At 67.8% G+C, this 54,259-nt stretch carries 58 protein-coding genes (2 of these 58 cut by a window edge); 31 read left to right on the top strand and 27 right to left on the bottom strand.

Annotation, left to right across the window (positions count from 1 at the left end; genetic code table 11):
• Together IFJ75_RS10765 and IFJ75_RS10760 are read right to left on the bottom strand one after the other, a co-directional pair.
• On the bottom strand, positions 1-17 hold the beginning of the coding sequence (locus IFJ75_RS10765; protein ID WP_207868052.1) for a patatin-like phospholipase family protein. 1,843 nt of this gene lie to the left of the window's left edge; only the first 17 of its 1,860 coding nucleotides appear in the window; it begins with the start codon at positions 15-17; its stop codon lies beyond the left edge, outside the window.
• Between the two features lie 158 nt (positions 18-175).
• Positions 176-529 (bottom strand): endonuclease domain-containing protein, encoded by a 354-nt coding sequence (locus IFJ75_RS10760; protein WP_207868050.1) that lies wholly within the window; start codon positions 527-529, stop codon positions 176-178.
• A 216-nt stretch (positions 530-745) separates the two neighbouring features.
• Here IFJ75_RS10760 and serS point away from each other — a divergent pair, with 216 nt between their 5' ends.
• The 11 genes from serS to IFJ75_RS10705 all read left to right on the top strand — a co-directional run bounded on the left by serS (position 746) and on the right by IFJ75_RS10705 (position 10,515).
• Positions 746-2,092 carry a serine--tRNA ligase gene (gene serS, locus IFJ75_RS10755; protein ID WP_207868048.1) on the top strand — a complete coding sequence of 449 codons (1,347 nt, stop codon included), beginning with the start codon at positions 746-748 and terminating at the stop codon, positions 2,090-2,092.
• 3 nt (positions 2,093-2,095) lie between these two features.
• The gene (locus IFJ75_RS10750; protein ID WP_207868046.1) at positions 2,096-2,488 is read left to right on the top strand and encodes a hypothetical protein; all 393 of its coding nucleotides are present in this window, start codon (positions 2,096-2,098) and stop codon (positions 2,486-2,488) included.
• A complete protein-coding gene (gene surE / locus IFJ75_RS10745; protein WP_207868044.1) occupies positions 2,485-3,273 on the top strand; it encodes a 5'/3'-nucleotidase SurE in 789 nt (262 codons plus the stop codon). Before IFJ75_RS10750 ends, surE begins: the two co-directional genes overlap by 4 nt.
• Entirely contained in the window at positions 3,270-3,914 is a 645-nt protein-coding gene (locus tag IFJ75_RS10740) for a protein-L-isoaspartate(D-aspartate) O-methyltransferase (RefSeq protein WP_207868042.1), read from the top strand. Before surE ends, IFJ75_RS10740 begins: the two co-directional genes overlap by 4 nt.
• 31 nt (positions 3,915-3,945) lie before the next feature.
• The gene (locus tag IFJ75_RS10735) at positions 3,946-4,773 is read left to right on the top strand and encodes an OmpA family protein (RefSeq protein ID WP_207868040.1); all 828 of its coding nucleotides are present in this window, start codon (positions 3,946-3,948) and stop codon (positions 4,771-4,773) included.
• Positions 4,774-4,885: 112 nt separating this feature from the next.
• A complete protein-coding gene (locus IFJ75_RS10730; RefSeq protein ID WP_225896779.1) occupies positions 4,886-6,076 on the top strand; it encodes a peptidoglycan DD-metalloendopeptidase family protein in 1,191 nt (396 codons plus the stop codon).
• A gap of 121 nt (positions 6,077-6,197) precedes the next feature.
• Positions 6,198-6,527: a preprotein translocase subunit YajC gene (gene yajC / locus IFJ75_RS10725; protein WP_225896778.1), complete on the top strand. Its 330-nt coding sequence runs from the start codon at positions 6,198-6,200 to the stop codon at positions 6,525-6,527.
• Between the two features lie 35 nt (positions 6,528-6,562).
• Positions 6,563-8,176 carry a protein translocase subunit SecD gene (gene secD, locus IFJ75_RS10720; RefSeq protein WP_207868038.1) on the top strand — a complete coding sequence of 538 codons (1,614 nt, stop codon included), beginning with the start codon at positions 6,563-6,565 and terminating at the stop codon, positions 8,174-8,176.
• The gene (secF, locus tag IFJ75_RS10715; RefSeq protein WP_207868036.1) at positions 8,173-9,156 is read left to right on the top strand and encodes a protein translocase subunit SecF; all 984 of its coding nucleotides are present in this window, start codon (positions 8,173-8,175) and stop codon (positions 9,154-9,156) included. The genes secD and secF overlap by 4 nt, the downstream gene beginning before the upstream one ends.
• Before the next feature lie 81 nt (positions 9,157-9,237).
• Positions 9,238-9,867, top strand: a complete 630-nt coding sequence (locus IFJ75_RS10710) for a hypothetical protein (protein ID WP_207868034.1) — start codon at positions 9,238-9,240, stop codon at positions 9,865-9,867.
• Positions 9,868-9,885: 18 nt separating this feature from the next.
• Positions 9,886-10,515, top strand: a complete 630-nt coding sequence (locus IFJ75_RS10705) for a squalene/phytoene synthase family protein (RefSeq protein ID WP_207868033.1) — start codon at positions 9,886-9,888, stop codon at positions 10,513-10,515.
• Here IFJ75_RS10705 and IFJ75_RS10700 read toward each other — a convergent pair.
• Positions 10,512-11,390 carry an oxygenase MpaB family protein gene (locus IFJ75_RS10700; protein WP_207868031.1) on the bottom strand — a complete coding sequence of 293 codons (879 nt, stop codon included), beginning with the start codon at positions 11,388-11,390 and terminating at the stop codon, positions 10,512-10,514. The genes IFJ75_RS10705 and IFJ75_RS10700 overlap by 4 nt on opposite strands.
• Before the next feature lie 3 nt (positions 11,391-11,393).
• Positions 11,394-12,788, bottom strand: coding sequence for a methylenetetrahydrofolate--tRNA-(uracil(54)-C(5))-methyltransferase (FADH(2)-oxidizing) TrmFO (gene trmFO, locus IFJ75_RS10695; protein WP_207868029.1), 1,395 nt, complete (start codon positions 12,786-12,788; stop codon positions 11,394-11,396).
• A gap of 96 nt (positions 12,789-12,884) precedes the next feature.
• On the opposite strand from trmFO, the gene IFJ75_RS10690 reads away from it, so the two are divergent.
• Positions 12,885-13,694: a hypothetical protein gene (locus tag IFJ75_RS10690; protein WP_207868027.1), complete on the top strand. Its 810-nt coding sequence runs from the start codon at positions 12,885-12,887 to the stop codon at positions 13,692-13,694.
• 112 nt (positions 13,695-13,806) lie between these two features.
• Positions 13,807-14,637 carry a hypothetical protein gene (locus tag IFJ75_RS10685; protein ID WP_207868025.1) on the top strand — a complete coding sequence of 277 codons (831 nt, stop codon included), beginning with the start codon at positions 13,807-13,809 and terminating at the stop codon, positions 14,635-14,637.
• A 115-nt stretch (positions 14,638-14,752) separates the two neighbouring features.
• Here IFJ75_RS10685 and flgH read toward each other — a convergent pair whose 3' ends face one another.
• The 4 genes from flgH to flgF are packed head-to-tail and all read right to left on the bottom strand — an operon-like array spanning position 14,753 to position 17,854.
• Entirely contained in the window at positions 14,753-15,514 is a 762-nt protein-coding gene (gene flgH, locus IFJ75_RS10680) for a flagellar basal body L-ring protein FlgH (RefSeq protein WP_207868023.1), read from the bottom strand.
• A gap of 12 nt (positions 15,515-15,526) precedes the next feature.
• Entirely contained in the window at positions 15,527-16,312 is a 786-nt protein-coding gene (flgA, locus tag IFJ75_RS10675; protein ID WP_207868022.1) for a flagellar basal body P-ring formation chaperone FlgA, read from the bottom strand.
• Positions 16,313-16,315: 3 nt separating this feature from the next.
• On the bottom strand, positions 16,316-17,104 hold the full coding sequence (gene flgG, locus IFJ75_RS10670; protein ID WP_207868020.1) for a flagellar basal-body rod protein FlgG: 789 nt from the start codon (positions 17,102-17,104) through the stop codon (positions 16,316-16,318).
• A 12-nt stretch (positions 17,105-17,116) separates the two neighbouring features.
• Entirely contained in the window at positions 17,117-17,854 is a 738-nt protein-coding gene (gene flgF, locus IFJ75_RS10665) for a flagellar basal-body rod protein FlgF (protein ID WP_207868018.1), read from the bottom strand.
• Positions 17,855-18,034: 180 nt separating this feature from the next.
• On the opposite strand from flgF, the gene IFJ75_RS10660 reads away from it, so the two are divergent.
• The 5 genes from IFJ75_RS10660 (at position 18,035) to IFJ75_RS10640 (ending at position 21,716) form a co-directional block, all read left to right on the top strand.
• On the top strand, positions 18,035-18,706 hold the full coding sequence (locus IFJ75_RS10660; RefSeq protein ID WP_207868017.1) for a flagellar basal body-associated FliL family protein: 672 nt from the start codon (positions 18,035-18,037) through the stop codon (positions 18,704-18,706).
• Complete coding sequence (gene fliM / locus IFJ75_RS10655) at positions 18,706-19,752, top strand: flagellar motor switch protein FliM (protein ID WP_207868015.1); 1,047 nt, start codon at positions 18,706-18,708, stop codon at positions 19,750-19,752. Before IFJ75_RS10660 ends, fliM begins: the two co-directional genes overlap by 1 nt.
• Positions 19,749-20,339 (top strand): DUF6468 domain-containing protein, encoded by a 591-nt coding sequence (locus IFJ75_RS10650; protein WP_207868013.1) that lies wholly within the window; start codon positions 19,749-19,751, stop codon positions 20,337-20,339. Before fliM ends, IFJ75_RS10650 begins: the two co-directional genes overlap by 4 nt.
• A gap of 76 nt (positions 20,340-20,415) precedes the next feature.
• A complete protein-coding gene (locus IFJ75_RS10645; protein WP_207868011.1) occupies positions 20,416-21,363 on the top strand; it encodes a MotE family protein in 948 nt (315 codons plus the stop codon).
• A 92-nt stretch (positions 21,364-21,455) separates the two neighbouring features.
• A complete protein-coding gene (locus IFJ75_RS10640; protein ID WP_207868010.1) occupies positions 21,456-21,716 on the top strand; it encodes a DUF3297 family protein in 261 nt (86 codons plus the stop codon).
• Between the two features lie 5 nt (positions 21,717-21,721).
• On the opposite strand, the gene IFJ75_RS10635 is transcribed toward IFJ75_RS10640, so the two are convergent.
• From IFJ75_RS10635 to lgt, 5 genes are all read right to left on the bottom strand, one after another.
• Positions 21,722-22,186, bottom strand: coding sequence for a chemotaxis protein CheW (locus IFJ75_RS10635; RefSeq protein ID WP_207868009.1), 465 nt, complete (start codon positions 22,184-22,186; stop codon positions 21,722-21,724).
• Between the two features lie 2 nt (positions 22,187-22,188).
• Entirely contained in the window at positions 22,189-23,682 is a 1,494-nt protein-coding gene (locus tag IFJ75_RS10630) for a methyl-accepting chemotaxis protein (protein WP_207868008.1), read from the bottom strand.
• 280 nt (positions 23,683-23,962) lie between these two features.
• On the bottom strand, positions 23,963-24,736 hold the full coding sequence (locus IFJ75_RS10625; RefSeq protein WP_207868006.1) for a polyphenol oxidase family protein: 774 nt from the start codon (positions 24,734-24,736) through the stop codon (positions 23,963-23,965).
• Positions 24,736-25,809, bottom strand: coding sequence for a class I SAM-dependent methyltransferase (locus IFJ75_RS10620; protein ID WP_225896777.1), 1,074 nt, complete (start codon positions 25,807-25,809; stop codon positions 24,736-24,738). The genes IFJ75_RS10625 and IFJ75_RS10620 overlap by 1 nt, the downstream gene beginning before the upstream one ends.
• Positions 25,806-26,714 (bottom strand): prolipoprotein diacylglyceryl transferase, encoded by a 909-nt coding sequence (gene lgt / locus IFJ75_RS10615; RefSeq protein ID WP_207932572.1) that lies wholly within the window; start codon positions 26,712-26,714, stop codon positions 25,806-25,808. The genes IFJ75_RS10620 and lgt overlap by 4 nt, the downstream gene beginning before the upstream one ends.
• Before the next feature lie 203 nt (positions 26,715-26,917).
• Here lgt and IFJ75_RS10610 point away from each other — a divergent pair, with 203 nt between their 5' ends.
• The 3 genes from IFJ75_RS10610 (at position 26,918) to IFJ75_RS10600 (ending at position 28,623) form a co-directional block, all read left to right on the top strand.
• On the top strand, positions 26,918-27,217 hold the full coding sequence (locus tag IFJ75_RS10610; protein WP_207868004.1) for an accessory factor UbiK family protein: 300 nt from the start codon (positions 26,918-26,920) through the stop codon (positions 27,215-27,217).
• A 99-nt stretch (positions 27,218-27,316) separates the two neighbouring features.
• Positions 27,317-27,820 carry a type III secretion system chaperone family protein gene (locus IFJ75_RS10605; RefSeq protein ID WP_207868002.1) on the top strand — a complete coding sequence of 168 codons (504 nt, stop codon included), beginning with the start codon at positions 27,317-27,319 and terminating at the stop codon, positions 27,818-27,820.
• On the top strand, positions 27,820-28,623 hold the full coding sequence (locus IFJ75_RS10600; protein ID WP_207868000.1) for a pyrroline-5-carboxylate reductase family protein: 804 nt from the start codon (positions 27,820-27,822) through the stop codon (positions 28,621-28,623). Before IFJ75_RS10605 ends, IFJ75_RS10600 begins: the two co-directional genes overlap by 1 nt.
• A 7-nt stretch (positions 28,624-28,630) precedes the next feature.
• On the opposite strand, the gene IFJ75_RS10595 is transcribed toward IFJ75_RS10600, so the two are convergent.
• Positions 28,631-31,000 carry a pectinesterase family protein gene (locus IFJ75_RS10595; protein WP_207867999.1) on the bottom strand — a complete coding sequence of 790 codons (2,370 nt, stop codon included), beginning with the start codon at positions 30,998-31,000 and terminating at the stop codon, positions 28,631-28,633.
• A gap of 102 nt (positions 31,001-31,102) precedes the next feature.
• Between IFJ75_RS10595 and IFJ75_RS10590 the strand changes: the two genes are divergently transcribed.
• From IFJ75_RS10590 to IFJ75_RS10575, 4 genes are all read left to right on the top strand, one after another.
• Positions 31,103-32,452: a S41 family peptidase gene (locus tag IFJ75_RS10590; protein ID WP_225896775.1), complete on the top strand. Its 1,350-nt coding sequence runs from the start codon at positions 31,103-31,105 to the stop codon at positions 32,450-32,452.
• A 16-nt stretch (positions 32,453-32,468) separates the two neighbouring features.
• Positions 32,469-32,924, top strand: coding sequence for a MarR family winged helix-turn-helix transcriptional regulator (locus IFJ75_RS10585; RefSeq protein ID WP_207867998.1), 456 nt, complete (start codon positions 32,469-32,471; stop codon positions 32,922-32,924).
• A gap of 83 nt (positions 32,925-33,007) precedes the next feature.
• Positions 33,008-34,000: a mechanosensitive ion channel family protein gene (locus IFJ75_RS10580; protein WP_207867996.1), complete on the top strand. Its 993-nt coding sequence runs from the start codon at positions 33,008-33,010 to the stop codon at positions 33,998-34,000.
• Positions 34,001-34,007: 7 nt separating this feature from the next.
• On the top strand, positions 34,008-35,024 hold the full coding sequence (locus IFJ75_RS10575) for a beta-eliminating lyase-related protein (RefSeq protein WP_207867994.1): 1,017 nt from the start codon (positions 34,008-34,010) through the stop codon (positions 35,022-35,024).
• Here IFJ75_RS10575 and IFJ75_RS10570 read toward each other — a convergent pair.
• The 6 genes from IFJ75_RS10570 to IFJ75_RS10545 form a co-directional block, all read right to left on the bottom strand.
• Positions 35,021-36,064, bottom strand: a complete 1,044-nt coding sequence (locus IFJ75_RS10570; RefSeq protein ID WP_207867992.1) for a glycerophosphodiester phosphodiesterase — start codon at positions 36,062-36,064, stop codon at positions 35,021-35,023. The genes IFJ75_RS10575 and IFJ75_RS10570 overlap by 4 nt on opposite strands.
• A gap of 53 nt (positions 36,065-36,117) precedes the next feature.
• Positions 36,118-36,924, bottom strand: a complete 807-nt coding sequence (locus tag IFJ75_RS10565; RefSeq protein ID WP_207867990.1) for an inositol monophosphatase family protein — start codon at positions 36,922-36,924, stop codon at positions 36,118-36,120.
• Between the two features lie 184 nt (positions 36,925-37,108).
• A complete protein-coding gene (gene efp / locus IFJ75_RS10560; protein ID WP_207867988.1) occupies positions 37,109-37,678 on the bottom strand; it encodes an elongation factor P in 570 nt (189 codons plus the stop codon).
• 100 nt (positions 37,679-37,778) lie between these two features.
• Complete coding sequence (locus IFJ75_RS10555; RefSeq protein ID WP_207867986.1) at positions 37,779-38,336, bottom strand: tryptophan-rich sensory protein; 558 nt, start codon at positions 38,334-38,336, stop codon at positions 37,779-37,781.
• 115 nt (positions 38,337-38,451) lie between these two features.
• Entirely contained in the window at positions 38,452-38,952 is a 501-nt protein-coding gene (bfr, locus tag IFJ75_RS10550) for a bacterioferritin (protein WP_207867984.1), read from the bottom strand.
• 156 nt (positions 38,953-39,108) lie between these two features.
• Complete coding sequence (locus tag IFJ75_RS10545) at positions 39,109-39,294, bottom strand: (2Fe-2S)-binding protein (RefSeq protein WP_207867981.1); 186 nt, start codon at positions 39,292-39,294, stop codon at positions 39,109-39,111.
• Positions 39,295-39,422: 128 nt separating this feature from the next.
• On the opposite strand from IFJ75_RS10545, the gene thiE reads away from it, so the two are divergent.
• From thiE to IFJ75_RS10530, 3 genes are all read left to right on the top strand, one after another.
• The gene (thiE, locus tag IFJ75_RS10540) at positions 39,423-40,079 is read left to right on the top strand and encodes a thiamine phosphate synthase (RefSeq protein ID WP_207867979.1); all 657 of its coding nucleotides are present in this window, start codon (positions 39,423-39,425) and stop codon (positions 40,077-40,079) included.
• Between the two features lie 100 nt (positions 40,080-40,179).
• On the top strand, positions 40,180-41,877 hold the full coding sequence (locus tag IFJ75_RS10535) for a sensor histidine kinase (protein WP_207867977.1): 1,698 nt from the start codon (positions 40,180-40,182) through the stop codon (positions 41,875-41,877).
• Positions 41,878-41,938: 61 nt separating this feature from the next.
• A complete protein-coding gene (locus IFJ75_RS10530) occupies positions 41,939-43,096 on the top strand; it encodes a hypothetical protein (protein ID WP_207867975.1) in 1,158 nt (385 codons plus the stop codon).
• 22 nt (positions 43,097-43,118) lie between these two features.
• Here the strand turns inward: IFJ75_RS10530 and IFJ75_RS10525 are convergent, their stop codons facing one another.
• From IFJ75_RS10525 to IFJ75_RS10515, 3 genes are all read right to left on the bottom strand, one after another.
• Positions 43,119-43,463, bottom strand: a complete 345-nt coding sequence (locus IFJ75_RS10525; protein ID WP_207867973.1) for a VOC family protein — start codon at positions 43,461-43,463, stop codon at positions 43,119-43,121.
• Positions 43,464-43,654: 191 nt separating this feature from the next.
• Positions 43,655-44,794: a thiolase family protein gene (locus IFJ75_RS10520; RefSeq protein ID WP_263973047.1), complete on the bottom strand. Its 1,140-nt coding sequence runs from the start codon at positions 44,792-44,794 to the stop codon at positions 43,655-43,657.
• Between the two features lie 166 nt (positions 44,795-44,960).
• Positions 44,961-45,821 carry an acyl-CoA thioesterase gene (locus IFJ75_RS10515; RefSeq protein WP_207867970.1) on the bottom strand — a complete coding sequence of 287 codons (861 nt, stop codon included), beginning with the start codon at positions 45,819-45,821 and terminating at the stop codon, positions 44,961-44,963.
• 192 nt (positions 45,822-46,013) lie between these two features.
• Here IFJ75_RS10515 and IFJ75_RS10510 point away from each other — a divergent pair, with 192 nt between their 5' ends.
• The 3 genes from IFJ75_RS10510 (at position 46,014) to IFJ75_RS10500 (ending at position 49,121) form a co-directional block, all read left to right on the top strand.
• A complete protein-coding gene (locus tag IFJ75_RS10510; RefSeq protein WP_207867969.1) occupies positions 46,014-46,520 on the top strand; it encodes a winged helix-turn-helix transcriptional regulator in 507 nt (168 codons plus the stop codon).
• Between the two features lie 48 nt (positions 46,521-46,568).
• The gene (locus tag IFJ75_RS10505) at positions 46,569-47,699 is read left to right on the top strand and encodes a zinc-binding dehydrogenase (RefSeq protein WP_207867967.1); all 1,131 of its coding nucleotides are present in this window, start codon (positions 46,569-46,571) and stop codon (positions 47,697-47,699) included.
• Positions 47,700-47,786: 87 nt separating this feature from the next.
• Positions 47,787-49,121 carry an APC family permease gene (locus IFJ75_RS10500; protein ID WP_207867966.1) on the top strand — a complete coding sequence of 445 codons (1,335 nt, stop codon included), beginning with the start codon at positions 47,787-47,789 and terminating at the stop codon, positions 49,119-49,121.
• Between the two features lie 73 nt (positions 49,122-49,194).
• On the opposite strand, the gene IFJ75_RS10495 is transcribed toward IFJ75_RS10500, so the two are convergent.
• The 4 genes from IFJ75_RS10495 to flgE all read right to left on the bottom strand — a co-directional run.
• Positions 49,195-51,141 (bottom strand): S9 family peptidase, encoded by a 1,947-nt coding sequence (locus IFJ75_RS10495; RefSeq protein ID WP_207867965.1) that lies wholly within the window; start codon positions 51,139-51,141, stop codon positions 49,195-49,197.
• A gap of 96 nt (positions 51,142-51,237) precedes the next feature.
• Positions 51,238-52,452: a tRNA 2-thiouridine(34) synthase MnmA gene (mnmA, locus tag IFJ75_RS10490; protein WP_207867963.1), complete on the bottom strand. Its 1,215-nt coding sequence runs from the start codon at positions 52,450-52,452 to the stop codon at positions 51,238-51,240.
• 136 nt (positions 52,453-52,588) lie between these two features.
• Positions 52,589-52,873, bottom strand: a complete 285-nt coding sequence (sciP, locus tag IFJ75_RS10485; RefSeq protein ID WP_207867961.1) for a CtrA inhibitor SciP — start codon at positions 52,871-52,873, stop codon at positions 52,589-52,591.
• A 170-nt stretch (positions 52,874-53,043) separates the two neighbouring features.
• Positions 53,044-54,259: the 3' portion of a flagellar hook protein FlgE gene (gene flgE, locus IFJ75_RS10480; RefSeq protein WP_207867960.1), read on the bottom strand. It continues 257 nt past the right edge of the window; 1,216 of the gene's 1,473 nt are visible here — the last part of the coding sequence; its start codon lies off the right edge, out of view; it ends in the stop codon at positions 53,044-53,046.

The raw sequence follows: 54,259 nt of genomic DNA, 5'->3' as shown, positions 1-54,259 counted from the left end.
TGACGACGAGGGGCCATGGGACCGATATGTGTTGAGGCGGACGCGACGCTAGACCTTCAGCATGAAGGGATGCGGTTAACGTTGCGAGAAGAGGCCGGTTGCGTGCGATCCTCCCCGCGCAGCGGGGAGGGGGACCGCGAAGCGGTGGAGGGGCTGAGCGCATGAGGCTCTTGGATCAGCGCCCGCCCACTTCCGCCAATATCCCGGCGACCACCCCATCCAGATTGTTCCGCACCGATGCCGCCGGAAAGCGGATCAGTCGAATGCCCTGCTCGGCCAACCAAGCCGTCCTGCGTTGGTCGTGCGCCATCTGGTCCGGATCGTCGTGGACGGCACCGTCGATTTCGATGCCCAGCTTCGCGGAGGCGCAGTAGAAGTCGAGGATGTACCGGCCGACGGGATGCTGGCGTCGGAACTTGAGGCCCTGAACCTTCTGGCCCTTGAGAGCAGCCCAAAGGCGCGCCTCGGGCTGCGTCAGATGCCGACGCATGAAGGCAGCTCGCCGGTAGGTGATCGGTTCGGGCGGCATTGTTGCAGCCTAAAGCTGTTCACGAATGCAATCAAGGATTGTGGCGACGGGGCGCCGGGTGCGCTTGGCCCCTCCACCGCCTCGCGGTCCCCCTCCCCATTCGCCAAGAGGCGAACGGGGAGGATCGAACGGGGAGGATCGATCCTGTTTGCCCGACTCCGTCGGGGGCGGTAAGGCGTACGCCTTCTGAAACGCCGAAGCTGAAACGACGCCGCCATGCATGATATCCGAGCCCTTCGCGACAATCCGGACGCCTATGTGGCCGGCTGGTCGTCGCGCGGCGTGGACAATGCCGCGGAGATCGTCGCCGAGATCCTGAAGCTGGACGTCGAGCTGCGCGCCGCCCAGACGGCCGGGCAGGAGGCGCTGGCCAAGCGCAATGCGGCTTCGAAGCTGATCGGCGCCGCCATGGGCCGCAAGGACATGGCCGAGGTCGACCGGCTGAAGGCCGAGGTCGAGACCCTGAAGGCCGACATCGCCGGCTTCGAACAGACCGAGAAGGACGTGGGCGCAAAGCTGCGTGACATCCTGGCCCGCGAGCAGAACCTGGCCGCCGACGGCGTGCCCGACGGCGAGGATGAGGCCGACAACGTCGAGGTCTCGAAGTGGGGCGAGCCGCGCCGCAACGGGCCGAAGAAGGACCACGCCGACCTCGGCGAAGCTCTCGGCCTGCTGGACTTCGAGGCCGCCGCCCGCATGTCGGGCGCGCGCTTCGCCGTGCTCAAGGGGCAGCTGGCCCGGCTGGAACGCGCCGTCGGCCAGTTCATGCTGGATATGCAGACGGACCAGCACGGCTATCTGGAAGTGAACCCGCCTTTTATGGTTCGGCGTGGAGCCATGTTTGGCACCGGCCAGCTTCCCAAGTTTGAAGAAGATTTGTTCAAGATTCCGGGCACGGACCTTGAGTGGGTCATGCCGGACGGGACGAAGATCAAGGATGAAGGGCTCTCGGATCGCTACCTCATCCCCACCGCCGAAGTCTCCCTGACCAATCTCGTGCGCGAGCAGATCCTCGACGAGGCGGAAATCGCCACGCCTATGCGTCTGACGGCGCTGACGCCCTGTTTCCGGGCCGAGGCGGGGTCGGCGGGGCGCGATACGCGCGGCCTGATCCGCCAGCACCAGTTCACCAAGGTCGAGATGGTCTCCATCAGCCGGCCGGAGGACTCGGACGCCGAGCACGAGCGGATGACCGGCTGCGCCGAGGCGGTGCTGCAGAAGCTGGAGCTACCCTATCGCAAGGTCTTGCTGTGCAAGGGCGACATGGGCTTCACGGCCCGCAAGACCTATGACCTCGAGGTCTGGCTGCCGTCGCAGGACACCTATCGCGAGATCAGCTCCTGCTCCAACTGCGGGGACTTCCAGGCGCGGCGCATGGACGCCCGGTTTAAGCGCGCGGGCGAGAAGAAGACCGAGTTCGTCCATACGCTGAACGGCTCGGGTCTGGCCGTCGGTCGCACTCTTGTCGCCATCATGGAGAACTATCAGGACGAGGACGGCCGCATCGCTGTCCCGGCCGCCCTGCAGCCCTATATGGGGGGCCTGACCCATGTTGGAGTGTAAGCCATGAGCCGCATCGCCATCACCGCCGCCCTGATCGCCGCCTCTGTTTTCGCCGGGGCCGCCACCGCCCAGTCCTCGAACGCAATCGACCCGACCGCGACCAGCTTCACCGGCTGGGTCAAGGTGACGGGCGGGGAGTTCGAACTCTACTCCGAGCAGCGCTCGCTGGCCTTGCCGTTCTCGCGCCCCTGCGTCTCGGGCGCCCTGCCGCGCGACCTGCAACGGTCGTCGGCCGACATCTCGGGCCAGAAGGTCACCTTCACCGGCAAGGCCGTGGCCTGGGCCGACCGCGATTCCCCGACCTCGCTGGGTTACGAGGGATCGCGCATCACCAATGAATGCCGCGGCGACTATGTCATCGCGGCCGACAGCGTCCGGGTGCTGCGCGGCGGATGAGGATACTGCTGACCAACGACGACGGGATCGAAGCCGAAGGGCTGGCGGCTCTGGAGCGGATCGCGCGGACGTTCACCGACGACGTCTGGATCGTGGCGCCCGCGACGGAGCAGTCGGGCAAGGGGCGGGGCATCACCCTGACCGAGCCCCTGCGCGTCAACCGTCTGGGCGACAAGCGGTTCTCGGTGACGGGCACCCCGACCGACTGCGTCGTCCTGGCCTTCGACCTGATGGACGAAAAGCCCGACCTGGTGCTGTCCGGCGTCAACCGGGGGCACAATGTCGGCGAGGACTGCTCCTACTCCGGCACCGTGGCGGGGGCGCTTCAGGGCATGGCCTACGGCGTGCGCTCCATCGCCCTGTCCCAGTCGCTGGACCGGTTCCATGATGAGGTGACGGCCCACTGGGAGACCTGCGAGGCCTTCGCCCCGGCGATCATCTCGACCCTACTGGCGCAGGAGTGGCGGCCCGGCGTGGTGATGAACCTGAACTTCCCGGCGCGTCCGCCGGAGCAGGTGACCGAGGTCGAGGTCACCGTCCAGGGCTTTCGCCAGATCGGCGAGATGCATCCGGTCAAGAGAACCGATCTGCGCGGCCGCGACTACTACTGGATGAGCTTCCGGGGCGCGAAACAGGATCACGCGCCGGGCACCGACCTGCGGGCCATGGACGACGGGAAGATCTCGGTCACGCCGCTGCACATCGACCTGACCCACAAGGCCAGCGTCAACGACCTGAAGGGCGTGCTGGGCGGGGTTCCGCCGAAGGTGCTGGCCGCCGAATGAACCTGAAGGACGACCGCGCCGGCCGACTGATCCTGAGCCTGCGTCAACAGGGGGTAACGGACGCGCGTGTGCTGGGGGCGATGGAATCCATCGACCGCGCCGTCTTCGTGCACGAGAAATTCCTCGATCAGGCCTGGGAGGACCAGGCGCTGCCGATCGACTGCGCCCAGACGATCTCCCAGCCCTATATCGTCGGCCTGATGACCCAGGCGCTGGATGTTCAGCCCCGCCACCGGGTGCTGGAGATCGGCACCGGCAGCGGCTACCAGTGCGCGGTGCTGAGCCGGCTGGCGCGGTATGTCTATACCGTCGAACGCTACCGCAGCCTGCTGCTCGAGGCCGAGGCCAAGCTGCGCCAGCTCGAGATCGACAACGTCATCACCCAGCACTCTGACGGCGGACTGGGGTGGGCGACGCAGGCCCCGTTCGACCGGATCATGGTCACGGCCGCCTCGCCGACGGAGCCGACCGAACTGCTCAAGCAGCTGAAGCCGGGCGGGATTCTGGTGGCGCCTGTGGGCAAGACCTCGGTCCAGATGCTGCACCGCTACACCGGCCAGCCCGACGGCAGCTTCCACCGCGAAAGCCTGCGCGAGGTGCGGTTCGTGCCGCTCGTCGAGGGGACGGCCAAGGAGGGGTGACGGGGAGGGCGGTTCGTCGGATAGTTGCGTCATGGGAAAGCGCACGCTGAGCATCGCCGCCGCCGTGATCGCCCTGCTGGCGGCCTTTCCGACGACAGCGCACGAATACGTCGACTATTTCGCCAGCGGGGAAACGCACCTCTCCGCCACAGGCTATCGTGTCGCGCGCGAGGTGGCGGCCTACGCGGCTCAAGCGCCGTCGCGGATCGTGATCACGGCGCATGAGGACGGGCTGGAAGCGGCAACCTACGCCGACGAGCAGTTGGACCTCTGGCGCGCTCGCGAGATGATGCTGGAGCTGATGCGCCTCGGGGTCTCGCCGTGGATCATCTCCATCCAGACAAGAGGCGATACCCGGCAGGCACGCTATCGTCCCGGAGCCGCCGACGAACCATTGAACCGCAGGGTCACCGTCGACATCGACTATCGCCCCCCACCGGAGCCCTTCGCCCCCACAGCGCCATATGTCCCCGGCGCACCGCCGCCAACGCCGCCCCGCGTTACGATCACCGAACCTTATCGGCCATGGATCTCCTTTGAGCCCGGTCAATCCGAAGTCACGCGGGAGGGCGAGTATCGACTGAGACTCGGGACGTTCGGATGCGCTCCCGGCGCCTGTCGGATTTTTGTGCGGGGCCATACCGATACGATCGGGACGCCTGAAGACAATCTGGCGCTTAGCGAACTCAGGGCGCAGGCTGTAGCCCGAGCCCTCGTCCGCCAGGGCATGATTTGGGATGACTTGCGAGTTGAGGGATATGGCGAAACCCAGCTGGTTCGTCCGTCAGCCGATGAGGTTGCGGAGCCGTTGAACCGGCGGGTCACCGTGGACGTCGTCTTCAATCCTGTGCGCCATTAACCTTCGCTCCCCACTTTCGCCGGGTTTGGCGGCTTGGCTTATGGTGAACGGCGGGGCACATCTGGATCGGGATTCGAACCCTGATTTCAGGCGAGATTTTCAGGAGAGCGCGATGAGCGGAATGAGCGGCTGGGCCAAGGGTCTGATCGTCGCGGGCGCGGCCTTGAGCGTGGCCGCGTGTGCGAGCTATCCGACCGAGCCCCGCTATTCGACCCGCGCCGACACGCCGCACGCCGTGGCCAATGTCCCGGCGAGCCCCAATCCCTACCCGAACGCACCGGTCTATCCGGGCCAGCCGGGCCAGCCCTACCCGGGCGCGGTCGTGACCAATGAGGCGCCGCCGCCCGCGCGGGCGCCGATCGAGAGCATCGACGGCGGCGGCCTGCCGCCCGCGGCGACGACCAGTTCGCTGAACGGCGGCCCGGCCATCAGCGGACGGCCGGCGACATCCAGCCCCAACTATCCCTCGTCCAGCCAACCCGAGCCCGCCTACAGCCCGCCCAGCTACAACCCGCCCGGAACGCCCCGCGCGCCTGCCGTTGCGGGGGCGGCGGCCTATGTGATCCAGCCGGGCGACACGATTTCCGGCGTCGGCCGGCGGTTCCAGACCCCGGTCCAGACCCTGATCGACCTGAACGGCCTTGGGCCGCGAGGCTCGATCACCAGCGGCCAGAACATTGTCCTGCCGGAGAACGCCGTCGACACTGGCCGCGATCCCTACGCCACCGGCCCGGCGCCGGTGGGGGTGACCGTGCCGCATTCCGGCGCCGTGCCGCCGCCGCCGACCCCACCGGCCGGCAACGCCGCCCTGCCGCCCGCGCGGTCGCCGGTCATCCCGGCGCCGGTTGCGCCCGCGACAGGTCCGATCCGTCCCCCCGCCCAGACCACGACTCCCTCGGCCCCGGTCGCGGGGAGCATCGGTCTTCAGTGGCCGGTGCGTGGGGATATCGTGCGGCGTTTCGGCCCCGTGGGCATGGGCGAGCGCAACAACGGCGTGAACATCGGCGCCTCGGCCGGCGCGCCCGTCGTGGCCTCGGCCTCGGGACGGGTGGCCTATGTCGGCGACGCCCTGGCAGGGCAGGGGCTGACGGTCCTGATCGTCCACCGCGACGGCTGGCGCACCGTCTATGGCCACCTGGGTTCGGCGACGGTCGAGGACGGCGCCGACGTGCGCGCGGGGCAGCAGATCGGCACGGTCGGCCTGACCGCCGGCGACGGCCGTCCGTCGATGCATTTCGAGACCCGGCACATGCAGGGCGACGAGCCGGTGGCCATCGATCCGCTCACGGTGTTGCCGCGCTGACGCAGGCGTGAGGCTTTGGCCGAAACGTCGCGTTGCAATGTCTGGGCGTCGGCCCTAGGTTCCGCGCCTCATTTTCAAAGGGCGCCCGACCGAGGCCAGCCCGTGTCGGGGAATACGAAACATGCCTACTGGTGAAGCCGGCGGTATCATGGCCCAGGTCGTGACCTTCCTGCCGTTCGTCGCGATCTTCGTGATGTTCTACTTCCTGCTGATCCGTCCGCAGCAGAAGAAGGCCAAGGAACACGCCGCCCTGATCGCCGCCGTGAAGCGCGGCGACACCGTCGTCCTGTCGTCGGGCGTGATCGGCAAGGTGACCCGCGTCGAAGACGCCGAGGTCAACGTCGAGATCGCGCCGAGCGTCAACATCCGCGTCGTGAAGGGCATGATCGCCGAAGTGCGCAACCGCACCGCCATCGCGGCGAACGACACCAAAGCCATCTCCAAGGGCTGATCGCCTCGCGTCGCCGAAACGGATAGTCGATTCCCATGATTCAGCTTTCGCGCTGGAAGATCGTTCTTCTCGCATTGTCGCTCGTGTTCGGGCTTTTGCTGGCGTTCCCGAACGTCCTGAGCCCCGAGCAGCGCGCCAAGCTGCCGGGCTTTGTCCCGAAGAACGCGCTGAACCTGGGTCTCGACCTGCAGGGCGGTTCGTACCTGCTGCTGGAAGTCGATGTGCCGGCGATGCGCGCCAAGCGGGTCGACAACCTGGCTGAAGACGTTCGCGTCACCATGCGCGACGCCGGCGTCAATGTGAACGCCACCCAGCGTGAAGAGGGCGGGGTGGTCATCACCCTGGCCGATCCAGGCCAGACCGAGACCGCCTATCAGGCGTTGCGCCGCCTCGTCGGCGGGGCGAACCAGCAGGGCGTGGTCGAACGCGCCGTGACCCGCGAGGGCAATGGCCGCCTGCGTTTCGCCTTCACCCAGCAGGCCATGGACAGCATGGGCGCCAGCGCCGTGGACCAGTCGATCGAGGTGGTTCGCCGCCGGATCGACAGCCTGGGCACCAAGGAACCCTCCATCACCCGCCAGGGCTCGAACCGCATCGTGGTTCAGGCTCCGGGCGAGAGCGACCCGGCCGCCCTGGAACGCGTCATCGGCCAGACGGCCCAACTGACCTTCCAGATGGTCGACAGCGAGAATTCGGTGCAGCAGGCCCTGGCCGGCGCCGTGCCGCCTGACGCCGTGCTGATGATGGACGAGGACGGCGTCACCCCTCTGCTGATCAAGCGCCGCGTGCTGGTGTCCGGCGAACAACTGACGCACGCCGATGTGACCACCGACCAGAACGGCCAGACCGCCATCGGCTTCCGCTTCGACGGCGTCGGCGCCCAGCGGTTCGCCTCGGCGACGTCGAGCGAGAACATCGGCAAACGCTTCGCCATCATCCTGGACGGCAAGGTGATCTCGGCCCCGCGGATCAACTCCACCATCCCGAACGGCTCGGGCATCATCCAGGGGCGGTTCTCGATCCAGGAAGCGTCCGAGATGGTCAACCTGCTGAACGGCGGCGCCCTGCCGGCTCCGCTGAAGGTCGAGGAACGCCGGACGGTCACCGCCGAACTGGGCGCGGACGCGGTTCAGAAGGGCGGCATTTCAACGATCATCGGCTTCATCATCATCGTGGTCTTCATGCTGGGCGCCTATGGCTTCCTGTTCGGCGGCGTGTCGGTGGTCGGCTTGATCCTGAACGGTCTGCTGATCATCGCCGCCATGTCCCTGACCCAGGCGTCGCTGACCCTGCCCGGGATCGCGGGTCTGGTGCTGACCTTCGCCGTGGCCGTCGACGCCAATGTGCTGATCTATGAGCGGATGCGTGACGAGGCCCGGGCGGGCCGGTCGGTGATCGCCTCCATGGACGCCGGCTTCAACAAGGCCATGGGCACCATCATCGACGCCAACCTGACGACCCTGGTGGCCGCGGCCATCATGTTCATCTTCGGCGCCGGCCCGGTGCGAGGCTTCGCCTGGACCCTGACCATCGGGGTGTTCACCTCGGTCTTCTCCTCGGTGCTCGTCGCCCAGGTGCTGCTCGGCTACTGGCTCAAGGTGGCCAAGCCCAAGAAACTGCCGATCGCCGACGCGGAGACTGTCCGATGACCTGGTGGCCCCTGATCAAGGTCCTTCCGCAGAAGACCAATCTGCATTTCGTCAAATACGCGCGCTATGCCGCCGTCCTGTCGATCGTGCTGTGCGTGGCCTCCATCGTGGGCTGCTTCGTGCCCGGCCTGAACATGGGCATCGACTTCCGGGGCGGCGCGTCGCTGGAAGTGTCCAAGCCGGCCGGCCAGGTGATCGAGCTGGAGAAGGTGCGTGAATCGGTCGCCGGCCTGAACCTCGGCGACGTCGGGGTCCAGGGGATCGCGCGTCTGGACACCAATGTGAACGACGGCTCCACCGCCATCGTCCGGTTCCAGGTGCCTGAGGGCAAGGACCAGACCACGGTCGTCAACGAGGTCGAAGGCGCGATCACCGCCGCCACCGGCCAGGTGACCTATTCGGGCGTCAGCGTCGTCGGCTCCAAGGTGTCGGGCGAGCTGTTCACCTCGGGCCTGCTGGCCCTGGGCTGCGCCATCGTGCTGATGTTCGCCTATATCTGGTTCCGGTTCGAGCCGCAGTTCGGCTTCGGCGCCGTCGCCGGCCTGCTGCACGACGTGATCCTGACCTTCGGCCTGATCGTCGTGCTGCGCCTCGAGTTCAGCCTGAACATGGTCGCGGCCATCCTGACCGTCATCGGCTATTCGATGAACGACACCGTCGTCGTCTTCGACCGCCTTCGCGAGAACCTGCGCAAATACAAGACCATGCCGCTGCGCGACGTGATCGACCTGTCGCTGAACGAGACCCTGACCCGGACCATCATCACCGGCGTGACCGCGGTGCTGGTTCTGGCGGCCCTGGCCGTGTTCGGCGGCGAGGCCCTGCGCGGCTTCTCCATCGCCCTGATGTTCGGGATCATCGTCGGCACCTATTCCTCGATCTATGTCGGGGCGCCGATCATCCTGCTGTGGGGCGTCAAGCGCGGTGAGCTGAACGACGACGCCAAGCCCATCAAGCTGGGCATGGCCAGCCGGCCCTGACGACATCATCTTTCCCTCTCCCCGCGGGAGAGGGAGATGTATGTAGGGCAGAAGACTCATCACCCCGGGGAGGGCTGACACATGGCCGGACTGCTGACCAATTTCCGCACCACCCTTATCCTCGGCCTGATCCTGGCGGCCCTGCTGCTGGCCGCCGCGGGCTTCGTGACGCCGCGCGGTCTGGACCGGGAGTTCCTGCGTGTGGTCTTGAACTGGGGCCTGGCCGTGTCCGCACTGCTGTGGCTGGGTTTGCTCTGTTACTTCAACTTCGTGCAGTTCCGCGTCTGGTCTCAGATCCCGGCCGAGCAGAAGCAGATCGTCAATCTCTACATCACGCCCGAGGCCCTGTTCTGGGTGCGCTGGGCCTCGCTGGCGACGATCCTGTTCGGGGCCTGCGCCGCGGTCGCCCATGCGGGCACCTACCTGGCCAAAATCCTGACCTTCGGCTTCTTCAAGGGTTTCGAGGCCGGTGATCAGGCCTATGTGGTGATGGGCGTCGGCGCCTGGCTGGCTCTGCTCATGTTCGTGAACACCTGGGTGGTGATCTGGCCGAACCAGAGGCGGGCGCTGAACATCGGCCAGGGCGCCGTCGAGCTTGACGAGGACACCCGCGCCAAGGCGGCGCGCGTCGCCATGCTGGCCACCCGCGTCAATCTCCTGCTCAGCATCCCGATGCTGACCTATCTGGCCGTGCAGCCGCTGTTCGGCTGATCGGGCGATGACGGCGGAATGAGCGAGACCGACCTCGACGCCCAGGTGAAGGCCGCCGATCCCGACCGCTGGCTATCCAGCCGGTTCGTGGGCGATCTTCAGGCGCGGGCAGACCTGATCGCGTTTTACGCCTTCGAGGCCGAGTTGCTGACCATTCCGACGCGGGTGACACAGCCGATGCTGGCCGAGATGCGCTATGTCTGGTGGCGCGACCAGATGGACGGGGTCTTCGCGGGCGAGCCGAGGAAGGGCCATCCGGTGCTGGAGGCCCTGACGGCGGCCGCAGGACGCAGGCCGCTGGGGCGCGCGGCCTTCGACGCCCTGATCGAGGCCCATGTCGGCCGGGTTCATGGCGAACCGCATGACCTGGACGCCTTCTACGTCGGGCCCATGCAGGCTGCGGTGAGGATTCTGGCCGGCGAAGGTCATGACGCCGCCGTGGTGGAGGCCGGGCGCGTCCGGGGCCTGACCCAGGTCGGCCGGGCCGACGAAGCAAGGGCCCTGCGCGGCGCGGCCAATGCGGGTCTGAAAGGCCTGCCCACGGCAGCCTTCCCGGCGGTCGCCCATGCGACCCTGTCGGGCGCCGAGCGGGGCGAGGGGACGAAGCGGCTGAAGCTGCTGTGGGCCAGCCTGAGGGGACGGATCTAGCGAGGAGCCCCGGTCGGCCAGACTAGCACTTCCGGCGGCCAGACCTGACGGTTGGGTGAGCCGGTGTAGGTCCAGTCGAGCGTGCGCTGCATGGTCCGGGCGCCGGCCTTCGCGACAGGTGAGGCTTTCGGCAGGCCGTGCATCTCGCGCGCCCAGTCGGGCAGCAGGTCGGCGCCGGCCTGCATGATCAGATCGGCCGAGATGTCCTCGAAGACGCCGCCGACCTTCTGGCGCATGACCAGGGCCGCCACCTCGACCGTGCGGGCGTCGGCCTTCAGCTGGGGCCGCATCGACTGGATCAGGGCCTCGGCATCGGCGCGGTTTGTCGGAACGGGATCGGCGCCTAGGGCCCGGCCGATCCGCGCCATCTCGGCCAGATAGGCGTCCTGATCGGCGGCCGACATCGTCGGCTCGGCATAGCGGACCCAGCTGTCGAGGAAGCTGATCGTCTCGGTCACATGCACCCAGGCCAGCAGGGCCGGGTCGCTGACGCGATAGGCCGTGCCGTCGGGCAGGGTCCCGGCCAGCTTGTCGTGAATGCGCCTGACCTTGTCGATGGCGGCGTTTCCGGCGGCGGCGTGGTCATAGGTGGTGACGGCGATGAATTTGGCCGTGCGCCTGAGGCGTCCGTGCATGTCGGCGCGGAAGTCGGAATGGTCCCAGACGCCAGCCAGCACCGCCGGATGCAGCATCTGCAGCAGCAGGCCGGAGACCCCGCCGATCATCATGGTGACGATGTCGCCATTGACCCGCCAGGCGACGGAGTCGGTCGGGAACAGGGCGTCGGCGCGGCGCAGGGCGGGCCGCTCGCCGCGCTCATAGTCGTTGAACAGCTCGTTGATGCGCCGCCGGATGGCGATCTTGACGAACTCCATCGATCAGGCCGCGTCCCGCCAGGCCTTGAGAGCCTCGAGCGCCCGGATGCTCATCAGCCGCTTCTTGGCGCGGCCGCGTTCCTTGAGGGGGATTTTCTTGCCGTCCTCATCGACCTTGGGCGCTTCCAGCGGGGGGAGGAGGCCGTAGTTGATGTTCATCGGCTGGAACTTGGCGCCGTCCAGATGGCCGCCGGTGATGTGCTCGACCAAGGCGCCCAGGGCGGTGTGGGCGGCCGGGGCGTCCAGCGCCTTGCCGAGGCGTTCGGCGGCGGCGAGGCGGCCGGCCAGCAGGCCGGTGGCGGCGCTTTCGACATAGCCCTCGACGCCCGTGACCTGACCGGCGAAGCGCAGGCGCGGCATGGACTTCATGCGCAGCTGGCGGTCCAGAAGGTGCGGCGAGTTCAGATAGGTGTTGCGATGCAGGCCGCCGAGGCGCGCGAACTGGGCGTTCTGCAGGCCCGGGATCATGCGGAAGGTCTCGGCCTGTGCGCCGTGCTTCAGCTTGGTCTGGAAGCCGACGATGTTGAACAGGGTGCCGAGCGCATTGTCCTGACGCAGCTGGACGATGGCGTGGGCCTTGACCAGCGGGTCGCGCGGATTGGTCAGGCCGACCGGTTTCATCGGGCCGTGGCGCAGGGTCTCGCGACCACGCTCGGCCATGACCTCGATGGGCAGGCAGCCGTCGAAATAGGGGACGTTCTCCCACTCCTTGAACTCGGCCTTGGGCCCGTCGATCAGGGCGTCGATGAAGGCGTCGTACTGTTCCTTGTTCATCGGGCAGTTGACGTAGGCGGCGGCGTCTCCGCCCGGGCCTTCCTTGTCGTAGCGCGACTGACGCCAGGCGATGTCGAAGTCGATCGAGTCGGCGTGGACGATGGGGGCGATGGCGTCGAAGAAGCTGAGGCTTTCCTCGCCCGTCAGCTTCAGGATCGCCTCGGCGAGAGCCGGGGAGGTCAGGGGGCCGGTGGCGACGATGACGCTGTCCCATTCTTCCGGCGGCAGGCCCGCGATTTCCTCGCGTTCGATGGTGACCAGAGGGTGAGCCTCAAGCTTCGCGGTGACGGCTTGCGAGAAGCCGTCGCGGTCGACGGCCAGGGCGCCGCCGGCGGGGACCTGATGGTCATGGGCGCTGGCCATGATGATCGAGCCGAGCTCGCGCATCTCCTGATGCAACAGCCCGACGGCGTTATGCTCCCAGTCGTCCGAACGGAAGGAGTTGGAGCAGACCAGCTCGGCCAGACCGTCGGTGTGGTGGGCGTCGGTCTTCACGCCGGGCACGCCGCGCATCTCGTGCAGGATGACGGGCACGCCCGCCGAGGCGATCTGCCAGGTGGCCTCGGAGCCGGCGAGGCCGCCGCCGATGACGTGGATGGGCTGGATGTCGGAGGAAGAAGTCATGGCGGGCCTTCTAATGCGCCCGGGCACGTTCGTCAGCATTCGTCTGGCCGCACAGACGGGACTGACGCTAAGGTGGCGGCGAAGACGGGGGAACAAATGGCGGAATCGCCGACGGGAACGAAACGGCTGGATCTGATCGAGGTCCTGACCGAGGCGGTGGGGCGGATGGGCGAGATGGCGCGGGGCGCCGGTCCGGCGCTCGCCCTGACGGCCTTACTGGCTTTGGCGGGGGTCCTGCTGCGCCTGCCGCAGGGGGCTGGGATGCTACTGTCGGCCCTGACCCTGGTCGCCGGGCTGGCGGCCTTCGGAGCGACGACGCGGATCGGTACGGCGGGGGATCTGGAGGCGGCGCGGCGCGCGGGCCTGCGTCCGGGCGGCCTGCAGCTCGGCAAGCCCGAGGCGCGGCTGGCCGGGGCGACCCTGCTGTGCGCCCTGTTCATGGCGATCATGCTGGCGCTTCTGGCGATGGTGGCGCTGGCCCTGTTCGGCGGGGCGGGCCTGAACGCCGAGGCGGTCAAGGCGCGCGACTGGGCCGCCGTCGGTCCGGCGTGGAAGCTGGTCCTGCTGTCGGGCGTGACCCTGGTGGTGCTGGGGGCGCCGGTGCTGTTCGCGGTGCGGCTGTGCCTCTACGCCCCCGCGACGGTGGGACGCGGACAGATGGTCTCGCTAACGGCGACGGGCTTGACCAACCGGGCCATCCTGCCGCTGCTGGCCGGGCTGGCGGCCTGTGCGGTTCCGGGCCTGATCTGGCTGGGACTGGTAGCGGCAGGCGTTCTGGGCGGCCGGGCGGCGGGCGCTGTGGCGATCCTGATGCTGGTCGCGATCCAGTGGCCATTGACCAGCGCCTTCCTCGGCGCGGCCTATCGGCGGCTGGAAACCCACGAACTTCTGGGGGTCTGGCAGTGAGGCCGTGACCGCCTCCTGGCGATTGGCGGACCTCAAGTCTTTGAAAGAAGGGCGACGTCGTCCCGGCCCCGCGCTATGAGCGGCGGTAGAGAGTCGCCCCAGGAGTGAACGGATGAGTTTTTCGGCAACGGAAGCCGCCTTCGAGGGCTTCAGGGTGACCCGTCATCATCCGATGGCGGTCCTGGCCTGGGCGCTGGTGTCGCTGGTCGCCGTGCTGGGGATGGCCTTCATCGCCATGCCGATCCTCGCCCCCGTGGCGGACGAGTTTCGCGGCCTTCTGGCGTCCGGCTTCACGACCGAGCCCTCCGCCGCCATGTCGGCCCGATTTTCCTATGCCGCGATGGCCACGATCCCAGTCAGTCTCGTGATGCAGGCCATCCTTTTGCCGGCCATCTATCGCGCCATGCGCCAGTCGGGTGGAGACAGATTCGGCTTCCTTCGCCTGGGCCACGATGAGCTGCGGGTTTTCGGCGCCCAGGTGATCGTCACCCTGGTGTCGCTGCTCGTCAGCCAGGGCGGTGAGATGCTGGGGACCCTGGCCGGGGGGGCAGGCGGCGCCGGCCTGGCCCTGCTGGTCGAGGTCGTGGTGATGCTGGCGAGCCTGTATCTGTCGGTGCGTCTGGTTCTGGTGGCGCCCGCCGCTTTCGCCCAGGGACGGATCGACCTGAAGGCCGGATGGACGGCGACCGCCGGTCTGTTCTGGCCCCTGATCGGTATGGCGATCATCGCGGGCTTCATGGCCTTTGTCGTCATGCTGCTGCTGGGGATCGTCGCCCTGCCGATTACCGTCGGCATGACGGGCGGCGCGGCAGGCCCGGCAGGACTGATCGCCGCGGGAGGCCTTCTGATCATCCTGTCGCTGGCCCTGGCCATGACCACCGTCATCCTCGTCGCGCCGTTCATGGTCGCCTACCGTGAGGCTCGGGCTCCGGCGCGGGCCTGACAGACAAAAGGGGCCGCGCGATGCACGGCCCCTTTCCAATTCCGACCTCAAGTAACGACCGCGCGTCAGCCTCACCCAGACCGGCCTCAAGCAGCGCGACCGCGCGTCAGGCCACTCAGAACGGACTGAAGCGCTCGACAAGGGCTTGGGCCGCAGGGGCGGCCTGGACGCGGCTGATGTCGCCGCGGCCGCCGTAGCTGATACGGGCCTCGGCGATCTGGGTGTGGTTGATGGTGTTGGCCGAGGAAATATCTTCCGGGCGCACGATGCCGGCGACGGTCAGTTCGCGGACCTCGCGGTTGGTGCGCACTTCTTGCCGACCCTGGATGACGAGGTTCCCGTTGGAGAGCACCTCGGTGACCACGGCGGCGATGGTCAGGTCGACCTTTTCCGAGCGGCTGACGGCGCCGGAGCCCGTCGAATTGCTCTCGCCCGACATGCCGATCATGTTCGAGGGGTCGAAGGCGCCCGGCAGGGCCCGGCCGAGGCTGCTTTCCAGACCGAACAGGTGGCTGACCCCGCCCGAGGCGTCGTTCGACCGCGCGCGGGTGGTCGAGTTCGAGGTCTGGGCCTTGTCGTCGATGGAGATCGAGACCGTCAGGATGTCGCCGACACGGCGCGCGCGCTGGTCGCCGAAGAAGGTGCGGGCGCCCGTGCGCCACAGGCTGTTGGCGCTGGCGGCCATGGCCCCGTTCTGACGGGCGCGCAGGGCGGCCTGCTCTGCCGGCGAGGGCTGATAGGTCTGGCTGGTCGGGACCAGCGAGGCCGGGTAGCCGATGGGGGCCAGTTCGGGGCCGCGCACGGCTTCGACGGCGGTGGAGCAGGCGCCCAGAGACAGGGCAGCGGCGGCGACGGACAGGATCAGGACGGTACGCATGGCGGGAGGCTCCTAGCGAGCGGCGAACTGTTGAGGATTGGCGCGGGCGGCTTGCGCGGCCGGGCCGACGACCGCCTGGCCGGGGCCGGTGGCGACCGCGTCGATGGTGCGGTTGGAGGTGGTGTTGAGCACGGAGACCGGCTCGCCGACGGCGGCGTTGCGGGTGGCGCGGCCGGTGACGGTCAGCTTCACGCCGCCGACGTCATAGGTGACCTCGACCATGTCGTTGCGGGCGATGACCTGGGGCGAGGCCAGGTCGCGCGTGGCGACCGGAGCCCCGGCGCGCAGCGGGCGTTTGGCGCTGAGGCCGATGACCCGATCAGCGTCCTGCGGGCCGCCGGCGGGGGCCATGTGGGCCTGAAGGCTCGTCCAGATAACGTCTTCCGGCTGGATGACGTCGCCGGTGTTCAGGTTGCGGGCATAGGTCAGGACGTCGACCGTGGCGCCCGGGCGGCCCGCCGTGGCCGAGGCGCCCGAAGCCGCCGTCGCTGTCGAGGCGGGGGTCAGGACGGCCGGCGAGGCCGAGCCCTGACGGACAACGACGCGGCTCAGACCCTGCGGGTTCGACCACTGCAGACCGGCGCGCAGGGCCTGGCCCTGGAGCTGGCCCGCCTCGAAGACGATCGAGGGGCCGGCGCGCGTGCCGACGACCACGTTCGCGGCCGTGCCCGCGCCGTCGAAGATCTCGCCGAGGGTAACTCGGCCGTCGTCGTCGACCGGCTGGCCCTTGAGGGTGACCGGTCCCGCCAGAGCAGGCGTGGCGGTGAAGGCGAGGACGAGGGCGATGGCGATGCGCATGGCTTAGCTCTTCACCTGGGAGGTCACCGACATCATGTCGTCGGCGGTCGAGATGACCTTGGAGTTCATTTCGTAGGCGCGCTGGGCGACGATCAGGGCGCTGATCTCGCTGACGGCGTCGACGTTGGAGCTTTCGGTGTAGCCCTGCAGAAGTTGCCCGAAGCCGGGCTCGCCGGGCGCCGCGACATTGGCCGGGCCCGATGCGGCGGTTTCCATCAGCAGGTTGTCGCCGATGGCTTCCAGACCCGCCTCGTTGAAGAAGTTGGCGATTTCAAGCTGGCCCACGACCTGCGGATCCACCTGGCCGTCGATCTTGGCCGAAACCTCGCCGGTCTTGGAGATGATCACATCGACCGCGTTCTGGGGAATGGTGATCGCCGGCTCGACGGCATAGCCGTCCTCGGTGACGATGGTGCCTTCAGGGCTGAGCGAGAAGTTGCCGGCGCGGGTATATCCGATCTCGCCCGAGGGCAGGGTGACCTGGAAATAGCCGTGGCCGTCGATGGCGACGTCGTACTGGTTGTCGGTGCGGCCCGGGGTGCCCTGTTCGGTGATCCGGTAGACGCTGCCCGCCTTGACGCCCAGGCCGACCTGGATGCCCGTCGGGACCACGGTGCCGGCGCTGGACGACTGCGCGCCCATCCGCTCGACGTTCTGGTACATCAGGTCCTGGAACTCGGCCCGCTGGCGCTTGTAGCCAACGGTGTTCATGTTCGCGATGTTGTTGGAAATGACTTCCACGTTCAGCTGCTGGGCGGCCATGCCCGAGGCTGCGGTTCTCAGAGCGCGCATCTAACGGCCCTCCTAGTTCGACCGGCCAAGGCGCTCGACGGCGCGCTTGGACAGGTCATTGACGTTATCGATCATCTTGGTCGCCTGTTCGTAGGCGCGGCTGATCTCGATCATCGAGGTGATCTCGATCAGGGGATTGACGTTGGAGGCCTCCAGCGAGCCCTGGCGAATCTTGGCGCCCGTGGCGTCGATCGGCGTGGCGTTGGAGCGATTGCGGTAGAGGCCGTCGCCGTCCTTGGACAGGGCGCCGAGGGTGTCGAAGCGGGCCAGGGTCAGGCGGCCCACGAGGGCGCCGTTCTGGCTGATGGTGCCGTCCTCGCCGATGACGGGCGCGCCCTTGGCGGGGTCCAGGATGATGTCGCCGCCATCGCCCTGAACAGCCAGTCCGGCCTTGGTGACCAGCTTGCCTTCAGGGTCCAGGGTGAAGGCGCCGTCGCGGGTATAGGCGTCCGTCGTGCCGTCGTTGACCGTGAAGAAGGCGCCTTCGCCCTCGATGCCGAAGTCCAGGTCGCGGCCGGTCTGCTGCAAGGCGCCCTGGCCGAAGTCGCGGCCGACGCCGTTGTCCAGAACGAAGCTGGCGCCGGGCTTGATCGAGTCGTTGCGGGCGCGGGCGCCGACCTCGGTCCCGACCAGCAGCTGCTCGACCTTGAAACCGGTGGTGTTCGCGTTGGCGATGTTGTTCGCCACGATATCCAGCTCGCGGCGCAGCGTCATCTGGCGTGACAGTCCGATATAGGCGGCGTTTTCCACGGGGCGGGCTCCTTCGTTAAGGGACCACGCAACGACCGTGCCAACAGGGTTAATGCAGGCGTGGCGGGCTTTTAAGCCGCTTTCCACGTCTGGCGCCCGGCAGGATTTGCCGGATTTCAACGTCGCGTTAACCAAACTGGCTGCATCTGGAGGCTGGAATCATTCCGGGGCGTCGGACGCATGTTGAAGCTTGGCAAGAAGAAAGGCCCGCCTGAAGACACGGCGACCGACATCGCCGTGGCCCACGGCCATGAGGTCGATGGCGACGCGCCCGCCAAGAAGAAGCTGCCCCTGCTGTTCATCATCGCCCCGGTCGCGGCCCTCGTCCTGATCGGGGGCGGCGCCGGCGCCTTCTTCATGCTGCAGCCCAAGCCTGACGCCGCCGCCGAGGGCGAGCACGGCGAGGCCGCCGGCGGGCACGGCGAGGAGAAGGCCGAGGGGCACGGCAAAAAGGAAGAGAAGAAGGGCGGCCACGGCGCGGCCAAGGAAGGGGAGGGCGAGGCCGCCGCCGATCCGTCGCTGGGCGTCATCGCCGAGGGGCCGGACGGCGTCACCTTCCTGACCCTGCCGGACATGGTGGTGGACATCCAGTCGCAGGACGGTCGCCCGACGCATATGCAGCTGAAGCTGACGCTGGAGATGAAGGACGCCGACCTGGCCACGACCCTGCAGGAGCAGATGCCGCGGATGCAGGACATGTTTCAGGGCTTCCTGCGCGAGCTGCGTCCCGAGGACATGGCCGGTTCGGCCGGCAGCTATCAACTTCGCGCCGAGATCCTGCGCCGGGTCAATCTGATCGCCGCCCCTGGCAAGGTGGATGCGGTACTGATCGAAAAGATGTTGATCCAGTAATGAGCGACACCGAGTTCGCAGACGCCGGCCTGGGCGACGAGTTCCGCAGCGCGGCGTCCGAACGCGTCCTGAATCAGGACGAGATCGACAGCCTGCTGGGCTTCGATCTCGGCGACGACGACGGTTCCGAACGGACCGGCATCCGCGCAATCATCAACTCCGCGCTCGTCAGCTACGAGCGGTTGCCGATGCTCGAGATCGTCTTTGACCGCCTCGTGCGGTTGATGACGACCTCGCTTCGCAACTTCACCTCCGACAACGTCGAAGTGTCGCTGGACAATATCTCGTCGATCCGGTTCGGCGACTATCTGAACTCCATCCCGCTGCCGGCCATTCTGGCGGTGTTCCGGGCCGAGGAGCTGGACAACTACGGTCTGCTGACCGTCGATTCCAACCTTATCTATTCGATCGTCGACGTGCTGCTGGGCGGGCGCCGGGGCACGGCGGCCCTGCGCATCGAGGGCCGGCCCTACACCACTATCGAGCGGGTGCTGGTCCAGCGGATGGTCGAGGTCATCCTGGCCGACGCCCAGGCCGCCTTCGAGCCCCTGACCCCCGTCCATTTCAACCTGGACCGTCTGGAGACCAATCCGCGCTTCGCCGCCATCGCCCGTCCGGCCAACGCCGCCATCCTGGTCAAGCTGCGCATCGACATGGAAGACCGCGGCGGCCGGGTCGAGCTGCTGCTGCCCTATGCGACGCTGGAGCCCATCCGCAAGATGCTGCTGCAGCAGTTCATGGGTGAGAAGTTCGGCCGCGACAACATCTGGGAAGGCCACCTGGCCACCGAGCTCTGGACCACGGACACCGAGGTCCGCGCGGTTCTGGACGAACAGCAGGCGCCGTTGTCGACCGTGCTCAATCTGAAGGTCGGCGACACCTTCATGCTGAACGCGACTCCGGATAGCGACATCTCGATCCGTTGCGGCCCGATTCCCGTCACGACGGGCCGAATGGGCCGCAAGGGCCAGCACATCGCCGTTCGTGTCGAAGCGCCCATCAGCGTCGAGGTCGCGAGCAGCCTGACCCGGGTGAAACGCTCATGATCGGCATCGTCCTCGACTCCTTCCTGATGTTGCTGCTGGTCGCCGCCATCGGCTACGGCATCCGGCTGGAAAAGAAGCTGACCGCCCTGCGCGCCGGCCAGCTGGCCTTCGCCGGCGCCGTGACCGAGCTGAATCAGGCCGCCGGCCGCGCCGAAAACGCGCTCCGCGCCCTGAGCGCGGCGGGCGACGAGGCCGACATGCTGCACGACCGCATCCTCAAGGCCCGCGCGGTCAAGCAGGAGCTGGACGTGCTGATCGCCCGCCAGTCGCGTGGTCTGTCGGGGCCGGCTCCGACGGTTCTGCGCGAGCCCGAGCTTATCCGTGAACCCGAGCCCGAGCCGGTTCGCGCGCCGCCCGCCCTGCGCAATCCGCTCGTGCACGGTTTGCCGGACGATGAGGACCGGGCGCTGCGCATGGCTGCCCTGGCCGAGCGCATTTCGGGGATGAACACGGCCCGCAACGCCGCTCCGGCTCCCGGCCGCGAAAACGTCAGCGCCATCATGTCGGCGCTGACCGCTAACCAAGCCGCGCAACAGAGCCTCAACAAGGCCCGGCGTAGTCTGGACGACGACCTCTTCGCGGCCTGATCCATTTTAGTGTCCCTATGCCTCGCGCGCGCCGCTCGGCGACTTGAGGGACGAGTTTGAAAGACTGAGTAAGACGATGGCCAAAGTTCCTCGCCTCCTGCCGCTCATCGCCATCGCCATCGGCGGCGTCGTCGCCGTGCGCGCCGTAGGCGCGGGCCCCGGTCTGTTCGAAGGCGCCAAGGCCTGGGCCGAGGACGCTGCGGGCGCCGTGGCTCCGGCTCCGGGTAATACGGACGCGCCCAAGGCGCCGCCCGCCGTCTGCGCCCTGACGCCGGAACAGCTGGCCCAGCAGGCGGGCATCTCTCCGGCCGAACTGCGGATCATCCAGTCGCTGTCGACGCGCCGCAAGGAGCTGGACGCCCGCGACGCCGACTTCTCGACCACCCTGCCGCTGATGGTCGCCGCCGAGCAGAAGCTGGACGCCAAGGTTCAGGCCCTCACCGCCATCAAGGCCGAGATCCAGGGCATGCTGGGTCAGGTCGACGCCAAGGCCAAGGCCGAGACCGACCGCCTGGTCGCCGTCTATTCGGCCATGCGCCCGCGTGAGGCCGCCGCCGTGTTCAACACCCTGTCCGATGACGTCCGCCTGCCGGTCGCCGCCGCCATGCGTCCGCGCACCCTGGCCGCCGTCATGGCCCAGATGCCGCCGGCCAAGGCCCAGGAGCTGACCGAGAAGCTGGCGCGCCGCTTCGAGGCCCAGCAACTGGCCGCCCGCGCCGCCGCCGCCAGCGCCGCCGAACCGGTCGCTCAACCGGCCGCTGAACAGCCCGCCGCGACCTCTGCGGCGACCCCCGCGACCAACGCCGCCGCCAAGCCCGCGACCCAGACGCCCGCCGCGACGCCTGCGCGTCAGGCCCCGCGCGCCTCGGCCAACCGTCCGCGCACGCCCGCTCGGACCCCGGCCCGCACGCCCGCGCGCCAGCCGGCGGCAACCCCCGCCGCGTCAGGACCTCAGCCCTACGCCGCCGGCGCCTCGGCGCCCGCCGCCAGCGCCCCGACCGCGCCGCGTCAGTCGGTTCAGTAGGCGCGGGAGAACCGGCCGGTTCACTCGCCGGTTGGCAGGGACGGCGAGGGGGGCTATTCACGCGCCTCCCTATTCGCCTTCAGGCCATCACCATGTCCGACACGCCTCCCGACCGCCTATCGGTCAATCCCGCCAGCAAATTCTACGACGCCGACGTGCTTCAGCGCGGCGTGGGCATCCGCTTCAAGGGCGAGGAAAAGACCAACGTCGAGGAATACTGCGTCTCGGAAGGCTGGGTCCGTCTGGCCGCCGGCAAGGCCGTGGACCGCAAGGGCAACCAGCTGACCATCAAGCTGCAGGGCGTGGTCGAACCCTATTTCCAGAGCGCCGACGAAGCCCCCGCCGAGGCGTAGCCTGATCAGGCGGCCTGGGTCTGTCCGACGGGCAGCAGGGCGTCGATGACCAGGCGCGACAGCATCCGGCCTTCCAGCGGGATGATGGCGTCGACGAACGGGGCCTCGGCTCCGCCGCCCATTTCGGGCGGGGCTTGAAGCAGGCTGGCCGGCAGCTGGAAGGTTTCCTGCACCTCGTCGACCAGGACCCCGGCCATGCGGGAGCCGTGCTCGATGACCACGATCACGTGGCGGGGCGACGGCTCGGTCGGTCCGACGCCGAGGCGGCAGCGCAGGTCCAGCACGGGCATGACGGCGCCGCGTAGGTTGATGACGCCGAGGATATAGTCAGGCGTCTGGGGGATGGGGGTCGCCGGGGTCCAGCCGCGAATCTCGCGCACCGAACGGACGTCGATACAGTATTCCTGACCGCCGATCGCGAACGAGATCAGCTCGAGAATCCCGTCTGCGTCAGCGCTCAGTGCGGTCATGTTCAGAATTCCTGCCACTCGTTCGTCGGCTTCAGGGCGGTGGCCCCTGCCGTGCGCGGAGGGGAGTGTACGGCGGCTTGGGCCGGCGCGCTACTGCGGGTCCCACCGTGAGAAGCGCCTTGGATCCCGCCTTGGGTAAAGGCCTCGATCCGGGCCTGGGCGGCGCGGACGGGATTGGGTTGGCGGAAGTCCTCGACCGAGCGCGATCCGGTGTTGAACCGCTGCACCATCTGGGCCAACTGGCCGGCCTCCGACCGCAGGCTGGCCGAAGCGGCGGTGGCCTGTTCGACCATGGCGGCATTCTGCTGGGTCACCTGATCCATCTGGTTGATGGCGGAGTTGACCTGGGCCAGGGCCGTGGACTGCTCCTGGGCCGAGCCGGCGATTTCGATGATCAGGCCGTCGACCTCGGCGACACGGTCGGCGATGGAGGTCAAGGCGGCGCCGGTGTCGTCGACCAGCTTCACGCCCCGAGCGACCTGGGCGGTCGAGGCGGTAATCAGTGACTTGATGTCCTTGGCCGCGTCCGCTGAACGCTGAGCCAGGGCGCGGACCTCGGAGGCGACGACGGCGAAGCCGCGGCCCGCGTCGCCGGCGCGCGCCGCCTCGACCCCGGCGTTCAGGGCCAGGAGGTTGGTCTGGAAGGCGATCTCGTCGATCACGCCCAGGATCTGGCCGATCTCGTTGGAACTGCGCTGGATCTCGCCCATGGCGGCGACAGCCTCGCGGACCACTTCGCCGGAGTGTTCGGCGTCGGCCCGGGCGCTGCCGGCGGCGGCGGCGGCCTGTTTGGCTCCGGAGGCGCTGCGCTGGACCGTGGCGGTGATCTGGTCGAGAGCGGCGGCGGTTTCTTCCAGGCTCGCCGCCTGTTGCTCGGTTCGGCGCGCCAGGTCGTCGGAGGCGCCGGAAATCTCGTCGGAGCCGCAGCGGATCGAGCCGATGCTCTGCAGCACCGTGTCCAGGGTCGCGCGGAGGCTTTCGACGGCCGAGTTGTAGTCGTCCTGAACGGTCTTGTGCGCGCCCTGCCGATCGCCTTCCAGCCGGGCGGTCAGATCGCCGTCCGAAAGGCGGCTCAGGCTCTTGGCGAGGGCGGCAACCAGGTCGTTCTGGGTCGCCTCGGCCTTTTGCCGCGCCTGTTCGCTGCGGGCCGCGTCCTGTTCGGCCTGGGTGATGTCCACCGCCAGCTTGATGACCTTGTAGGGCTTGCCGGACGCGTCGAGGACCGGGTTGTAGGAGGCCTGGATCCAGATTTCGCGCCCGCCCTTGGCGAGCCGCCGGAACTTCTGGGCGACGAACTGGCCGCTTCTCAGCCTCTGCCAGAAGGCGCGATACTCTTCGGTCGCGGCCTCGGCCGGGTCCATGAACAGGCTGTGGTGGCGTCCGACGATCTCCGACGCCGAATAGCCGAGGGCCGACTGGAAGTTCTCATTGGCCTCGATGATGGTGCCGTCGAGATTGAACTCGATCACCGCCTGGGACCGCGAGATGGCGGCCATCTTGCTGTGGAGATCCTGAGCCGCTGCTACCGACTCAGCATCGATCTTTCTGGAACGCGCAAACATGTCTTCCCCCGAGGACAGCCCATGGTGGCAAGGCTTCCCTTCGGGCAGCTAAGGCGCGATTGGTTACCCGCGTGTTTATGTCGCGGTCGGGCCTGCTACTCAGTTATGTGTCGGGTGATCCCGCATCGACCTTGCACCTCCGGTGTAAAGATTGGCCTTTTTGACGCAATGTCGTGTACCCAACACAGCTTTGGGTCTGTTTTTATAACTAAAGTTATAGACTGATCGTCGACATCAGGCGGCCAAAGTCCGGCTCCGAGCGCTGGAAGGCGCGGCGGTTGGAGAAGAAGCGAATCTCGTCGGCACAGGTGTCTTCGCCGGTCCAGGCGGCCTCGCCGACCCCGGCCTGTTCCAGCCGCCACAGGACGAAGCCGGGCAGGTCGAAGCGACGCTTGTCGGGCGCGTCGCCGATCTCGAAGAAGCGTTCCGAGCCTGGGTCGTGATGGGCGAAGCGCGCCTCGAAATCGGCGCCGACCTCATAGCTGGCTTGGGCGATGCAGGGGCCGACCACGGCGACGGTGCGCGAGGCCTGCGCGCCCAGCGACGCCATCGCAACGACCGCCGAATGGACCACGCCGCCCAAGGCGCCCTTCCAGCCCGCGTGAACGGCCGCGACCACCCCCGTCTCGGCGTCGGCCAGGAGGACGGGCGCGCAGTCGGCGGTCAGGACGCCGCAGATCAGGCCGCGCGTGGCGCTGGCAACGGCGTCGCCCTCGGGCCGCTCGCCCTTCCACGGGCTGTCGGCGACGCGGGTGATGGCGGAATGGATCTGGTAGCAAGCGGCCAGGTCGTCGGGCGTCCCGCCCATGGCCTCGGCGATAAGGCGGCGGTTCTCGGCGACGGCGACCGCGTCGTCGCTGGAGCCCAGGCCGGCGTTCAGCCCCTCGAAGATGCCGTTGGAAACCCCGCCCTGACGCGTGAAGAAGCCGTGGCGCACCCCGGCCTTCGTCAGCAGAGGATGGGTGATGGGAGAAGGCAGGTCGCTCATCATTCGAATCCGGGCACGGTCAGGCTGCGCGGCGAGAAGATCGACGCGACCTTGAACAAAGTCCCCATCTGATCGTCGGCGGTCAAACGGTCCAGTTGGCGGCGGATTACCGCCTCCGCCGAGGGCCGCCCCTGTATCAATCGGTCGGCGCGCGCCTCGATCCCCAGAAGACGCAGGAATTCGCCCTGGCCCTTGCAGCCGGTGACGTCGGCGCCGGCGCGGACGGCGGCCTCCAGCACGCGCGGGAAGTCGGCCCACATGGTCAGGTCGGCCGCCCCCGGGTGCTCCAGCGGATCGACCCTGGCGTGCCGGTGCAGGGCCTGAAGGGTGTCGCCGGGGCCCGGCTTGTCGCGGCCGTAGTCGATCAGCAGGGCCGCGCCCGAAGCCTCGGCCATCAGCACCGCCAGATCGCGGCCGAAGATGGCCTGCTGGTCCGAAATCTCGACGATCTGGCCGGGCTCGACGTCGTAGTTCGGCTTTTCGAAGCCGCCGGTGATGGTGCTGAGGCCGAACAGGATGTCGTCTCCGTCGTCGCTGACCCCGACCCGCCGTTCCGACCAGCCGTCGTCGGTCTTCACGAACTGACGCGCCGGCATACAGTCCAGCACCTCGTTGGCGATCAGGATGACCGGGGCGTCGGTCTCGATCTGGTTGAGCGAGCTAAGCCAGCGGGGCGAGATGTCGGCGCCGGCCAGCCGCCGTTCCTGTTCCTGGCGCAGCGGCGCACTGGGCTCGATCAGGATCAGGTCGCAGGCTTGAAGGAAGTCGGGCGCCAGACGCAGGGCGCGCAGGGCGTCGTCCATCAGGGTCCCGTCGCCGGGCCCGACCTCGACCAGCCGCACCCGCTCGGGCGCGCCCAGCCTGTGCCAGGTTTCGGCGGCCCACAGGCCCAGCAGTTCGCCGAACATCTGGCTGATCAGGGGGGCGGTGATGAAGTCGCCGCCTTCGCCGAGGGCCGGTCGGGTGGAATAGTAGCCCCCGACAGGATCGTGCAGGCAGCGGGTCACATAGTCGGCGACCGTCATCGGCCCCGTCAGGGTGATCTCCCGCGTCAGGCTGGCCTTCAGGCTCACGCCGCGACCTTCTCCGTTTCAGGTTCGGGCTCCGCGGGGGCAGGGACCGGCGCCGTCTTCCACGCACGCCAGATCAGCCAGGCGCCGATCAGGATCATCGGCGTCGACAGGATCATTCCCATGGTCAGGCCGAAGGGCAGGTGGTCGAGACCCGCGTCGGGCTGGCGCACATTCTCCAGCGAGGCGCGGATGACGCCGTAGCCCACCATGAACAGGCCGGTGACATAGCCGGGCTTGGCCAAAAGGCGGAACTTCCACACCGCCAAGGCGAGGATGGAGAACAGAACGATCCCCTCCAGACCCGCCTCATAGAGCTGGCTCGGGTGGCGCGGCATGTCGCCGGCGGGGCAGACACCGTACATTTCCTGAATACGGGCGTTGCAGAAGCGGATGGCCCAGGGGACGGTCGTCTCCCGGCCCCAGAGCTCGCCGTTGATGAAATTGGCCAGGCGGCCGAAGCACAGGCCCAACGGCGCGGTCGCCAGGGCCATGTCGCCGATGCTCAGCGTCGGAAGCTTGTTACGCCATGCGTACAGAACGACGGCGATGGTGCAGCCCAGAAGGCCGCCGTGGAACGACATGCCGCCGGTCCACAGCTGGAACAACTCCAGCCGCTCGCCCCAGCCATGGCCGGTGAACAGCTGCAGGTACATCACCGGCTTGTAGAACAGGGCATAGCCCAGACGCCCCCCCAGGATGATGCCCAGGGTGACCCACAGGATCAGGTCGTCCAGCTGGATCGTGGTCAGCGGGGCGCGACGCGGCGACCACAGCGAAGCCTTCTTGAGCAGGACGCCCGCATACCACCAGCCCAGGACGATCCCCGCCACATAGGCCAGGGCGTACCAGCGGATCGGCAGGGGGCCGAGATGAATCAGGACCGGGTCGAACTCGGGAAAGATCACGAGGGGCAGCTCCATGAGTCTCGGGCCTGCCGTTTAGCAAGCGTCGCCTTGTTCGTCTTCCCTCTCAATCGCGGCGGCTTCGGGGCTGGTCGATTTCCTCCCGGCGGAGGCTATAAGTCGCTTGGACGGAAAGGTTTCGTTCACCATATCGAGTAACCCTCATTAACGACTCCCGGGGTGATTCACTCGGGGCGGAGACGACCATGCAGACGCGCAATCCCATCCTCGACGAATTCGCCAAGCTGACGACCGGAGCCATGGGCCTGGCCCAGGCGGCAGGGGAGGAGGCCAAGGCCGCCTTCCGCGCCCAGACCGATCGTGTCGCCGCCGAGATGGACCTGGTCCGTCGCGACGAGTTCGACGCCCTGAAGGCTGAAATCGCCGCCCTGCGGGCCGAGGTCGCGGCCCTTAAGGGTGCTCCGACCACTGAGAAAAAGGCGGCCAGGAAGCCTGCCACGGGAACGTCCACAGGTGGAACTCCCGCCCCGGACGCAGCCGGTTGAGCCGAATCCGCGAACACGTCTACCGTCCCGCCATGATCGATGAGTCGCGACGGTCGCGGCCCATCGACCGGGCTCTCTCTTGCTGATCGGGGAATATTGATGGACGCCGTGAGGCCTGAGGAGGTCGATGTTCCCTACGATCCGCTGGACGTCGTGGAACACGTGCTCAACGCTGAAAACCTGCCGTTCGATCGCACGGACGACGGCGATCTGGCTTTCGCTCTCGCCGGCGACTGGAAGGATTATGAGCTGTGGTTCGCCTGGCGTCCGGAAGGCGACTGCCTGCAGCTGTGCTGCGCGCTCGACCTGCGCGCCACCAAGGCCCGCCGCGGCGCCGCCTATGAACTGGTTTCGCTGGTCAACCAGCGCACCTGGATGGGCCATTTCGAGGTCTGGTCCGAGGACGGCGAGATCGTCTTCCGCCACTCCCTGGCCCTGCCGCACGGCGAGCGTCCGACCTTGGCCCAGGCCGCGTCGATGATCGACGCCGCCGTCGAGACCGCCGACCGCTACTACCCGGCCTTCGACTTCATGATCCGCGGCAACAAGAAGCCGCAGGACGCCATCGACGCCTGCCTGTTCGAGACCGTCGGCACCGCCTGATGTCCGGTAACGGCAGGCCGGTGGTGCTGGTCGGCTGCGGCCGGCTGGGCTCGGCCATCGTCGAGGGCTGGCTCAAGACCGGGGCCGTCGATCCCGCCGAACTGATCATCCTCACGCCGTCGGAAAAGCCTGTCGCCGAACGGGCCCGGGCTCTGGGCGCGCGGGTCAATCCGCCGCTCGAGGCGCTGGCTGACGCCCGCGCCGTCGTCCTGTCGGTCAAGCCGGCCTACTGGAGGGGCGCTGTCGAGCCTCTCGTTTCCGCCCTGCCGGAGGACGCGACCATCGTCTCGGTCATGGCCGGGGTGCGCACCGCCGCGATCGGCGCGGCCCTGTCTCCCCGCCCGGTCGTTCGCGTCATGCCGACCACCGCTGTAGCCTCCGCCGCCGGCATTGCCGCCGTCTGGTCCGCCGATGACGCCGCCCGCGCCGTCGCCCACACCCTGTTCGCGCCGCTGGCCGAGGTCGTCGATCTGGACGAGGAGCGGCATATGGACGTCGCCACCGCCGTCGCCGGCTCGGGCCCCGCCTATGTCCACGCCTTCACCCGCGCCTTGGCGGCGGCGGGCGAGGAGGCCGGGCTCGATCCCGACAGCGCCCTGAAGCTGGCGCGCGGCGCGGTCCGCTCCGCCGCCTCCGCGGATCCGTCCGAAACCCTCGACGCTCTGATCGCCCGGGTGGCCTCCCCCGGCGGCACCACCGAGGCGGGCCTCAAGGCCCTCAACCAGAACGATGAACTCGACGAGGCCGTCGAGGCCGCCGTCATCGCCGCCCTGCTGAGGGCGCGGGAGCTGTCGAAGGACTGACCGCTCCTCAGGGATAGTTGACCTGAAACGCCCTCAGCACCACCGAACCGCTGGGGCGTGAGGCCGTCCAGAAGAAGCCCGCCCCGCCGAAGCGGTTGGGCTCGATCGTGCCGGTCAGGTCCAACGTCTCCTCGTCCTTGCTGTTCGATCCCGTGACCGTGACGGCGCTCCCGTGCGTCCGGATGCGGATGGAGGTGGTCGGCTTGATCACACCCGTCAGCCGGTCCTCGCCCATCGGCGTCCCGTGCCCATCGACGATGCGGTAAAGCTGGAACACCACCGCCGTCGCCGACCGCGTCGAGCGCCAGAAGCGCAGCGAATAGCCCGTCCGCGTCGCCGGATCGTATTTGAACAGAATCTCGGCATAGGGGCCGCGCTTGCCCGTCGCGTCCAGGATGTCGCTCGGCGAGCCGGGGATGGCGAAGCCCTGGCCCTCGTATTTGTCGGTGTCCATCTCGACCATGACGTCGATGTCGCCCGCTTCCGGCTGACCGACGTAGAGCAGGGTCGAATCCTCGCCTCCGACCCGCATGCCCCATGAGCCTTCCGGTGCGGTCGGCGCTTCGGAGGTCCAGGCGCCGGTCAGTTTCCATTCGCCCTCCCAGCGGCGTTCGACCGTGGTGTCCGGCAGGCTGTGGAAGTCGACGGCGCCGCCGGGGGTGGGGATGTCGGTCGGCCCGGCGACCGGGGCGCTGGACCAGACCTGACCCGGAAGGCTGAGGTCGTGCTCGGGCGCGATATTGGCGATGACAGACTGGCCGGCCAGATTGCCCCCGATCGTCAGCTTCCTCAGTGGCGCGTCGGCACGGGTCACGGCCAGGGTGCCGGGGTTCGCGCAGGCGGCGTCGGGGCAGGCGAACCAGGTGATCCGCGACCGGTCCTCGCGCCCGGCGGGCAGGGTCAGATCGTAGTCGAGCCTCAGCCCCTCCGGCGTCCGCCTCAGCACGGGTTGGCGGGTCAGGGTCGGGGCAGGCCGATACGCCGGATCGACCGTGATCCAGGCGGTGGAGGCGAAACCGTTGTCGGCCGAGACCCGGATCGGCACTGTCTCGGTCCGGTCGGTGGCGTTCGTCGCCGTGATGGTGACCTCGTCGCCCTCGGGCGCGCTGAGCCGGACCAGCGGCGAATCCGTGGTCCAGTGGACGGTGGTCGTGCCCGAAGGCGGATAGACGGCCGCCGAGATTTCGACCGGCGCATCATCCGTGCGGATGCGCGAGACGCCGTTGGTCAGCTTGATGCGGAAGGGCAGGGCGGGCTGGGCCTCATGGCGCGCCCGGACCCCCGCCGGATCCCAGCCGTCGTCCACGCCTTCGGGCGTCCAGCGCAGCAGGTTGAAGCTGTTGAAGGCATGGACCTCGGTGTCCGACAGCTCGTGCGTCAGGGTGCGGCGGGGTTCGCCCACGACGCTGTCGAGGATGTCCACGGGCCGGCCGCTGTCGGTCACGGTGCGCCAGGTCAGCGAAGACTCGGTCGAGGCGGCCGGCGCCGCCCAGCCGAACCAGGCGACCGGCGTGTCCGGCAGGATCGACTCGATGAGGGCCACGGGCGCGACGGGAACCTTGTAGAAGGTCATCGGCTTCGTCGCCCGGAAGCGGGTGCGGATGAAGGTCGTGCCGCCTGCGAACAGGATGCCGCCGCCCTCGATGAAGTTGATCTCGGAATCCTCCCAGACGCTGCCGCCCGGCGCGCCCAGATAGTCGTCCGTGCCCTCCAGATAGGCGTGGGTGAAGTACGACCGCCTGGTCATGTTGAACATGGTGTCCAGGCGGCTGAGGAAGGCCACATGGGCATAGACGTGGCGGTCGCCCTTCATCTGGATGGCCACCGCCTGGGTGATCACGTCCGATCGCTTCGTCAGGCTCTTCGACGGATCGCCGGGGTAGTCGTAGTCGAGGTTGCAGGCGTTCAGGACCGTCAGATTGATCATCGAGAAGCCGTCGGCGTCGACCATCATGGTGAAGCCGTTGTTGGCCGCCCCCTGTTTGTTGCCGCGGTTGTCGGCGATGACCACGCTGCGCCGGTCGCGGGTCAGGCCCATCAGTGTGATGTTGGCCTTGGTGATGATGAGTCCCGGGTCGGTCTCCGTTCCGTGCAGCTGATAGACGTCAGGCATCAGGCCGATCACGGTCGGGCGTTCGCGCGTACCCTCGGGCGCGGCGGCATAGGCGGCCTGGATCGTGCGATAGCGGTGCGCCGCCGGGTCCTCGGGCCGGGAGGCGTCGACCAGGATGTCGTAGCGCTCGGCTGTGGTGTCGAAGACGACATCCGTATAGCCGCGCACCGGCCCCAGCCCGACCAGGGTGTCCTGAGCGAGGACCGGCTGGCCGGCGGCGACGATCATGGCGAGCATCAGCCCGCCCAGCGATGTTCTGTGCATCCTGCTTCCTTCCCTGTGACACCGGTGTCAGCTTCAAGCCGATCTTGTTCCGTCGAAGGGTAGGCTAGCGCATTCCGGTTCGCGACGCGACGCCCGAGACCGTTGACCTCGGTCAGACATACAATATGTTGCGCAACATATTTCAAACTAGGATCGCCGATGTCTTTGAGAGCTTTCATGCCGTTGTTGGCGTTGGTCATCGCCGCTCCGGCGACGGTCAATGCCCAGACCCTGGACCGGGAGGCGCAGCGGGAGGTCGTGTCCCGGCTCGAGGCGGCGCTTCAGCAAAACTATGTCTTTCCCGACCGTGTCCCCGCCATATCCGCCGAGCTGGAGAGGCGGGTTCAGGCCGGGCCCGTCGAAGGCCGCCCCTTCGCCGCCAGCCTCGCCCAGGGGCTGGTCAAGGCGAGCGACGACCTGCATTTCTCAGTCACCTTCGATCCTGATGCTGTCGCAGCCGATCGGGAGGCGAAGGCAAGCGGGGAAGAGGGAACCCAGGCAGAGCGAGACAGGGAGCGGGCGGCCAATTTCGGCTTCCGGGATGCACGGCGGCTCGATGGCAGCCTGGCCTATATCCGGTTCGACTTCTTCGCCGATCCTCAATACGCCCAGGACACCGCGACCGGAGCCATGCGGTTCACCGAAGGCGCCAAGGGGATCATCATCGATCTTCGCTACAACAACGGCGGCGTTCTGGAGATGGCGCAGCTGCTGATGAGCTACCTCTACGCTGCAGGCAAGGAGCAGAAATTCTTCGATTATTTCTACAACAAGGACGAGGTTCGCGTGGAGCGGAGCCAGTGGAGTCTGGCCGCCGTGCCCGGCCAGAGGCGGGGAGATGTGCCCGTCGTCGTTCTGACGGGATCGACCTCCTTTTCCGCGGCGGAATGGATGGCGTTCGCGCTGCAGAAACTGGGGCGCGCGACCCTGATCGGCGAGCGCACCGCCGGCGGCGCCCACCCCGTCGACAGCGTGCCAATCGACGACCGCTTCATGCTGCAGGTTCCGATCGGCCAGATCCGGGATCCGGTCGACGGGCGGGACTTCGAAGGCGTCGGCGTGGCCCCTGACCTGGCCGTACCGGCTTCGGACGCCCTGCTGACGGCGCAGAAATTCCTGCTGCAGAGCCGGGCCGAGGCGGGCGATGCCGAGGCGAAATGGGCTCTGGTCCCGGTGGAATTCGCCCTCTCTGGTGAGACGGCAAGCGCCGCGACCCTTGATGAGGCCGCCGGCGCCTACGAGGGGCGGATACTGGTTCGCACGGCGACCGGTCTGGCCTATCACTGGCGCGACCGCTTTGTTCTGGCCCTCGATCCGATCGGCGAGGATTTGTTTGCGGTCCAGGGAACGGATGACTACCGGTTCAGGCTGGTGCGCGCGAATGGCCGGGTGAGCGGCCTGGAGCGCGTGTTCAAGTCTGGCGAGGCGGTGAACTATCGCCGGCTGGATTGAAGAAGGGAGCGTGCAGGTGACCGAGTTGAGCCGCACCTTCCTGGGTCTTCTCAGCGAACAGCTGAGCGACCTCATCGAGCAGCAGTCGGCCGAGGTGTTTCGACGCGCAGGCCTCGTCATCCCCGTGAAGTCGGCGTCCCTGCTGGGCGCCATCGCGTCACGGGGGCCGGTCTCCATCTCGGATCTGGTGCGCGCCCTGAATCGGTCGCACCAGCTCATTCAGCAAAAGATGCCGAAACTGTTGGCTCTGGGTCTGGTCACCCGCCGGCCTGATCCGCAGGACCAGCGCGCGGTCCTGATCGAGATCACCGACAAGGGCAGGGAACAGTTGGCCTTGCTCGACGGATTGGCGCGGGCCTTCGACCGCGCCTATGCCGAAATGGAGGGAGAGGCCGGTCCAGTGTTCGAGGGCATAGGCCGCGCCATTGAGGCCCTGAAGGCTCGCCCGCTGATCGACCGTATGGAGATCTGACCGTCCGCGACCGCTTCGCCGACCGGCGAAATGAAACACCTTCGTGGGTTCCAAATCGAAGCTGAGGCGTTAGACCCGGCTCCATGACCGCCTCCCTCGTCAATCCCCTCGATCACGCCGTCGCCGCCGGACAGAAGGTCGTCGCCATGGACGCCGCCATGGTGGCCAAGCTGACCGACATGGCGGGCGACTTCGCCGTCAGCGCGACCATCGCCATCATCATCCTGATCGCCACACTGTTCGCCTCGCGCTGGGCGGCGGCGGGCACACGGCGGGCTCTCGGCCGGGTGAGGGGCTTCCGCCACGACCCGACGGTGCTCAGCTTCGCCGTGCAGGTGGTGCGGGTGCTCGTCTTCCTGATCGGCTTCATCGCCGTGCTCCAGCGGCTGGGCGTGCAGACGACCTCGATCATCGCCGTCCTCGGCGCTGCGTCGCTCGCCGTCGGTCTGGCGCTGCAGGGAACGCTGTCGAACGTGGCGGCGGGCGTCATGCTGCTGGTGCTGCGGCCCTATCGCGTCGGCGACCTGATCAATCTGTCCAGCAACACCGGCAAGGTGCAACGGCTGGACCTGTTCACGACCCAGCTGATCGACGCCAACAACGTCAAGATCGTGATCCCGAATTCCAAGGTATTCGACGGCACCATCCTGAACCTGTCCGGCCAGCGCACGCGGCGGATGGAGTTGAAGATCGGCGTCGGCTACGGCGCCAACCTCAGCCAGGTGCGCGACGTCCTGACCGAGGCGGCGGCCGCCCATGAGAAGGTGTTGCCCGATCCCGCGCCCTGGGCCGGGGTGACCAATCTGCTGGACAGCTCGGTCGAGGTGACGCTGCAGGCGTGGACCCTGTCGGGCGACTACTGGCAGGCCAAGGCCGATGTGCTGCAGTCCGCCAAGGAGGCGCTGGACGACGCCCGGATCGAGATCCCGTTCCCGCATCAGGTCGCCGTCCCCTACACGCCGGATGAGGGCGCGCCCGAGTATGACGAGACAGCCGCGGCGCGGAGGCGTAAGCCCGGCAAACCCACGTACGAGACGTCGGCGGACACCCGCGGCGCAGACCAGAGTGAAGGCTAGGGCGGGCATGCGTTACGACTTCGGATCCGACAACACCGCCGGCATGGCCCCGGCGGCGCTTCAGGCCGTGATCGCGGCCAACAGCGGCTTCGCCCGCGCCTATGGCACCGACGAAACGACGGCGCGTGCCGCCGACCAGATTCGCCAGAGGCTGGATGCCGACGCCGAGATCCGCTTCGTCTTTTCGGGCACGGCGGCCAACGCCATCGCCCTGTCGATGCTGGCCTTCCCGTTCGAGGCGGTGCTGGCCCACCAAGCGGCCCACGTCTGTACCGACGAGACCGGCGCTCCCGGATTTTTCGGCCAGGGCGTCGGCCTGATCGGCCTGCCGGGCCTGTCAGGCAAGATCGACCAAGGCGCGCTCGAGGCCGCCCTGTCGGAGCCGGTGGTCGGCCATCGCCAACCCGCCGCCGCCCTGTCCCTGACCCAGTCCACGGAATACGGCACGGTCTATACCGAGGAAGAGCTGCGGCATCTGATCGAGCCGGTGAAGGCGATGGGCTATGGCGTGCATCTGGACGGCGCGCGACTGGCCAATGCGGCGGCGGCGGGCTTCGACCTGACCCAGATTCCGCGCCTCGGCGTCGACATCCTCGTCTTCGGCGGGGCCAAGGCGGGCGCCAACGGAACAGAGGCCATCGTCCTGTTCGACAAGTCGCTGGCGCGGCGTCTCGACAACCGGCTGAAGCAGGCCGGGCAGACGGCGTCCAAGGGCCGCTTCCTGGCCGCGCCCTTCCTCGGCCTGCTGGAGTCGAACGCTTGGGAGGACGGCGCCGCCCACGCCAATCTGATGGCCGAGCGCCTCGCCGACGGCATCGAGGCCCGCTCGCCCTTCATCCTGGCCCACCCGGTCGAGGCCAATGCGGTGTTCGTGCGCATGCCGGAGGAGGCCCACGCCCGCCTAAACGCCCTCGGCTGGGCCTGCTACCGCTTCGACGACGGCTCGGTGCGGTTCGTCTGCTCGTGGCAGACGCAGGTCGAGGTGGTCGACGAGGTGGTCGAGGCGATCTCGACGCTCGGTTAGGGCCTGAAGGCGTCCACCGCGATCCCGGGGAAGTCCGAGAAGACGGCGTCAACGCCCAGATCGCGGAACTGACGCAGCTGCCCCGACAGGTCGCCGTGATCGGCGATGCCGTCGCCCCGACGCAGCTCGGTCGGCAGGAAGGCGTTTTCGGCGCGGAAGGTCCAGGACACGACTTTCAGTCCCGCCGCATGGGCGTCGGGGATCAGGGAAGTGGCGGGCAGGGAGACGCCGTCCGCGCCGCGTGGCACGATCATCGCCGTCTCGACCCCGATGGCCCCGGCATAGGCGCGAACGGCCTTAAGTCGGTCCGGCGTAGCCATGACGGCATAGGTCAGGTCCGGACGGTCGATAGGGCCGCCGGCGCTGCTCATGAGCTGTAGCAGGGGCGAACGGATACGGGCGGACAGCCGCTCCAGCGGCCCGACCTCGAAGCACTGGATCAGGATGGGAGCTTCGGCGCCGGTCAGATCCAGCCGCTCCAGCGTGGCGAAGAAAGCGTCCTCCATCGGCTGGCCGATGCCCGCGAAATACGATGGATGCTTCAGCTCCGGCGCCACCGAAATGGTCCGGCCGGTGCGGGCCCAGCCGGCGCGAGCGATGGCCACAACCTCATCGAAGGTCAGGATGCCGTCCTGGCCGTCGAAGGCGGTGTTGGCGGAGCGGAAGGCGGGCAGCCGCTCGCGGGCCTTCAGCGTCCGCAGCTCGGCCAGGGTGAAGTCCTCGGTGAACCAGCCGGTGGTCGAAACGCCGTCGATGACCCTGGTCGTCCTGCGGTCGGCGAACTCGGGGTGGGCCGCGACATCGGTCGTGCCGCCGATCTCGTTCTCGTGCCGGACGACGAAGGCGCCGTCTCTGGACATGACCAGGTCGGGCTCGATGAAGTCGGCGCCCTGTTCGATGGCCAATTCATAGGCCGCGCGGGTGTGCTCAGGCCGAAGCCCCGAGGCGCCGCGGTGGGCGATGACCAGTGGATGGTTCTGGGCCAGAGCAGGCGCTCCCGTCAGCAGGAGAAGTGCGGCGGTCAAGATGGCGCGGATCATGGCCCATGAGTAGGGCAGGGGCGCGACAGGTTGGTGAACCTGTCGCTCCGAAATCAGGCGGCCTGCAGCACCTTGCGCAGCTGCGGATGCAGTTCGGTGTTGGCGGCGAGCACGGTCGAACCGGTCTTGGGATCGCCGTCCTGCTCGATGGTGGTGACCAGACCGCCGGCCTCGGTGACGAAGAGGATGCCCGCCGCCACGTCCCAGGGCTTGAGGTTGCGCTCGAAGAAGGCGTCGTAGCGGCCGCAGGCGACCCAGGCGAAGTCCAGCGCGGCGGAGCCCAAGCGGCGGATGCCGGCGGTGCGCTGGCCGACGGCGTGGATGTCCTTGATCGACTGGGCGTGGCCCGACTTGCCGATGAAGGGCAGGCCGGTCGAGATCAGGCTTTCCGACAGATCGCGACGGCCGGCGACGCGGACGCGCTGGTCGTTCAGATAGCAGCCCTTGCCCTTCTCTGCCCAGAACAGCTCGTTCATGACCGGGTTGTAGGTCACGCCTGCGACGATCTCGGACGAGCCGTCGGGCGCGAAACGCTCCAGCCCCACGGTGATCGCGAAGTGGGGCATGGCGTGCATGAAGTTGGTCGTGCCGTCGATCGGGTCGACGATCCAGCGGTGCGACTTGTCGGTGCCTTCGATCAGGCCGCGCTCTTCACCGAGGAAACTGTAGCCCGGGCGGGCCTTCATCAGCAGTTCGAAGAGGGTGTCCTCGGCCTTGATGTCGGCCTGGGTGACGAAGTCGCCGGGGCCTTTGCGCGAGACCTGCAGGTGCGCGACCTCGCCGAAGTCGCGAAGCATCGGGCGAGCGGTTTTGCGGACCGCGTCGAGCATGACGGAAACGAGGGCGGAGGCGAGGGCCATGGTCGGAATCTCCTGGTCCGAAAGTCCTGAAAAGGCGGGATGCCCGGACAGACGGAGAAGTTCAAAAGCGACGTCGCAGGGAGCGTCGGTAACAAGTGCTGGTGAGCGAGAAGTGAGCGGGAGAGGCAAGGCTGTGAGCTGCTGCTCACTTCTTGCTCACTGCCACCGCTCGCTCACCCAAGGATCAGTCCGCGCGGCGGACGTATTCGCCGGTCGAGGTGTCGACGACGATGCGTTCGCCAGCCGACATATAGGGCGGGATCATGATGCGCACGCCGTTGTCGGCGATTGCGGGCTTGTAGGACGACGAGGCCGTCTGGCCCTTCACGGTCGGCTCGGTCTCGGCGACGGTCAGGGTGACCTGTTCCGGCAGCTCCAGGCCGATAGGACGGCCTTCGTGCATCTCGATGACGACCTTCATGCCGTCCTGCAGGTAGGGGATGGAATCCTCGCCGACCCAGTCCTTCTGCAGTTCGATCTGCTCGTAGGTCGCGTCGTCCATGAAGACCAGGGCGTCGCCCTGTTCGTACAGATAGGAGAAGTCCTTCTGCTCGAGCGTGACGCGCTCGACCTTGTCTTCCGAACGGAAGCGTTCGTTCAGCTTGTTGCCGGTCTCAAGGTTCTTGGCCTCGACGTTGGCGAAGGCGCCGCCCTTGCCGGGCTTGACGTGGCTGGCCTTGGTGACGACCCACAGGCCGCCGTTGTGCTGGAGCACCATGCCGGGCTTGATGGTGTTGCCGTTGATCTTCGCCATGGGATTCACTGTCTAAGGGCGCAGCCGGTCCCGTGACAGGCGCGCGAAAGAGGGCGCGATCCCTAGAGGAAGCCGCCCCAAAGGGCAACCCGGGGCTGATCTAGTGAAGCGTGCGGCCCGAGACGTGATCCGTCTTGCGCTGGATGAAGTTGGCGATGCGGGTGCCGCTGCCGATGGGCGCGGCGATCTTGCCCGCGCCCTCGTCCAGCTTTCGGGCCTCGAAGGCGAAGGCGGCGGCTAGGCCGGCCGACGACATGGCGGCGGCGATCTGGCTGCGCATCGAGGCCGGGCGCAGGCCCAGCCAGACGGCGTTGATCGTCTGGGCCGCGAACCACAGGCCCATGGCCAGCGAACGCTCGCGGCTGGCCGGGGCGTTCCAGACCCGCACGGCCGACAGGGTCGTCGCCGAGAAAACCGCCGGCAGGATCAGGCTGAAGGCGCCGCGCGGCTTCTCCATGACCGGGGCGGCCCGGTCGAGCAGATGGCGTTCGGTGCGTTTGGGCTTCAGCGTATTGGAGGCGAGGGCCGTCGCCAGAAGGGCGAAGCCGACGGTCAGGACGATGCCGGTCGCGACATGGGCGCCCGAACGGCCCTGGGAGTTGAGCAGGTCCGTCGCCTGGTCCTGCACATCGTCAATGAGTTCGTCGATGGCGCTCATGGCCCACACTCCCGCAATCCCTGAGGGGTCAATGGACACGAGCCGTTGCGGTTCCGCAAACGGCCCCGCCGCTTTCGCGACGGGGCCGTTCAGAAGGCGCAGAATTCAGTGAGCTTTAGTTGCCGGTCGCGGCGCCGTCGGTGATGATCTCCTTCATCGCCGACTGCAGATAGTTCTGGGCGCCCATCAGTTCGATCAGCTTGTGCTGGTTTTCGAGGAAGTCGATGTGCTCCTCGGTGTCGGCCAGGATCTTCATCAGCAGGTCGCGGCTGACGTAGTCGCGGGCTTCCTCGCACTGGGTGACGGCGGCCGAGGTGGTGACGCGGCTGTCCAGTTCGAGTTGCAGGTCGGCGCCCAGGCATTCGATCGGGTGCTCGCCGACCTTCAGCTTGTGCAGGTCCTGCAGATTGGGCAGGCCGTCGAGGAAGAGGATCCGTTTGATCAGCATGTCGGCGTGCTTCATCTCGCCGATCGATTCCTCGTAGATCACGTTGCCGAGGTGGGCCAGGCCCCAGCTCTCGAACATGCGGGCATGCAGGAAGTACTGGTTCACCGCCGTCAGTTCATTGGTCAGCACCGCATTGAGAGTGCGGATGATCGCGGGATCGCCCTTCATGGCCATGGTCCTTGCTCGTCTCGCGGACGGGACGCCGGGGCGCGTCCAGACTCATCCGCCGTCTGTTCAAACGGCGTTTAGCACAGGAAATCGGCGATTGTTTATTTGAGAGTTCTTATCACGCACATTGATATTGCGAGTGATTTTTGCCCGCGACTACTCGGCTGCGAGTGCGAATGCTTCTCGGCTATCATCGATCATCTGGCGCATCTCGCAGACGCATTTGGCGCACTGGGCCTGGCACTGGTTGCGGGCGAAGATTTCACGGGGGCGGGCCGCGCCGGCCTCAATGGCGAGGGCGACGTCACGCTTGCGCAGGCCGTTACAGTTGCAGACGTACAAGAGGCGGACCCAAGTCGAACTGATAATGGTTCTCTGTAACACATCTGAATGCGGTTGCAACTGGTTCGCATGCGCGTTCGCAATGTGTGACCATTGACGCGATGGACCGCAGGGGGCAGGGCGGGGCCATGGCTCGTGCTTCCCAAATCCCCGCCCGTCCGGCGACCCGCCTTTATCTGATCACCCCGTCCGCCATTCCCGATCTTGAGGCCTTCGCTGCCGATCTGGAGGCCGCGCTCGGCGCGGGTGACGTCGCGGCGCTGCAGATCCGGCTGAAGCCTGCGAGCGAGGACCAGATCCGCGCCGCCGTCGAACGGCTGGGGCCGATCGCGAGGAAGCATGACGTCGCCCTGATCCTGAACGATCGGCCGGACCTGGCCGCAGCGCTTCACTGCGACGGTGTTCATGTAGGCCAAGAGGACGCCTCGGTCGTCTCGGCGCGGCGTCTGATGGGGCCCAACGCCATGATCGGCGCCACTTGTCACGACAGCCGGGACCTCGCCATGGAAGCTGCGGAGGCCGGCGCTGACTATGTCGCCTTCGGCGCCTTCTTCCCGACGGACACCAAGGAAACCACTCACAGGCCCGAGCTGGACGTCCTGACCATCTGGCAGGAGACGGTGGAAATCCCCTGCGTCGCCATCGGCGGCATCACGGTCGAGACGGCCCGGGCGGTCGCCGATGCGGGAGCAGACTTCGTCGCGGTCAGCGCGGGGGTCTGGAACCATCCGCAGGGTCCGGCGGCCGCGGTCGTCGCGTTCAATTCGGAGCTGTCCGGCGCCTGACAGTTCCCGCTGACGGGGCCGTGCCGCCGCGTTAACTTCACGGGATATTAGGGAGCAAGGGCTTAGGTCGCGTATCGTCCGTACCGTCGAGTCTTCGCCTATGTCGCTCAGCCGCGCGCTGGAAACCCCGCCTGGAGGTCTCGCTACGACCCCTGTTCGCACATCCGCGACGCCTGCCGCGACGCCTCCGGCGACGACCGACACCGCGCGCCTGTTCAGCCAGCCCATCGTGCCGCTGGCCACGGTCTGCGCTGTTCTGCTCATGACTGTCTTCTCGATCCAGTTCGGCCGCTCGTCCGAAGGCATCGTGGTCATGTGGATGGCCAATGCCGTCGCCGTCGCCGTCTGGCTGCGCATGGGACGCGGCGCCGCGTTCGACCTGTCCTTCGGCGCCCTGATGGCGGTGGCTGTCGCCAGCGGCGAGTTCCTGTCCGGCCATACGCCGCTGAATACGGCGATGCTGACGGCGGTGAACCTGTTCGAAACGATCGCTGCAGTGGTCCTGGTTCGCCGGTTCGCGCCGGATATGACGACTCACACCGTCAGATCGACGCTGCGGCTGGTCCTTCTGGTCGCCGTGCTCGCCCCCCTGATCGGCGCCACGGCCGGCGCGATCGTCTTCTCCGCCATGCGGGGCGCGCCTTTGGTGCAAAGCTTCCAGCTGTGGTGGTTCGGCCATTCACTGGCGATGATGCTTGTGGTGCCCCTGATCCTGTCGATCGATCGGCGCTCGCTGGTCATCGTGCGTCAGCCGCTGAGAATTCTGGAGTGGGCGGCCCTGCTGGGCCTTCTGTTCGGCGTGGCCTACGCCCGCTATTTCCTCGGCTTGGTGGTCGTCACCTTCTTCCTGAACATGCTCCTGGTGATCATCGCCGCCCGGCTGCGGATGGCGGGTCTGACCACGGCCATTCTGGGCATCGCGATCGTGACCTTCGCGGCCCTGCTGCACGGCCAGCCCGCCGGGGCCGAGCCTGCGTCGGCGATGCGGATTCTGACCGCCCAGCTGACGCTGATCTCCATCTCCGTGCCGTTCATGCTGGTCGCGGCCCTGCTGACCGAACGCGACGGCCTGTCGGCGCGCGCTCGGGCCGGCCAACGCCGCGCCGAACTGGCGTCCGAAGCCAAATCGCGCCTGCTGGCCAACGTCGCCCATGAGATCAAGAGCCCGGTCGGCGGCATCATCGGCATTGGTGAGCTGTGGTCCAGCAGCCAGCTGGGTCCGGTCACCGAGACCCAGAGGGAAATGGCCGAAATGCTGGTCAAGACCGCCCGTCAGGTCGAGGCCCTGGCCCACGATCTGCTGGACGTGGCCCGCGCCGAGTCCGGGGCTGTCAAGGTCGAGCTGCGGCCGACCGACGCGCCGGGCCTGGTCGAGGACATCCGCCGCGCCACCGCCCTGAGGCCCGAGGCGCTCAACATGCGGCTGGAGGTCATCCGCGAGGGCGAGGGCCTGGTCGCCCTGGCCGATTCCCAGCGCCTCAGCCAGGTGATCGACAACCTGGCCACCAATGCCGTGAAATACGGCGGCGCCGGCGGTGTCGTGACCTTCCGCGTGTCGCGCGTGTTCCAGGCGATCCGGATCGAGGTGACCGACCGCGGGCCGGGCCTGTCGCCGGAGAAGCAGACCCAGTTGTTCGAGCCGTTCAACCGCCTGGGCCTGGAGCGGTCGACGGTCGAGGGGCACGGCATTGGCCTGGCCCTCGCCAAGCGACTGATCGAGCTGCAGGGCGGGGTGATCGGTGTGGAATCGACGCCCGGCCAGGGTGCGACCTTCTGGGTCGAACTGCCCGCCGCCTGAGGCCTTCGTGGCCTGTTTTCCGGTCTTGCCGTCCGTCCGCCGAGAGGCGATGGTCCGGCCCATGAAAACCGCCCGTACCCTTCGCGTATCCCTGCTGCTGGCCTCCAGCGCCGTTGCCCTGTCGGCCGTTCCGGCCCTGGCCCAGACGACGTCGCGCACGACCACGCCGTCGACCGCGACCTCGGCCCTGAACGCCGCACCCGTGCGGGCTCCGGCCTCGTCCCCCGCCCAGACTCCCGCCCAGACGCCGCCCGCCGCGCGTCCGGGCAGCGACCTGACCCGCAGCCTGAACGGCGCCCCTCCGGCGCAGGCTGACTATCTGGTCCCACCGCCCGCCACGACCCCGGCGGCTCCCGCGGCGACGGCTCCTGCACGGCCCACGACCACGGCTCCGGCCGCCGCGCCCCGCACAACGACCCCGGCGGCCGTGCCGGCACGCACAGCGCCTGTGCCCGCGCCCACACGCACCGCGCCGCCCGCGACGGCGACGACCACGCCTCCTGCCACTCGCTCGACCACTCCGCAGCCCACGCCCGCGCGGCCGACTGCGCCGAACCCGACATCGCCCCGGACGACGGCTCCGGCCCCGGCGCCGACGCGTACGGCGCCCGTCACGACGCCGCCGCCGACCCGGCCGAACGTCACCGCTCCGGCGACGACGCCTCGGCCGACGCCGGCCGTGACCGCCCCGGCGACCGCTCCTGTGACGACGGCTCCCGTGATGACCCCCGGCGCGGGTGGTCGGGTCTATGCGCCGCCGGTGCTGCCGGGCAGCCAGCCCGCCGCGCCCCCGCCCGTGCAGCCCGCGCCCCTGCCTGCGGCGATGGCGTCCCCGGCCGAGCCGCCGCCGCCGATGACGGTGCTCAGCGCGCCCGCCGTTGCGGCTCTGCCGTTCCGCGTCGACCTGCCGCAGGGTTTCCGCATCACCACCAGCCGGCCCGGCCCGGACTTCAACGTCTATACGATCCGGCGCGGCGACCAGTCGTTCGTCATGATCTATGTCGGGCCGTCATCGCAGTTCCCGATCTATGACGGCGAGATGGTCCAGGCCGGCGGCCGCGCTTCGATCGTCGTCAACGAAGGCGGCCAGAGGCATGCGATGGAGCATCTGTTCCAGCGCGCGACCAGCCCGCGCGAGATCCACGTCTGGGTCTCCAGCCTGGGCGGCGCCGACGAGGCCTTGGGCGAACGCATCGCCCAATCGGTGGATGCGAAATAGGCCTGTCGACGCCAACCAGGTCTCAGGTCTCGGACCAGACCGCCAGTTCGTTGCCGGCGGGATCCTTGAAGTGGAAGCGCCGCCCGCCGGGGAAGGCGAAGATCGGCTTGACCACCGTGCCGCCCGCCGCCTCTACCCTGGCCAGCAGGGCTTCGAGGTCGTGGACGAAGAGGACGGGCAGGGGGGCGCTAATCGCATCCGCGCCCGGATCGGCGTTGAAGCCGCCGTCCAGTCCTTCGCTGAAGGCGGCGTACTCAGGGCCATAGTCCTGGAACTTCCAGCCGAAAGCGGAGCCGTAGAAGGCCTTCAGCGGACCGACGTCGGTCGCGGGGAATTCCAAATAGTCCAGCTTGCCGTCTTCACGCATGTTCTTGGTCCGTTCTGAAAAAGCCGCCGAAAAGGGGCTTGCCACACGGAGCGCTCGCGCGCAATCTTGAGAACTATTCGCAGTCGCAGAGTCGCCGTGATGATCGTGCTGGCCACCGGACCCAACGCCCTCAGCCGCCTCATGGAGGCGGACCGGACGGCAGGCTGCGGGTCCAGCTTGCCGTCGAAAGGTCAGACCAGTTCGACCGCCATGGCCACGGCCTCGCCGCCACCGATGCACAGGGACGCCACGCCCTTCGTTCCGCCCCGCGCCTGAAGCGCGCCAAGCAGGGTGGCCAGGACGCGGGCGCCCGAGGCGCCGATGGGGTGGCCCAAGGCCGTCGCACCGCCGTTCACGTTCAGCTTCGCGTGGTCGATGCCCAGCTCCTGCATGGCGATCATCGGGACGATGGCGAAGGCCTCGTTGACCTCCCACAGATCGACATCCTCGACCGACCAGCCGGCCTTTTTGAGCGCCTTCTGGATGGCGGGCACGGGGGCGGTGGTGAACAGGCCCGGCTCGTGGGCGTGGGCCGAATGGCTGACGACGCGGGCGACGATGGGCAGGCCCATGGCCCTTGCCACGCTCTCGCGCGTCATGACGAGGGCCGCCGCGCCGTCCGAGATCGAGGCCGAGGAGGCGGCGGTGATGGTGCCGTCCTTGGCGAAGGCGGGCTTCAGGCCCGGGATCTTCTCGGGCATGGCCTTGCCGGGCTGTTCGTCCTCGGAGACGGTGACGGTCCCCTTTCGGCCCGCGACCTCGACCGGGGTAATCTCGGCCTTGAACGATCCGTTCGCGATCGCGGCGACGGCGCGGTTCAGGCTCTCGACCGCATAGGCGTCCTGGGCCTCGCGGGTGAACTGATAGGTCCGGGCCGAGTCCTCGGCGAAGGAGCCCATCGGCTTGCCGGCGTCATAGGCGTCTTCCAGACCGTCCATCATCATCGAGTCGACGATGACGTCATGGCCGATGCGGGCCCCGGCGCGGTGCTTGTTCATCAGGAAGGGGGCGCCGGTCATGGATTCCATGCCGCCCGCCACGATGATGTCGGCCGACCCGGCGGCAAGGCTGTCGCTGGCCATCATCACGGCCTGCAGGCCCGAGCCGCACATCTTGTTCAGGGTCGTGGCCTCGACCGATTTGGGCAGGCCGGCGCCGAGCGCCGCCTGACGCGCCGGGGCCTGGCCCAGACCGGCGGGCAGGACGCAGCCCATATAGATCTGGTCGATCTTCTCCGGGGCGACGCCGGCGCGCTCGACCGCGGCCTTGACGGCCGTGGCGCCCAGTTCGGTCGACTTCACGCCCGCGAAGGCGCCCTGGAAGCCGCCCATCGGCGTGCGGGCGAAGGAGACGATGACGACGGGGTCTTTGGAAGCGTCGGGGGAAGCGGTCACGGGGGATGTCCTTGCGGAGATGTGTTGGGGCCTAGATCGTCGGTCTGGTCGTCGGGTTCAAGCGCTGCGGCGGTCTGCACGATGAAACAGCCGGTCGGCTCAGTCAGCCGCGCTCGCCGCGCGGCGGTCGGGCCGGGGCCAGCTTCCGGCGCTGGCGGCCGACGGCCAGGATGTTTCCGGCGCCGTCCCGCACCGTCAGATCGTCCACGGTCCAGCCGCCGCCGAGATCAACCAGCGAGAATTCGAAGAAAGCCCAGCCGTGCGGCGCAGTGTCAGGCGTCGGATCGGCGATGAAATCATAGCGCAGATCGACTGTGGCCATCCCAGCAGGACGCGTAATCGCAGTCCAGGCGGGAGGATAAAGGGCGTCCATCAGGTAGCACAGCCGGACCTCGTCCAACGGAGCGCCGTCGCGGGTTCGCATCCACAGCCGCTCGCCCGCCTGATGACCCGGCAGGCCCTGAAGAAGACTGGGACCGGTATCGAGTCGGTATTCGACATGCTGGGCGAAGTGGGGCGCCATCGGGCCGCTGAGCGTTCGATCGGGTGCGATGCCGTCGAGCGGCGGCGGGGGGACGATCGGGCCCGCCACGCGGACGGCATGGGGATCATCGGCGCCATAGGTGGCCTGGGCGTGATGGGTCAGGCGATCGCCCTGACGGGCCTCCAACGCGGCATAGGCGACGCTTCGCCCGGCCCGCAGTATCCGGGGGGCGAAGACGATCGGCGTGTCATAGGCCGGCGCCGAGAGATACTGGATCGAGAGGCTGCGCAGCGGCGCGGTGAGCTCCAGACCCTGGCGAAGGGCCAGGGCGGTCAGCCCGGCCAGAAGGCCGCCAAACGGAAAGCCTTTTTCGGGCGGATAACCGCTGGGGCCGTTGGAAAAGTCTCCCTGAACCGCGCCGGTCAGCCCCTCCGGGCCGGGCGACAGTGTGAGGGCTTCGGCGAGGCGGTGCAGGGTCATGACAGGCGGCTTAGCGTCCAAAGGAGACGGGCGGAAGACTGGCCTCCGCCCGTGTCAGTCGAGGAATGCAGGAAACGCCGCCAACCCCCAATTGGGATTTTGCGTCGCGTCAGTTGCCAAACGAGACTGACGCAGAGGGTTCAGTTTGGCAACCCACTTGCAAAAGTGGTTACGCGGCGTCACCTTCCGTCCATGGGCCGTACCGCAGACTATTCAAAACAAAGCTGTTCCATCGCCGCGACGCTGGAAGTGATCGGCGATCCGTGGACCCTGCTGGTGATCCGCGATGCGTTTCAGGGCCTGACCCGCTTCGAGCAGTGGCAGGAGCGGCTGGGCGTGGCCCGCAACGTCCTGGCCGCCCGGCTGAAGACCCTCGTCCAGCACGGGGTGCTGGAGCCGCGCCTCTATTCCGAACGGCCGCCGCGCAACGAATACGTCCTGACCGCCAAGGGCAAGGACCTGTCGGCGGTGCTGGTGACCCTGCACGCCTGGGGCAACAAGCATGTCTATGGCGACACCGACAGCGGCGTGGATCTGGTCCACAAGACCTGCGGCCACACCCTGAACCCCCGCATTGCCTGCGCCCATTGCGAGGAGATCGTGAAAGGCCGCGACATCGTCCTGACCCGCAAGGCCAACCGTCCGACCGTTGGCGACGTCATGCCCAGGGACGTGACGGCGGACGAAGAGGCCGCCTGACGCCCATACGTCGACTTTCAGCGGCGTCGGCTTTCAACCGGAGTTCCCATGACCCAATCCCTTCCCGCGACCGGGCTTCAGCTCCGGTCGTTGATCACGGCTGACGGACGGCTGGAGCTGTCGCTGGCCGAGGTTTCGGTCGCGGCGCCCGGGCCCGACGAGATCGTGGTGCAAATCCAGGCCACGCCGATCAACCCGTCCGACCTGGGCCTGCTGGTCGGGGCGGCGGATATGAGCACCGCCCGCGTCGAGGGCGCTGTCACCGTCGCCGACGTGCCCGCGTCGGGCCTGCGCGCCATGGCGGGCCGGCTCGGCGAGTCCATGCCGGTCGGCAACGAAGGCGCGGGCGTCGTGGTCGCTGCGGGCGATAGCCCGGCGGCCCAGGCCCTGATCGGCAAGACGGTCGCCATTCTCGGCGGCGAGATGTACGCCCAGTACCGCACCCTGCGCGCCGACCCGGCCCTGCCTCTGCCCGCCGATGCGACGGCCGCCGACGGCGCCTCCTGTTTCGTCAATCCGCTGACGGCCCTGTGCATGGTCGAGACGATGCGGGCCGAAGGCCACACGGCCCTGGTCCACACGGCGGCGGCCTCCAACCTCGGCCAGATGCTGAACAAGCTCTGCCTCAAGGACGGCATCTCCCTCGTGAACATCGTCCGCAGCGAGGCCCAGGCCGAGATCCTGCGCGCGCTGGGCGCGGTCCATATCGTCAACTCGACCTCGCCGGACTTCATGAGCGAGTTGATGGAGGCCCTGGTGGCGACCGGCGCGACCCTGGCCTTCGACGCCATCGGCGGCGGGCGGCTAGCAGGCCAGATCCTGACGGGCATGGAGGCGGCGGCGAACCGCACCGCGACCACCTACAGCCGCTACGGCTCCTCTGTGTACAAACAGGTCTATATCTACGGGGCGCTGGACACGAGCCCGACCGAGCTGAACCGGGCGTTCGGCCTGTCCTGGGGCGTCGGGGGCTGGTTGCTGACCCCGCGCTACGCGGGCCTGTCGGCCGAACGTCGCGGAGCCCTTCGCCAGAGGGTCGTCGCCGAGCTCAAGACCACCTTCGCCAGCGCCTATGCCGGCGAAATCTCCCTGCACGATGTGCTCAGGCCCGAGGTCATCGCCGTCTACAACCGCCGCGCCACGGGCGAGAAATATCTGATCAATCCGTCTCTGGACTGAGCATCCGCCCCCGCCGGAATCATTGATCCCCGCCGCCATCGGTGATCTATCGAACCTAGGCAAGTGGGGCTTGCCGGGGATATTGCCATGACGACCGAAGACGGCGGGGCCGATCGCGGCCATCTGTTGCGCGTGCTGGGGGTCGCCTTCGGGGTGGCCGTCATCGTCGGCGGCACCATCGGTCAGGGGATTCTGCGCAGCCCGGGCGTGGTCGCCGAGGGCGGAAAGACGCCGTTCGTCATCATCGGCCTTTGGCTGCTGGGCGGGCTCATCGCCTGGATCGACGCCATGTCGACGGTCGAACTGGCCTCTTCGATCCGCAAGACCGGCGGTCCTTTCATCTTCGCGCGTCGGACCTATGGCTCCATGGGCGGCCTGGCCGTCGGCATCGCCGACTGGCTGGGCAATATGGGCGGCATCGCCTTCGTCTCGGTGGTGTTCGCGGAATACATCCATCGCCTCGGCATCGCGACCAGCCTGCCGCTGGGCATCATCGCCCTGCTGCTGGTCTGCGTGGTCGGCGTCGTTCAATCGCTCGGCACGAAGATCGGTGGCCGCTCGCAGGAGGTCGGCAGCGCGATCAAGGCGGTGCTGTTCCTGCTGCTGATCGCCGGTTTGCTGCTGGCGCCGCGCGGCGAGCCGGTCGCGACCCCGGTCTCGCCCGGCATGGCGACGGCCCTGACGATCAGCGGCATTGTCGTGGCCCTGCGCGCTATCTTCGGCACCTATCAGGGCTGGAACTCCGCCGCCTATTTCTGCGAAGAGGTCCGCGACCCCGCCAAGGCCATCGCCCGCGCCACCTTTTCCGGCATCGCCGTGGTCACCGGCATCTATGTGCTGGTGAACCTCGCCCTGCTGCACGTCATGACGCCGGCCGAGATGGCGGGCTCCAATCTGGTCGCGGCCGATGCGGCGGAGCGGGTGTTTGGCGCGGCGGCCGATCCCATCGTCACCGGCATCAGCCTTATCGCCCTGGTGACCATCATCAACGCCATGGTCATGGTCTTCCCCCGCGTCCTGTTCGCCATGGCGCGGGAATTCGAGATCACGCCTCTGACGCGGGTGACGCGCGTCGGGACGCCGATCGCGGCCCTGATCGCCACGGTCGTGGTCGGCGGGGGTCTGGCCCTGATCGGGGTCTATGAGACGCTGCTGGCCTTCTCGACCTCCATCCTCGCTCTGATGGGGGTGGCGGTGAACGCCGCGGTCATCGTCCTGCGCCGCAAGGAGCCGGATCTGGAGCGGCCGTACCGGATGCCTCTCTATCCTCTCCCGGCCATCGTCGCCCTGGTGATCAACCTGGCCCTGTTCGTCGCCTTCGTGCGCGAGGACCCGGTCACCTCGCTGGAGGCCTTCGCGGCCCTGGCGGTGCTGACGGTGGTCGGCTGGTGGCTGACGCGCGGCAAGCGGCCGGCGGGCTGATCCTCAACGACGAAAGCCGGCCGCGCATCGCTGACGACCGGCTCACGTCATCCCTTGACGCGGAATGCGCGCCCTATTCGATTGCCTTTCGGACATATTGGTCCAGGAATTTCAGATAGGCTTCCTGGGCGGTGATGCGGTTCTCCCGTCCCTGGAAGCCATGACCCTCGTCGGGGAAGACGACGTATTCGACCGGAACATTGTTCGCGCGGACGGCGGCCACCAGTTCGTCGCTCTCCACCTTGAGCACGCGCGGATCGTTCTCGCCCTGAACGACCAGCAGAGGCTTGGTGATCTGGTCGGCGTGGAACAGGGGCGAGATGGCGTGGTGCCGGGCGGCGTCTGTCGCCGGGTCGCCCATCTCGTCATACAGGGCGATGCGCTCGGCTCCCCACCAGGCCGGGATCGACTGCAGGGTCCGCTCCCAGTTGGTGACGCCGAAGATGTCCACCCCGGCGGTGAAGGCGTCCGGATGGAAGGCCAGGGCGGCCGCGGTCATGTAGCCGCCATAGGAGCCGCCCATCACAGCGACCTGGTCGTCCGCGACCCAATCCTGTTCCCGCAGCCACTGGCCACCGGCGACGATGTCGCGAAGGTCGGCCTCTCCATGATGCTTGTCGTCCAGATGGAAGAAGGTCTTTCCGTAGCCGCTGGACCCGCGGTTGTTCGCCGCCAGGATCGCATAGCCGTGGTTCACGAGATGCTGGATCATGGCCGAATAGCCGCGGCGGCTCTGGCCGCCCGGACCGCCGTGAACCAGGACGATGGCCGGGGCGGGGTGATCGGCCGAGGCGCCGGCGGGCTTGTAGAGGATGCCGGGCACCATCACGCCGCCTTCGCCCGCATAGCGGACGACCGTCGCCTGAACGAGATCGGCCTCCTTGATCTCGGGATTGAGAGCGGTGGTCAGCCGGCGAGCCTGTCCGGTCGCCAGGTCGGCGACGAAGACATCGGACGGCGAGGTGTCGGAGTTGACCGTGAAGGCGAGGGTGCTCTCGTCAGCGTTGAAGCGCACGGCGCCGAGGTCGCCGGCCGGAACTCCGCTCAGGGCGACCGGGCGTCCGGTGGTGGTGTCCAGGATCGTCAGGGCCGTCGAGCCGTCTGCGTTCAGGGCAGAGACCCGGTACCGCCCGCTGGGCGAGAAGAAGGCGAAGGATACGTCCCAGTTTCCGTCCGCCAGCTTGGCCTTGGCGCCGGTGGCGAGGTCATAGGTCCAGGCTTGGGTGAACTCGCCATGCTCGTCGGTCAGGAAGATCAGGGCCTTTGAATCCGGTGTGAAGTCCGAAACTGCGAAGGCGATGTTTCCGGTGTGCTCTGAAATCAGCTTTGGCGCTCCGCCCGTCGACAGATCGGCGACATAGAGGTCGGAGTTGGCGCTGGTCAGGGACTTGGTCAGCGCCACGGTGCGGCCGTCATAGGATACGCCGCCGATCACATAGCCGCCGGTGTTCTCGAACACCCGGGTCGGGGTCAGGGTCGCGGCGTCATAGGCGTACAGGTCGAACGCCTCCGGGTCGCGGCTGTTGGAAGTGACGTAGAAGGTCTGGCCGTCGGTATTCCAGCCGAGGAAATCGGCCTTCAGCTTCTCCCCGGGGGTGATGTCCGTCAGGGTCCCATCGGCGGCCCTGACATAGAGGTGGTTCAGCTCGTCGCCGCCACCATCGTGGGTCACAAGGATCCGGTCATCGTTCGGAAAGGCGCTGACCGCATTGGTCGCGACCGTGGTGGAGGTCGTCAGGGCGACCGGGGCGCCGCCAGCCAGAGGCAGGGCGTAGGCGTTGAAGGTCCCGGTCGCGTCCGATGAGATCAGCAGCGACTTGCCGTCGTGGGTGAAGGCGTCGGCCCCGAAACCACCGACCCGGTAGTTGCGGGTCTGGAAGAACTGAGCGGCGGTATAGATGCCTGGGGCGGTTGCCGTTGCGGGGGCCGTCGCGGGCGCTTCCGCAAAGGCCGGGGAGGCTGCGGTCGCCATCACGGGGGCTAGGAGGGCGAGGGCGGAAACCAGAGTCACGACGCGCATGGACGGATCCTTGATGTGTGGATGATGACTACCTGAGCCTTCATCACAGCATTTCGGACGCAACCTGTCGTCGATTTAATGAACGCTGGTCTGCGATCAGGCGACGCAGGCCGTCGTGGTCTGGATGAAGCCTCCGCCCAGCAGGCGGTCGGGGTCCGTCGGGTCGTAAAGCGCGCAGGCCTGACCGGGGGCCACGCCTTCTTCGCCGGTCTCGAAGGCGACGCCGATCACACCGTCCGTCAGCGTCAGCTTTGCCGGGGAGGGGGGACGGGTCGAGCGGACGCGCGCCAGCACCGGCGTTCCGGCCAAAGCCGCCGCCTCGATATCCGCTTGGTCGCCCAGCCAGTTGGTTTCGTCCAGCGTCAGGCTGGCGGTCAGCAGGGCTTCGCGCGGGCCGACGATGACGCGGCGCCTTTCCGGGTCCAGTTTCGTCACGAACAGGGGCTCGCCCACGGCGACGTTCAAGCCCCGGCGCTGGCCGATGGTGTAGTCGGTGATGCCCGAATGGGCGCCCAATACCCGGCCGTCCATGTGCACGATCTCGCCGGCTTCGCGCCCCTGCGGCCGCAGGCGGTCGATCAGGGTGCGGTAGTCACCGGAGGGGACGAAACAGATGTCCTGGCTGTCCGGCTTGGCCGCGATCCGCAGACCCAGTTCGGCCGCGACGCCGCGCACCTGGGGCTTTTCGAGGCCCGCCAGCGGGAAGCGCAGATAGTCGAGCTGGGCCGGGGTGGTGGCGAACAGGAAATAGGACTGGTCACGCGAGGGGTCGATGGCCTTGCGCATCTGGGCGCGGCCGTCCGGACCGACGGCGCGGCCGACATAGTGGCCCGTGGCCATGGCTGCGGCGCCCAGATCCCGGGCGACGTCCAGCAGGTCGCGGAACTTGACCGTCTGGTTGCAGCGAATGCACGGAACCGGCGTCTGTCCCGCCAGATAGGAGTCGGCGAACTGGTCGATCACCGCGTCGCGGAACCGGCTTTCGTAATCCAGCACATAGTGGGGGATGCCGAGGGTCTCGGCGGCCAGACGGGCGTCGTGAATGTCCTGACCGGCGCAGCAGGCGCCCTTCTTCTTGAGCGCCGCGCCGTGGTCGTAGAGCTGCAGGGTCACGCCGACGACGTCATAGCCCGCCTTGTGCAGCAGGGCCGCGACGACGGTGGAATCCACCCCGCCGGACATGGCCGCGACGATCCGCGATCCCACGGGCAGCCCGACCGCCAGACGCGCGGCCTCGACCGCCTGATCCATGTCAGCGGGGGCCATGTCGGGAACGGGGCAAAAGTCTTCGGCCAAACTCATCGCCGCCATCTAGTGCGGAACCGGGACAATTTCGAGGTCTGCCCGCATGTGACGTCGCAATGTGTGTCTTTCAGGCGGCCCAGACGACAACGACCGCCCCCGTCGCCGGGAGCGGCCGTCCGTCTATCCCTTGATAGGGAAAGCCTTAGGAGCGGTAGCTCTGGATCCGCGTCGTGCGCAGGCCCTGCATGCCCCATTTGTCGATCGCCTTCTGCCAGGCGATGAACTCTTCCGCCGTCAGACGGTATTGCGAAAGGGCGTCCTCTAGCGACAGGAGACCGCCGCGAACGGCGGCGACGACCTCGGCCTTGCGGCGGATGACCCACCGGTCGGTATTCGCCGGCGGCAGATCGCGCAGCGTCAGGGGCGTGCCAGTCGGTCCGACCACGTATTGTTCGCCTTTGTTATTCAGGCGTCGCTCTTGCAACATGGGCTTTTGCCTCATCACCAATCACCGTTGATGAGACAATAGCCACGCAGCGCTAAAGGCCGTTTAAAGCTCGTGGTGAAGGAAACGATAAAATCGGATCCATCCGAAGAGCCCGTCTGGCCAGTATTTAAGCGACGATTCATTGACACTAATGATTAATTACTTGCCGATCAGCGTTTGACGTTGATCAGTTCGGCCAGCATTTCATCGGCGGTGGTGATGATCTTGGATGAGGCGGAATAGGCCCGTTGGGTGGTGATCAGGCCGGTGAACTCGGCCGAGAGGTCGACGGTCGAGGCTTCCAGCTGGGAGGCGCCGATGAAGCCCGCGCCGCCGCTGCCAGGGGCCTTCAGGTTGTAGGTCCCCGAGCCCTGGCTGACCTTGAAGGCGTTGCCGTTGGCGGGGGTCAGGCTGTCCGGGCTGGTGAAGGTGGCCAGGGCGAGCTGGGCGATCTTGCGGGTAACGCCGTTGTCGAAGATGGCGGTGACGAAGCCGGTCTCGTCGATCTCGATGTTCGACAGGTTGCCGAAGGCCGTACCGTTGGTGACCACGGCCTGGACGACGGAGTCGGAGTCGTACTGCGTCAGGCCGCCGGCAGAGGCGTTGAGGTTGAAGGCCAGGTTCTGGTTGTCGATGCCCAGACCATCCGCCCATTTGATCTCGCCCGCCGCAGGCGCGGCCGAGTTGGAAGAGCCAAAGTGAATGCTGGCGTCAGTGACGTCGGAAAACAGGGCGGCCGAGCCCAGGGCGGCCATGGCGTCGACGTCGAGACGGCCGTCCTGGGTAAAGGCCACCAGGCCGCTCTTCAGCTGACCATTCGCAAGAGGCGCGCCGGTGATCACGTCGCTGGCCGGGATCGCGCGGATTTCAGCGTACCACTGGTTGGGGGTGGCGCTCTTCAGGAAGGAGACGGCGACGGTGCGCTGGCCGCCTTTGGAATCCGACACCGGCACGGTCATCTCGAAGTCCGGCTTGGTCCCGGCCAGGGTGTCCGGATCGTACATGGCCATGGAGTTGGTCGTCGGGTCGTAGCGACCGGCGCCGGCGGGATCGAGCGGGTCGGCGGCGTAAGCGGCGGCGGCCTTGGCTTCGGCCGAGACAGGCTGGCTGGACTTCAGGTTGGCGTTCAGCTGGGCGCGGGTGGTGGCCTCGGCGGTGCCGCCGACCGAGCCGACGTTGATCGAGCGCAGGCGGCCCAGGTCCGACGGGTCGGTGTTCAGGTTGCCGTTGCTGTCGACGGGCCAGCCCTGCAGGTACAGGCCGGCGGTGTTCTTCAGATAGCCGAACTCATCGACGCGGAAGGCGCCGGCGCGGGTGAACAGGCGTGGGTCGGTCGCGTCCAGACCCTCGGCCTTCTGGGTGGTGACGAAGAAGCCGGCGCCGGAA

Origin of the sequence: Brevundimonas goettingensis (genome assembly GCF_017487405.1) — a bacterium.
GTDB lineage: Bacteria > Pseudomonadota > Alphaproteobacteria > Caulobacterales > Caulobacteraceae > Brevundimonas > Brevundimonas goettingensis.
Note: the sequence above shows the minus strand (reverse complement) of the source record. Positions and strands in the feature narration are given on the sequence as shown.

Excerpts from the sequence above, each read along its gene's own strand:
- IFJ75_RS10760 (WP_207868050.1), bottom strand. The coding sequence starts at position 529 with ATGCCGCCCGAACCGATCACCTACCGGCGAGCTGCCTTCATGCGTCGG.
- serS (WP_207868048.1), top strand. The coding sequence starts at position 746 with ATGCATGATATCCGAGCCCTTCGCGACAATCCGGACGCCTATGTGGCC.
- IFJ75_RS10750 (WP_207868046.1), top strand. The coding sequence starts at position 2,096 with ATGAGCCGCATCGCCATCACCGCCGCCCTGATCGCCGCCTCTGTTTTC.
- surE (WP_207868044.1), top strand. The coding sequence starts at position 2,485 with ATGAGGATACTGCTGACCAACGACGACGGGATCGAAGCCGAAGGGCTG.
- IFJ75_RS10740 (WP_207868042.1), top strand. The coding sequence starts at position 3,270 with ATGAACCTGAAGGACGACCGCGCCGGCCGACTGATCCTGAGCCTGCGT.
- IFJ75_RS10735 (WP_207868040.1), top strand. The coding sequence starts at position 3,946 with ATGGGAAAGCGCACGCTGAGCATCGCCGCCGCCGTGATCGCCCTGCTG.
- IFJ75_RS10730 (WP_225896779.1), top strand. The coding sequence starts at position 4,886 with ATGAGCGGAATGAGCGGCTGGGCCAAGGGTCTGATCGTCGCGGGCGCG.
- yajC (WP_225896778.1), top strand. The coding sequence starts at position 6,198 with ATGCCTACTGGTGAAGCCGGCGGTATCATGGCCCAGGTCGTGACCTTC.
- secD (WP_207868038.1), top strand. The coding sequence starts at position 6,563 with ATGATTCAGCTTTCGCGCTGGAAGATCGTTCTTCTCGCATTGTCGCTC.
- secF (WP_207868036.1), top strand. The coding sequence starts at position 8,173 with ATGACCTGGTGGCCCCTGATCAAGGTCCTTCCGCAGAAGACCAATCTG.
- IFJ75_RS10710 (WP_207868034.1), top strand. The coding sequence starts at position 9,238 with ATGGCCGGACTGCTGACCAATTTCCGCACCACCCTTATCCTCGGCCTG.
- IFJ75_RS10705 (WP_207868033.1), top strand. The coding sequence starts at position 9,886 with ATGAGCGAGACCGACCTCGACGCCCAGGTGAAGGCCGCCGATCCCGAC.
- IFJ75_RS10700 (WP_207868031.1), bottom strand. The coding sequence starts at position 11,390 with ATGGAGTTCGTCAAGATCGCCATCCGGCGGCGCATCAACGAGCTGTTC.
- trmFO (WP_207868029.1), bottom strand. The coding sequence starts at position 12,788 with ATGACTTCTTCCTCCGACATCCAGCCCATCCACGTCATCGGCGGCGGC.
- IFJ75_RS10690 (WP_207868027.1), top strand. The coding sequence starts at position 12,885 with ATGGCGGAATCGCCGACGGGAACGAAACGGCTGGATCTGATCGAGGTC.
- IFJ75_RS10685 (WP_207868025.1), top strand. The coding sequence starts at position 13,807 with ATGAGTTTTTCGGCAACGGAAGCCGCCTTCGAGGGCTTCAGGGTGACC.
- flgH (WP_207868023.1), bottom strand. The coding sequence starts at position 15,514 with ATGCGTACCGTCCTGATCCTGTCCGTCGCCGCCGCTGCCCTGTCTCTG.
- flgA (WP_207868022.1), bottom strand. The coding sequence starts at position 16,312 with ATGCGCATCGCCATCGCCCTCGTCCTCGCCTTCACCGCCACGCCTGCT.
- flgG (WP_207868020.1), bottom strand. The coding sequence starts at position 17,104 with ATGCGCGCTCTGAGAACCGCAGCCTCGGGCATGGCCGCCCAGCAGCTG.
- IFJ75_RS10660 (WP_207868017.1), top strand. The coding sequence starts at position 18,035 with ATGTTGAAGCTTGGCAAGAAGAAAGGCCCGCCTGAAGACACGGCGACC.
- fliM (WP_207868015.1), top strand. The coding sequence starts at position 18,706 with ATGAGCGACACCGAGTTCGCAGACGCCGGCCTGGGCGACGAGTTCCGC.
- IFJ75_RS10650 (WP_207868013.1), top strand. The coding sequence starts at position 19,749 with ATGATCGGCATCGTCCTCGACTCCTTCCTGATGTTGCTGCTGGTCGCC.
- IFJ75_RS10645 (WP_207868011.1), top strand. The coding sequence starts at position 20,416 with ATGGCCAAAGTTCCTCGCCTCCTGCCGCTCATCGCCATCGCCATCGGC.
- IFJ75_RS10640 (WP_207868010.1), top strand. The coding sequence starts at position 21,456 with ATGTCCGACACGCCTCCCGACCGCCTATCGGTCAATCCCGCCAGCAAA.
- IFJ75_RS10635 (WP_207868009.1), bottom strand. The coding sequence starts at position 22,186 with ATGACCGCACTGAGCGCTGACGCAGACGGGATTCTCGAGCTGATCTCG.
- IFJ75_RS10630 (WP_207868008.1), bottom strand. The coding sequence starts at position 23,682 with ATGGCCGCCATCTCGCGGTCCCAGGCGGTGATCGAGTTCAATCTCGAC.
- IFJ75_RS10625 (WP_207868006.1), bottom strand. The coding sequence starts at position 24,736 with ATGAGCGACCTGCCTTCTCCCATCACCCATCCTCTGCTGACGAAGGCC.
- IFJ75_RS10610 (WP_207868004.1), top strand. The coding sequence starts at position 26,918 with ATGCAGACGCGCAATCCCATCCTCGACGAATTCGCCAAGCTGACGACC.
- IFJ75_RS10605 (WP_207868002.1), top strand. The coding sequence starts at position 27,317 with ATGGACGCCGTGAGGCCTGAGGAGGTCGATGTTCCCTACGATCCGCTG.
- IFJ75_RS10600 (WP_207868000.1), top strand. The coding sequence starts at position 27,820 with ATGTCCGGTAACGGCAGGCCGGTGGTGCTGGTCGGCTGCGGCCGGCTG.
- IFJ75_RS10595 (WP_207867999.1), bottom strand. The coding sequence starts at position 31,000 with ATGCACAGAACATCGCTGGGCGGGCTGATGCTCGCCATGATCGTCGCC.
- IFJ75_RS10580 (WP_207867996.1), top strand. The coding sequence starts at position 33,008 with ATGACCGCCTCCCTCGTCAATCCCCTCGATCACGCCGTCGCCGCCGGA.
- IFJ75_RS10575 (WP_207867994.1), top strand. The coding sequence starts at position 34,008 with ATGCGTTACGACTTCGGATCCGACAACACCGCCGGCATGGCCCCGGCG.
- IFJ75_RS10570 (WP_207867992.1), bottom strand. The coding sequence starts at position 36,064 with ATGATCCGCGCCATCTTGACCGCCGCACTTCTCCTGCTGACGGGAGCG.
- IFJ75_RS10565 (WP_207867990.1), bottom strand. The coding sequence starts at position 36,924 with ATGGCCCTCGCCTCCGCCCTCGTTTCCGTCATGCTCGACGCGGTCCGC.
- efp (WP_207867988.1), bottom strand. The coding sequence starts at position 37,678 with ATGGCGAAGATCAACGGCAACACCATCAAGCCCGGCATGGTGCTCCAG.
- IFJ75_RS10555 (WP_207867986.1), bottom strand. The coding sequence starts at position 38,336 with ATGAGCGCCATCGACGAACTCATTGACGATGTGCAGGACCAGGCGACG.
- bfr (WP_207867984.1), bottom strand. The coding sequence starts at position 38,952 with ATGAAGGGCGATCCCGCGATCATCCGCACTCTCAATGCGGTGCTGACC.
- thiE (WP_207867979.1), top strand. The coding sequence starts at position 39,423 with ATGGCTCGTGCTTCCCAAATCCCCGCCCGTCCGGCGACCCGCCTTTAT.
- IFJ75_RS10535 (WP_207867977.1), top strand. The coding sequence starts at position 40,180 with ATGTCGCTCAGCCGCGCGCTGGAAACCCCGCCTGGAGGTCTCGCTACG.
- IFJ75_RS10530 (WP_207867975.1), top strand. The coding sequence starts at position 41,939 with ATGAAAACCGCCCGTACCCTTCGCGTATCCCTGCTGCTGGCCTCCAGC.
- IFJ75_RS10525 (WP_207867973.1), bottom strand. The coding sequence starts at position 43,463 with ATGCGTGAAGACGGCAAGCTGGACTATTTGGAATTCCCCGCGACCGAC.
- IFJ75_RS10520 (WP_263973047.1), bottom strand. The coding sequence starts at position 44,794 with ATGGGCGGCTTCCAGGGCGCCTTCGCGGGCGTGAAGTCGACCGAACTG.
- IFJ75_RS10515 (WP_207867970.1), bottom strand. The coding sequence starts at position 45,821 with ATGACCCTGCACCGCCTCGCCGAAGCCCTCACACTGTCGCCCGGCCCG.
- IFJ75_RS10510 (WP_207867969.1), top strand. The coding sequence starts at position 46,014 with ATGGGCCGTACCGCAGACTATTCAAAACAAAGCTGTTCCATCGCCGCG.
- IFJ75_RS10505 (WP_207867967.1), top strand. The coding sequence starts at position 46,569 with ATGACCCAATCCCTTCCCGCGACCGGGCTTCAGCTCCGGTCGTTGATC.
- IFJ75_RS10500 (WP_207867966.1), top strand. The coding sequence starts at position 47,787 with ATGACGACCGAAGACGGCGGGGCCGATCGCGGCCATCTGTTGCGCGTG.
- IFJ75_RS10495 (WP_207867965.1), bottom strand. The coding sequence starts at position 51,141 with ATGCGCGTCGTGACTCTGGTTTCCGCCCTCGCCCTCCTAGCCCCCGTG.
- mnmA (WP_207867963.1), bottom strand. The coding sequence starts at position 52,452 with ATGGCGGCGATGAGTTTGGCCGAAGACTTTTGCCCCGTTCCCGACATG.
- sciP (WP_207867961.1), bottom strand. The coding sequence starts at position 52,873 with ATGTTGCAAGAGCGACGCCTGAATAACAAAGGCGAACAATACGTGGTC.